The following is a 55,979-nucleotide window of genomic DNA, read 5'->3' as shown; positions in this document are numbered from 1 at the left end:
GCATGCGGAAACAGGCCGAGCGCGGCGGGGCCGGTCCAGGCTTCCTTCAAATTGATCTCTTCCAGGTGATAGCGCACCAGTTCGCAGATCCGGGGCGTGCCATCCACATGCGGGATGATTTTCAGAATAAAATTCGGCACCTTGAGCGCATGCATCACCGTGTCATGATCCACCGGGCGGTGCTTGTAGCCCATGGTGCCTGACGCGCAGAGCACCGAACCGTAATGCAGCGTGCCGACCAATACGTCGCTCTCCACGACGATCTTCGGCGTCGCGCGCTTCTTCGGAAAACCCCAGAGCTCGCGGCCGCCAGCAATCGGCGCATCGTCGTCGAGATACATGGAGTGGATGTAAACTCCCTCGACGCCATTGAGGCGAACCGGGATCGCCTGCCCGGTTTCGGTGTAATCGCCGAAGCCGGTTGAATCCGGCATGCGGATGAATTCGTATTTGACGATATTATCGACGATTTCCAGGGGCTCCGGCACCACAGCCTGCAGCGCTTCCATATCGGTGCGATAGCTGATGATGAAATATTCGCGGTCGTAGAAGCGATATGGGCCGGGCGGAAACGACGGATTGGTCAGCGGCATCGAATAGGCGTTGCGTCGGACGTCTTCGAGCTTCATCTGCATTCCCCTGTGGTCTCGTTGCCAGGGAGTATGGGCGCGGCATGTGAAATGAGCGAGACCAGATTGCGGGCAACGTCAACAAACAGCGTCCTCCTCCTGAGGAGCGCGCTCTTCGCGCGCATCTCGAAGGATGGCGGCGCATCGGGCGAATCCAGCCTCAGGTTCGAGACGGCGCAAACGCGCCCTCACCATGAGGGACTTCTGCAACAACCCGGAAAGCTCAGCTATTTCGTCGGGATCGGCGGGGCGACCTTCTCGGCCGGAGCCGGCGGCAAGGCGGGCTTCGCACCCGAATCCTGCGCTTCCGCGTCGGGATGCGCCGGCTGCGGCGGGGTAGCCTGCGGGCGCTGGCCCGTGGTTGCGGGCTCCGGCGGTACAGATGGCTTGCTTTCGGCGCCGGGCGTGGATTGCAACGGCGGTGTCGCCTGCACCATCATCTGGCGATGCGTGGGGGCAAGCTGCACCACCGCGGCGGCGGACAGCGCCAGACCGCCCACAACCATCATACCCGCGATCAACATATCTTTTCGAAATACACGCGGCTTCTTGGTCGGGGTCATCGGATCCACCCTGAAATTGTTCGGGGGACCAACGGGAGCCCTGCCACAAAGGTTCCCTCGCCAGAATGCGCTAGTCTTTGGTGCTGACGTCCCACGTGGCGTTGCGGACGCCCGGATACGTTTCGAGCCGGGCCATGACGGCATCCAGCTCCTTGGGATCGACCGCGGTCGAGACCAGCGTTGCCACGACCTCCTGCTGGGTCTCGCTCAATTCGACAACGTCGACATCGCCGACCGGATATTTCGCCGCTTCCAGCGCGTCCTGCAGCCGCTCGCGCATATCGGAGACAACCTCGGGCGAAACCGTTAGCCTCACATAGTAAGTCACTTCCGACGACTTCGCGTCGAGCGGAGCCCGGTTGATCGCATTGACCAGCGGCCGCAGCAGCGTATTGCCGGCGAGCACGAAGATCGTGAGTGCGGCCGCCTGCGCGATCATATCCGCACCGGCGCAGGACCCCACCGCAGCCGAACTCCACAGTGTGGCCGCCGTGTTGAGCCCGCGGACATTGGTGCCTTCCTTCATGATGACACCGGCGCCGAGGAAGCCGATGCCCGACACCACATAGGCAATCACACGCACCGCGCCGTCCGCACCGGCGAGCTGCATCGCCAGATCGACGAAGGCGGCCGCGCCCACCGCCACCAGCACATTGGTGCGCAGGCCGGCCGTGCGTTGGCGATATTGCCGCTCAGCACCGATCAGCGTGCCGAGCACAAAGGCCGTGGCCAGGCTGAGCAGCGTGTCCAGGAAGTCGTAGGTCTGGAATGTCGCCAAAAATCGCATGATACCTGCATGCGTACAGGAAGTGACGGGCGGATGACAATGTGGATTGGAACGACCAACCAAGCCAGCCCCTCATGGTGAGGAGGCGCTTCTTCAGCGCCGTCTCGAACCATGAGGCCGAGGTTACTCAGCCTGAGCCTGCGGCCATCCTTCGAGACGGCGCAAGGGCGCCTCCTCAGGATGAGGTCTGAGGATCAGAGCTCCAGCAGCCCGGCATCGCCGTCCTGGTCCGCAAAGGCCAGTAGCGTACCCTTGGCGTTCCAGCCCAGGGCGGTCACCGGCTGCCCCTTGTTGGCACGCACCAGGATTTCCGCGCCGTCGGTTATCCGCACCATCAAAATGGTGCCGTCGCTGTAACCGGCGGCCAAAATATCCTGCTTGGGATGGCAGGCGACCATGGTGACCTTGGCCTTGAGCGGCGCCAGCATGGCCGGCTCCTTGCCCATCGGGCCATCCTTGCTGGCAAACGGCCAGATGATGACCGTATCGGCGCCCGAGGTCGCCAGACCCTTGCCGCCGGCGCTCCAGGAAATCGAGCGCACGCGTGCCGGATAACCGGTCATGCGCATGTGCTTGCCGTCAACGAGACGCCAGCCATGCAACGCCGGCTCATGCATCGCGGTGACCAGAAACTTGTTGTCAGGGCTGAACGTCACACCGAGATGCGAACCGGCCCATTCCAGCACTTCGGCATTGCCGGCCATGTTGGGAAACCACAGGGTCACGCCGTTGTAGTGGGCGATTGCAAGCCGCAGGCCCTTGGGCGCGAATGCGAGGCCGCCGACGGTCGATGGCACCTCGAAGGATTTCACCTCGCCCTTCGGCGCCTGCACGAAAGCCGTCTTGCCCGCCGACCACGCCACCGCGCCGTCGGGATGCAGCGCAACGCTGTCGATCCAGCGCCGCTTGGCGTCGGTCGCGAAGGTCGAGACCGCGCCGTCGCGATCGAGCACGACGACCTTGCCGTCGTCACAGCCCATCACGATGCGCTTGCCATCCGAGGTCGAGCACAGGATGCCGCCGAACGCGACCTCGACCGGCGACATGGCGCCTGCCGGATCGACCAGCGTGACTTTTTCCTCGACACCGACGAAGGCCGCCTTGTCGCCGAGGAAATGCACTGATGTGACCGACGCACCGATGGCCACCGGCAACACGCGGTCGGTGACCGAGACGATGGATTCCTGCTCCTGCAGTGGATTGAAGTCGGACATCAGGACGGGATGCAGCGTTCGAAGCCGTCGCGGATCAGCTGTTCGGGCAGATCGCGACCGATGAAGACGAGACGGCTTTCGCGCTTCTCGCCATCCTTCCACGGCCGCTGATGATCGCCTTCCAGCATCATGTGGACGCCCTGGAACACGTAGCGATCGTCATCGCCTGAGAAAGACAGGATGCCCTTGGAGCGCAGGATCTTGCCGCCCTCCTTGGCCATCAGGTCCTGCAGCCACGGCATGAAGGTCGAGGCATCGAGCGCCTTGTCGGTGCGCAGCGACATCGAGTGCATGTCCTCGTCGTGATAGTGCTTGAGCCCGCCATGACCGTGATCATGGTGATGATGGCCGTGATCGTGATCATGGCCGTGATGATCGTGACCGTCGCCCGCCTCGAGGAAGTCCGGCTCGATCTCGAGAATGCGATCGAGATCGAAGGCACCGCGCTCCAGCACGTCGGACAGCTTGACCTGCGCACGCTCGGTCTTGTGCAGCTTGGCATAGGGATTGATCGCGCGGATGCGCGCCTCGACTTCGGCCAGTTCAGGCTTCGACACAAGATCGATCTTGTTCAGCACGATGACGTCGGCGAAGGCGATCTGGTTCTTGGCTTCCGGCGCATCCTTGAGACGGTCGCTCAACCACTTGGCATCGGCCACGGTCACCACCGCGTCGAGCCGCGCATGGGCCTGCACGTCCTCGTCGACGAAGAAGGTCTGCGCCACCGGGGCCGGATCAGCGAGACCCGTGGTCTCGACGATGATGGCGTCGAACTTGCCCTTGCGCTTCATCAGGCCGTCGAGAATGCGGACTAGGTCGCCGCGCACGGTGCAGCAGACGCAGCCGTTGTTCATCTCGAACACCTCTTCGTCCGCGCCGATGATGAGATCGTTGTCGATGCCGATCTCGCCGAATTCGTTGACGATCACGGCGTATTTCTTGCCGTGATTTTCCGACAGGATGCGGTTGAGCAGCGTGGTCTTGCCGGCGCCGAGATAGCCGGTCAGCACGGTCACAGGAATTTTGTTGGCAGTCGCTTCAGACATGATCACTCCGGCGGGGTCTTGTGCAGCGCCGGCAGCAGGGGTGCCCCTGCGCTAACTGGTCAGCGCGCTCGTCAGCGCCTTTATATTGTGCCTGACCATATCAATGTAAGTGGGTGCATCGCCGTTTTCGGCCGTCAGACTGTCCGAAAACAGCGTTCCGCCGATTTTTGCCCCGGTCTCGGCAGCGATCCGGCGCATCAGCCGCGGATCGGCGATATTTTCCAGAAAAACAGCCGGAATTTTCGAGAGCTTGAGCTGGGTGATGATGACCGCGATATCCTTCGCGCTAGGCTCGGAATCCGTCGAAACGCCCTGCGGCGCAATAAATTCGATGCCATAGGCCGCCGCGAAATAGCCGAAGGCGTCATGGGTCGAGATCACCTTGCGGTGGGCCGCGGGAATAGTGGCGACAGCGGCCTTCACGTCATTGTCAAGGGCCGTCAGCTTCACGAGATAGGTCTCGGCATTCGCCTTGTAGATGTCGGCCCCGGCCGGATCGGCCTTGGCCAGCGCATCACGAATGTTTGCGACGTAGACTTTGGCATTGGCCACCGACTGCCAGGCATGGGGGTCTTCGTGCGAGTCGAGCTTGCGCGGTGCGATGCCCTGGGTTGCGGTGACCACCGTCGCCTTGCCGCCGGAGGACTTCACCAGCCGCGGCAGCCAGCCTTCAAAGCCGAAGCCATTGACCACCACGAGCTTCGCATCGGCAATCTTTTTCGCGTCACGCGGCGTCGGCGTGTAGACATGCGCATCGCCATTCGGACCGACCAGGGTCGTGACAGCGACTCGCTCGCCGCCGATATTGCGCACGAAGTCACCCAGGATGGAGAAACTGGCGACCACATCGATCCTGTCCTGTGCACGCGCCGGAAGGATCGCAATGATCAGCGACGTCACGGCGCAAAGGAGCAAAACGCAAGATTTCCGCATGACTGACACAGCTACGCCTCAAGATGCCGGCCGGGGAACAACTGCCGCACCAAGCCACTGACATTGCCGAACAAAACCGAAAAGACATAGAGCACCGCGGCGACCAGAATGATCGCGGGGCCGGACGGCACCTTGGTCTGGAATGACAGCACCAGACCGAAGTAACCGGAGATCATCGCACTCGCGACGGAGATCATCATCATCCCCGTGATATCGCGCGACCAGAACCGCGCGATGCCCGCCGGAAGGATCATCAGCCCCACCGCGAGCAGCGTGCCGAGGGCGTGAAAGCCGTTGACGAGATTGACGACGACCAGCGCGAGAAACGCCAGATGCGCGGGTGCACCGGCGCGCGAGACCGTGCGCAGAAACACCGGATCGACGCATTCGATCACCAGCGGACGATAGATCACCGCCATCACCACCAGCGTGATGGTCGCATTGAAGGCGATCACCAGCAGCGTCTGATCGTCGAGCGCGAGGATATTGCCGAACAGCACATGCAGCAGATCGATATTCGTGCCGCGCATCGAAACGATGGCGACGCCCACCGCCAGCGAGACGAGATAGAACGCCGCCAGCGACGCATCCTCCTTGATAACCGTCACGCGCGACACGAGACCAGCGAGCAGTGCGACGGAAAAGCCTGCAATCAGGCCACCAAACGTCATCGCAAACAGATTGAGTCCGGAGAACAGGAAGCCGATTGCAGCGCCCGGCAAGATCGCATGCGCCATGGCATCACCGACAAGGCTCATCCGCCGCAGCATCAGGAACACGCCGATCGGCGCGCCGCCCAATGCAAGCGCGACCACACCGGCCAGTGCACGACGCATGAATTCAAATTCGAGGAAAGGCGCGATCAGCGCATCGTAAAGCATAGCGATCAGGCCGCGCGCGACTGTGCGGGATCGACAACGCAGGTGCCCGCGCCGTCGTCGAAGGCCTCGCACATGCGCCGGGCTTCGAGCAGATTATCCGATGTCAGCACCTGTTGGGTTGGACCCCAGGCCACGGAGCCGCGGGCGAGCAGCAGCGTTTCCGGAAAATGCGCGCGCACCATGTCCATATCGTGCAGCGCCGCCAGCACTGAGCGCTTTTCGGCATGCCAGTGGCGCACCAGCGCAATCAGGTCCGCCGATGTCTTGGTGTCAATCGCATTGAACGGTTCGTCGAGCACGATCACCCGCGCATCCTGCAGCAGCACGCGCGCGAACAGCATGCGCTGCATCTGGCCGCCGGACAGCGTGCCGATATTGCGGTTCTCGAATCCATTGAGGCCGACAGAGGCGAGCGCCTGTCCGATTTGTTCACGCGCCTTCTTGCCGAGGCCGCCGAATATGCCCGTCGTGCGCCACAGGCCTGTACCGACGAAATCGAACACCGAGATAGGGAATGTGCGGTCGATATCGACGCTCTGCGGCAGGTAGGCGATCTCGCGCGGCTTCAGCCCGCCAAGCGTGATCGCGCCCGTCAGCGGCTTCAGAATGCCGACGATGCCGCGAAACAGCGTCGACTTGCCGGCGCCGTTCGGCCCGACCACCGCCAGCAGACTGCCGGCGGCGATCTCGCCATTGAGATGATGCACCGCCGGATGCCGGTCATAGCCCAGCGTGACGTTGCGAAATGACAGCTGCGCGCTCATGACGGCCTCATTGCCAGCAGAACCACCGCCCAGAGCGCTGCGGAGACCGCCAGTGCGGCGCCGAGCCGTGCCGGCAATGTCATGCGCAGGATCGACCAGGGCGCTGGCTGGGCCGGATGCGGGCTTGCCGGGCCGTGGCTGTGGGTATGACCATGGCCTTGCGCGTGACCATGAGAGTGGTCGTGACCGTGGGAATGGGAATGCGCCATGAAATCGGGCCTGGCCAATGGAAATCCGGCGCCAAAGCGCCTGACTGTCATTTATGTTATATTATAACATACCGCAAGCCCGGCAGGGATCAGGCGAAGTGGCGGACCAGCGCCAAGCCAGCAAAAAGCCCGGCAATCGACAGCACCACCGACCCCAACACATAGGCCAGAGCCAGACCCAGTTCGCCGCGCTCGTAAAACAGTACCGTATCCAGCGAGAAGGCCGAAAAGGTCGTGTAGCCGCCGAGAATGCCGGTCATCAGGAACAACCGCCATGGCTGCGAGGCCTCGCCCTTGTAAGCGAGATAGCCGGCGATCAAGCCCATCACCGTGGAGCCGGTGATGTTGATGATGAAGGTCCCCCACGGGAACGCCGTCCCCATGCAACGGGCGCAGGTCACGTTGACGACGTGGCGCAAGGTGGCGCCAAGACCGCCGCCGACAAAAACCAAAACGTAATTCATTGAACGCCCGCTGCTTGGTGGCTCACGTCATTCCGTTCTGCCGCAGCGTGTCTGCGACGGCAAGTCGCAGCGGGCCGACCAGGACACGAAAATATCACGACAACGAAAAAGGGCGGCAGCTTGCGCCACCGCCCCTCCCGCGCGTCATTAAACGCAAATCGAAAGCGATCAGATCGCCTTGCCGAACTGCTCGTCGACATATTCCCAGTTCACGAGATGATCGACGAACGCCTTGAGATAGTCGGGACGACGGTTGCGGTAGTCGATGTAGTAGGAGTGTTCCCAGACGTCGACGCCGAGGATCGGGGTCGCGCCATGGACCAGCGGGCTTTCGCCGTTTGCGGTCTTGGAGATTTCGAGCTTGCCGTTCTTGACCGAGAGCCAGGCCCAGCCGGAGCCGAACTGGCCGACGCCTGCAGCGGCGAAATCGGTCTTGAACTTTTCGAGACCACCGAGATCCTCGGCGATCTTCTTCTCCAGACGGCCTGGGAGCTTGTCGCCGCCGCCGTTCGGCTTCATCCAGTTCCAGAAATGGAGATGGTTGTAGTGCTGACCGGCATTGTTGAAGAGCGCGGCATTCTTGCCGAACGAGCCCTTCACGATTTCTTCAAGCGATTTGCCTTCGAATTCGGTGCCCTTCAGCAGGTTGTTGCCGTTGGTCACGTAAGCCTGATGGTGCTTATCGTGATGGAATTCCAGCGTTTCCTTCGACATATGCGGCGCGAGCGCGTCATAGGCGTAAGGCAGATTGGGAAGGGTGAAGGTCATGGGTCAAGATCCGCAATAATGGGAGAGTTGGCTTAACGGGAACCCTTATAGAAGGTTCCGTGCGGCTCCGACACTCCCATCTTCGCGATCCCGATCGCTTCGCTTTGCGATCCCGATCGCTGCGCGATCAGGCCGCACTCGGCATCGCGGTAGGAACCGCATCGCGCCGCGCTGGCGGCTTCACATTCATGAGCATCTGAAAACATCCCGCGATCATCCCGATCACAACGGCGAATTGCCAGGCGCGGTCATAATTGCCGAGATGCGCGAAGATCATGCCACCGCCCCAGGCGCCGAGGAAAGATCCCGCCTGATGGCTAAGGAAGGCGATGCCGGTGAGTGTGGCCATGAAACGCAGGCCGAACAGCTGTGCGACGAGGCCGTTCACCAGCGGCACCACGCCGAGCCACAGCGATCCCAGCACGGCGGCGAAGACCATGGTCGTGGTCGGGGTTGCCGGGAAATAGAAGTAGGTCGCCAGTGCCAGCGAACGTGCAATGTAAATTCCGCCGAGCAAAATCTGCTTCGGATAACGGCCGCCGAGCCAGCCGAAAGCATAGGAACCGAACACGTTGAACAAACCGACCAGCGCCAGCGCAGTGGCGCCAAGCGACGCGTCGAGGCCGCAGATCGCCAGATAATTCGGCAAATGCGTGGTGATGAAGACCAGCTGCAGACCGCAGACGAAAAACGACAGCGCCAGCACGATATAGCCGGAATGGCCGAGTGCGGATTGAACCACTTCGCTCAACGATTGCTCCGGCTCATCCGCCGACGCGCGCTCGATCTTGTCGGACTGACCGGCAAACAATGCGGCCGGCACCATCACGGCGGCCAGACCGAGGAAGCCGATCAGCGCGACCTGCCAGCCGGCGGTCGAGATCAGCGTCTGCGCCAGCGGCGAGGCGATGACGAGCCCGAGCGAACCGGCGGCGGAAACTGCGCCCATGGTGACGCTGCGCTTGGCAGCGGACACCGAGCGCGAGGCCACGGTCATGGTCATACTTGATGCCGTGCAGGACAGCGCGAGTCCGACGCAAAGGCCGGCACCAAGGGTGAACACCAGCGGCGTGGTGGCAAACATCATCAACACGAGACCGGCGGCATAGATCAAAACGCCGGTGATCATCACATGACGGGTGCCGAAGCGATCGGCGATGGCGCCGATGAAAGGTTGCGAGATGCCCCAGATGACGTTCTGCAGGGCGGTTGCCAGCGAGAAATCCGCCGTGGTGATGGCGGTATCGCGCAGGATCGAGGGCTGAAACAGCCCGAAGCTCTGGCGCATGCCCATGGCCAGGCTGAGCAGCGTCGCGGCGCCGGCCAAGATCGCCCAGCGCTGGTATTTGGTGAGCTCCGCCTCAGTCATTCCAATGTTTCCTCAGTCCGTAGAATATTATTCTCACCTAAGCACCGGATTCGACAGGTTTACTACCCTCGGACCGACCTATAAGGGCTGCACAAAGCGCAGAGGTGACAACCGAAATGAGCATCGAAATCGAGATCGTAACCGGCGATGCCTCATGGCCGAGCGTGAAGCCGCTGTTCGACCTGGTCCGGCCGCCCGAGACCGTCGAAAAGCTGTCCTGGCGGAATGCCGTCTTCGCCTATCCCGAATTGCGGGTCATCGTGGAGGACGACGGAAAGCCGGTCTGTCATGTCGGCCTGCACCGACGTGAAGGCATGTGGAAGGGCCGCAAGACCCGGATTGGCGGCATCGGCGGCGTCATCACCCACCCCGACTATCGCCAGCGTGGCCTCGCAAGTGTGGCCCTGACCGCAGCACTGCATACGCTAAAGGACGAACGCGCCACCGATTTTGCGCTGCTGTTCTGCGAACCGCACAATGTGGATTTTTACACACGCCGCAACTGGAAGCCGTTCATCGGCGAGGTCTATGCCGAACAGCACGGCGAACGCGTGCGTTTCGATATCATGACGCCACTGGTTTCCTACCTGAAGCGTGCGCCGCATGAAGGCGAGATGGACCTCTGTGGACTGCCATGGTGACCGTGCCGGTCGGCCTGCGCGAACTGCGTCAAATTGAATCGATCATGATCATTTGAGACGCTGAGTAGTCTCAAACGCAGCGCCGCGGCATTGCACAAATCCCATTTCTTGTTATGCAGGCCGCCTGATCCGAGGAGACACGCATGCCTGCCAGATTCACCGTTATGATCGCATTGCTGGGTGCAGTTTTTGCAGGTTCTGCTGCCCAAGCCCAATCGGGTGGCGAAGCGACGGGCGTCTGGCAGACCCAGGCCGGAGATGCGCAAGTACGCGTCAGCAAATGCGGCACTATCCTGTGCGGCATCATCGTCTCGCTGCGCGACAAGATCGATCCGCAGACCGGCAAGCCGCCGATCGACGACAAGAATCCCGATCCCGCGCTGGCCAAGCGCTCGATGATCGGTATTCACTTGTTCTACGACATGCGCCCCACCGGAGCGAACACGTGGTCGGGCCGGATTTACAATGCCGATGACGGGAAGATCTATACCAGCAATGTCGCGCTGACCGGCCCGAATACGCTGAAGGTCGAAGGCTGCGTCGGTGCATTCTGCGGTAGCGAGAACTGGACCCGCGTCGGCCGCTGATCAGGCTGTTTTCTAGACCGACATGGCCTTCAACGCACTGGCCGCCGAGGCATAACCACCGCGCGCTCCATCGATGAAATGTACGTGATCGCTGCGAATAGCTGACGGTGTGAAACACGTCATCATCGCAGCATCCTGCCGGTGCAAACCATAGCGTGCGGTTCCTTCCGAGGCGGCTGCTACAAGACGCCGCTCCAGCGCGCGTTCGAGATCGGGCGTACAGTCCAGGATCATGCGCAGGCTATCGTCGTATTTGCGAAAATCCGAGTTCTCGACCAACTGCTGCACATAGGTCTTGGGCACGAAGCCGCCGACGCTGATACCAAAACGCATCAACACAAAGGCAAACAGCGTTCGCGCCGTCACCCAGATACGAAAGCGTGCCAGCGATTTCGCGCCGCGGCCGGCCCGAATTTCATAGCCCAACCCGGCGGGCGGCCACCTCAGCGCTGGGCCACCGGCAGGCACGGGACGGGCCGCATCTGGACTGCGTTCGACCAGAGCGATGATGTCTTCGATAACGCGACGAAATGCGGATGTGTCGGCGCCCGCTGCAGCCGTTACCAGCACCGAAAGGATCAAACCGTGCGCCGATGGAATTTCCTCGAAGCGGCATGAGAGCCCGGAGAGATCGGGATAGGTCCCGACAGGTGCAGGCGTCACCGCGAATTCACCGCGCTTCATCGCGGCCTCCGCCCAGCCCAGTCCGCCACCGGAAAACATCGCATAGGACACGTTCTTCGATGGACCGAAGCGCGCCACGCGCACATCCAGCCCCTGCGCACGGATGTCCTTGATCGGGACCAGGGCCACGCGCATCACGAGATCGAGATCGTGATTCACCCAGGTGGCCGTCGCCGCCAAAGCCCCACTGGCGCGATCGAGATCGTCCGGCGAGACCGCGAAGCTCGCGCCATCGCCGCCGAACACGAAGGGGAATTCGCGGCCGTCCAGCGCATTGGTCACGGCCGCGATGACGGCGGCGCCAGCCATGTTGACGGCCTTGTAGCGTTGCTCGGCAATGGCTTTGGTCGATTCGACAATATCGGCAACGCCGATGATCCAGTCATCCGGCAAAGCCGCGTAGAGCGCCGGGTCCATCACCCGGTCGAAACTGTAAAATATTGAAATGCCGTCGTAAAACGCACTGACGCCGGTCGCCATGGTGTGAAAATGATCCTGCGGCAACGTTGCGTCACTCCAATGACGCTCCTGAAGCCGGACTCATAGCACGCAATTTCGAGGGACGCGCGATATCAGCAGTCCAACGTCGTCTGCCGCTCCCACTCGGTGAGCTGACGGCAGTGCTCATTCCAGTCGCTATGCTTGAGCTTGAGGTATGACCCGACCACGACCGCGCCGAGCTGCGCCTTCAACACCTCGGATGCTTCGAGCGCGCGCAGGGCGTCGAGCAGGTTCAGCGGCAGTTGCTTCACCTTCGTGGTCGCGTCGCGCTCGGTATACATGTTGATGTCGAGCCGCGGACCGGGATCGCGGCTGTTGGCCATGCCGTCGAGACCGGCGGCAAGCAGAGCGGCCGGAAGGAGATACGGATTCACCGCACCATCGGGCAGCCGGAATTCAAACCGGCCGGCATCGGGAATGCGGATCATATGCGTGCGATTATTGCCACCATGGGTCACGGTGTTCGGCGACCAGGTCGCGCCGGACAATGTACGCGGCGCATTGATGCGCTTGTAGGAATTCACGGTGGGATTGGTAATGGCGCAGACAGCTTCGGCTGAGTGCACGAGACCGCCGATGAAGTGATAGGCGGTTTTCGACAAGCCCAGCTCGCCGTTCTCATCCTCGAAGACATTCGAACCATCTTTGATCGACCACAGCGACGCATGGACGTGGCAGCCATTACCGGTGAGATTGGCGAAGGGCTTCGGCATGAAGGTCGCCTTGTAGCCGTGCTTCTCTGCAATCGACTTCACCATGAATTTGAAGAAGGCGTGGCGATCGGCGGTCTTGAGTGCGGTGTCGAACTCCCAGTTCATCTCGAACTGTCCATTGGCGTCTTCGTGGTCGTTCTGATAGGGCTTCCAGCCCAGCGAAATCATCGCGTCGCAGATCTCGGCGACGATCTCGTAGCGGCGCATCAGCGCCTGCTGGTCGTAGCACGGCTTGGCCTGCTGATCGGCGGGATCGGAAATCGCGCTGCCATCCGGCGAGATCAGGAAGTATTCACATTCGACGCCGGTCTTGAGTTCGACACCCTGCTCGGCGGCCTTGGCAATCAGGCCCTTCAAAACCTGGCGCGGGTTCTGCGCGACCGGCTTGCCGCCCATATAGAGATCGCCCGTGACCCAGGCGACGCCTGGCTTCCAGGGCAGCAGCGTCAGCGTCTCCTTATCCGGCATGACGAGGACATCCGGATCGGCCGGCGTCATGTCGAACCACGCGGCGAAACCGGCAAAGCCCGCGCCGGATTTCGCGACACTATCCATCGCTGTCGCCGGCACCAGCTTGGCGCGCATGCCGCCGAACAGGTCGACGAAGGCGATGAGGAAGTATTTGAGGTCGTGTTGTTTGGCTAGTTCGGTCCAGGTCGCCATTGACATCTCCGAAAGTAAACCAGCCATTACGGCCTGTTAGATATTGCTGCCGGGAATCCAGTTCGTTCCGGCGAGAGGGACCCTCGCCATGGCCGCTGACTCCATTGTCAGCGCCACCAGATCTTCCGGTTCGAGATTGTGGACGTGGCTCTTGCCGCAGGCGCGCGCGATGGTCTGCGCTTCCAGCGTCATCACCGAGAGATAGTTGGCGAGCTTGCGGCCCGCGATGACGGGATCGAGGCGCGCCGCGAGCAGCGGGTCCTGCGTGGTGATGCCGGCAGGATCGCGCCCTTCATGCCAGTCGTCATAGGCGCCTGCTGTGGTACCAAGCTTCTGGTATTCGGCTTCGAGCGCCGGATCGTTATCGCCGAGTGCGATCAATGCCGCCGTGCCGATCGCCACGGCGTCGGCACCAAGCGCGAGACACTTGGCGACATCGGCACCGTTGCGGATGCCACCGGAGACGATGAGCTGCACCTTGCGATGCATGCCCAGATCCTGCAGCGCCTTCACGGCCGGCGGGATCGCGCACATAGTGGGAAGTCCGACATTCTCGATAAACACATCCTGCGTCGCAGCCGTGCCGCCCTGCATGCCGTCGAGCACGATGGCATCGGCGCCGGACTTCACCGCAAGCGCGATGTCGTAATACGGGCGAGAGGCACCGACCTTCACATAGATTGGGATCTGCCAGTCGGTGATCTCGCGCAATTCCTGGATCTTGATCTCCAGATCGTCAGGGCCGGTCCAGTCCGGGTGCCGGCACGCCGAGCGCTGATCGATCCCAACCGGCAAACGGCGCATGCCAGCAACGCGCTCGGTAATCTTCTGGCCGAGCAGCATGCCGCCGCCGCCGGGCTTGGCGCCCTGGCCGACCACAACTTCGATCGCATCGGCCTTGCGCAAGTCGTCCGGGTTCATGCCGTAACGCGACGGTAGCACCTGATAGACCAGCAGATCGGAATGACCACGTTCTTCCGGCGTCATGCCGCCGTCGCCCGTGGTGGTTGAGGTGCCAACCGCCGATGCCCCACGGCCGAGCGCTTCCTTGGCGGGCCCCGACAGCGCACCGAAGCTCATGCCGGCGATGGTGATCGGAATCTTCAGATGAATCGGCTTCTTGGCGAAGCGTGCGCCGATCACGACATCCGTGGCGCATTTCTCGCGGTAGCCTTCAAGCGGATAGCGGCTGATCGAGGCGCCGAGAAACAAGAGGTCGTCGAAATGCGGCAGCTTGCGCTTGGCGCCGGCGCCGCGAATGTCATAAATGCCGGTCGCGGCGGCACGGCGGATTTCCGCAATCGCAGCGTCATCGAAGGTCGCGGACTTGCGCGGCGGCGTGTGGATCCAGCGGTCTTGCGCGCTCATCAGTATGATCCGACGTTGTCGATATGGAAATGATAGAGCTTGCGCGCCGAGCCGTAGCGCTTGAACTCGTCGGGGCTGACGCCTTCGATGCCCGCCTCATCCAGCAGCTTCTTCAGCTCAACCTTGTGTTCGTCCCTGAGCGGTTTCTCGATGCAATCCGCACCAAGGCTCGTGACCGTGCCGCGCACGAAGAGCTGCGCTTCATAAATGGAGTCGCCGAGCGCCTCGCCGGCATCGCCGAGCACCACGAGCTTGCCGGCCTGCGCCATGAAGGCCGAGAGATGGCCGACCGAGCCCTTGACGACGATATCGATGCCCTTCATCGAAATGCCGCAGCGCGCGGATGCATTGCCGTCGATGACCAGCAAACCGCCATTGCCGCTGGCGCCCGCCGCCTGCGAGGCATCGCCGGTGACATGGACACGACCGGACATCATGTTCTCGGCAACGCCCTGCCCGGCATTGCCGCGCACGGTGACGCGCGCCTGCTTGTTCATGCCGGCACAGTAATAGCCGACATGTCCATCGATCTCGATCTCGACCGGGAAATCGAGACCCACGGCGATATTATGCTGGCCGCGCGGGTTGCTGACGGTCCAATGCGTCTCGTTGGTGTTGGGCGTCAGCGCATGCAGCGCGCTGTTGAGGTCGCGCAGCGGCGACGAAGCGAGATCGATCGCAGGCATCAGTGCCGCTCCCACAGATAGACGCGGGCCGGTTCGGGCTCCCAGACTTTTGCACCATCGATGCCCGGCAGATCGACAAGTGCCCGATACTCGGTACCGAACGCAACCCAGCGATCCGTCTCGGCCATCACAGCAGGCTTGCAGGCAATGGGATCACGCAGCACGCCGAAGCCCGTCTCGGTGCCGATGACGAATGTGTAGAAGCCATCGAGCGCAGACAATGACGATGTCATCGCATCCTGCAACGACGCACCGGCGGCCATCTGCGACGAGATATAGCCGGCGGCAACTTCGGAGTCGTTTTCGGTGCGGAACGTCATGCCCTGACGGATCAGCTCGCGGCGGACATCATTGTGATTCGACAGCGAGCCGTTATGCACGAGGCATTGATCGGTGCCCGTGGTGAAGGGATGCGCGCCATTGGTGGTCACCGCCGATTCCGTCGCCATGCGGGTGTGGCCGACGGCATGGGTGCCGGCCATCGAGTCCAGGCCGAAACGTCTGGCAACGTCGGCAGGCAGGCCGACTTCCTTGAATACGGCCATGCGCCTGCCGCGCGCGACCATATCGACATCTTCGGTGCCCACGAGTGCTGCGACCACCGCAGCCTCTTTCGCAACGGGAATGCTCAGGACAGCATGCGTGTCATGCACCTGATAGGACAGAGGCGCACCGGCGCCTTTGCCGAGTGTCGCCATCAGGCCGGCGAAATCGAATGATGGCGCGGCGCGCAGCGTCAACTTGATCTGGCCGGCCTCGCCATCGCCATAAACCGCGAAGCCCGCGGAATCCGGACCGCGATCGCTCAGCGCTTCGAGCATGCCGGACAGCAGGCCGCCGAGCTCCGGTGCGAGCTTGGTATCTTTCAGAAACAAACCGGCAATGCCGCACATGGCTCGCGTCTCGCGTGTTGAACTCGGAGCAAAGCTTGCCCGAAACAAAACCGTCATGTCAACCACAGAGAAAATAGTTTTCCTGACAGGAAATATCGCTATTGTCGGGAAATCAACGCATGCAGGAAACGCCACCGTGAAAGCGAAAGCCAAACATCCGACAAAGCCAAAATCATCGCCCGCGCGGCCAAAGCTGGAGGACTTGCGCACCGGCTCGAATGCGCCGCTGGAAGCCGGCGGCTCGCTGGAATCCAAGATCGGCAACGAGGTGCGCCAGCTCCGCAAGGATCTGGAGCTGACGGTGGCCGAACTCAGCACGTCGGCGGGCATCTCCACCGGCATGCTGTCGAAGATCGAGACCGGCAGTATCTCGGCATCGTTGGGGACGTTGAACGCATTGTCAAAGGCGTTGAACGTTCCGATCAGTCGGTTTTTCCGCGAGACCGAAGAGCAGCGCGACTGCTCCTTCGTGAAGGCAGGTGCCGGCGTCAAGATCGAACGCCGCGGCACCAAGTCCGGCCACAACTATCAACTGCTGGGACATTCGATCGGCGACCTCGGCGTCGAGCCCTATCTGATCACGCTCAACGAGGACGCCGAAGCCTATAGCAACTTCCGCCATGCGGGGGTCGAGATGATCTACATGCTGACAGGCAAGGTGCGTTATCGCCATGCCGACCAGACCTATCTGATGGAGCCCGGCGACACGCTGTTCTTCGACGCTGCCGCGCGGCACGGACCGGAAGAACTGGTGAAGGCGCCGATGACTTATTTGTCGGTGATCATTTATCCGCGGAGAAGTTGAGCGAGAGGTGAGCTTTCCTAACCTCTCCCCGCTTGCGGGGAGAGGTTAGGATCGGAGCTAGCGTTTGTACTCCGTCTTCCCCATCCGATCCTGCGACGGCGCCACATCGAACGCCCGCCGATACACCCGCGCGAAGTGGCTGGCGCTGGCGAAGCCGCATTCCGCACCAACCTCGACCACCGGCATGCCGGTCTGACGCAACAGTGCCCGCGCCTTGGCGAGGCGCAGCGTCAGGTAATGCTGCTCGATGGTGACACCGAGATGCGTGGTGAACAGCCGCTCGAGCTGGCGCACGGAGACGCCCGCAGCTTTAGCGAGTTCATCGCGCGGCGCGGGACTGGCCAGCCGTCGCTCCATCGCCGTGATGGCCGACAGCACGGCGCGATTGCTGGTGCCCAGGCGTTCACGCAGTGAGATACGCTGGTTGTCGTCGCCGAGCCGTACGGCCGTCTGCAGAAACCAGTCGCTGACTTTCGCTGCCAGCGCCTGACCATGATCCCGGCGAATGATCGCGTGCATCATGTCCAGCGCCGCAACGCCGCCGGCGCAGGTCAGCCGGTTGCGGTCGATCTCGAACAAAGTGCGTGTCGGCTCGATATCCGGAAACGCTTCGATGAAGGCGTCGAGATGTTCCCAGTGGATCGTGCAGCGCATGTCATCAAGAATGCCGGCCTTGGCCAGAATGAACGGCCCACCCGACACGCCGCCAATCGCGCAGCCCGAGCGCGCGAGGCGACGCAGCCACGCCAGCGTCTTGGCATCATCGAAACTCGCGGGATTGCCCCCGGCGCACACCAGCACCGTGTCGTAACGCACGTTGTCAGCGATGGTGTGGTCCGACGCCACCGACAGTCCGCTCGACGCTAGGATAGCCTCGGCGCCGGTGGAAATATGCAGCCACTGATAGAGTTTCTTGCCCGCCAGGACATTGGCCGCGCGCAGCGGCTCGATCGCCGACGCAAAGGACATCAGCGCGAAGCCGTCGATCAGGAGGAAACCGACGCGGTGGGGCTGGGCCATAAGTTCTGGGACTCAATATCCGCGCCGGTTCAGATCATGAATGCTTGGGCGTTAGGCCCACTCGCCCTTGCGGAACACCGGCACGCGGCGGCCATCGCTGTGGACGCCGTCGATGTCGATCTCGCCGGAGCCGATCATCCAGTCGATATGGATGAAGCTCTTGTTGCCACCCTGCGCCGCGATCTGCTCGGGCGTGAGGTCGTCGCCATTGACGAAGCACTTCGAATAGCACTGGCCGAGTGCGATGTGGCAGGCGGCATTCTCGTCGAACAGCGTGTTGTAGAAAAGCAATCCGCTGGCCGAGATCGGCGACGAATGCGGCACCAGCGCCACTTCGCCGAGCCGGCGCGCGCCTTCGTCGGTGTCGAGCACCTTGTTGAGCACTTCCTCGCCGCGTGAGGCCCTGGCCTCGACGATCTTACCGCCCTCGAAGCGCACCGCAATGTCGTCGATCAGCGTGCCCTGATAGGATAGCGGCTTGGTCGAACGCACATGGCCATTGACGCGCGCGGCATGCGGCGTGGTGAAGACTTCCTCGGTCGGAATATTGGCATTGCAGATGATGCCATTCTTGGCGGTCGATGCGCCGCCTTCCCACTCATGACCATCGGCAAGACCCACCACGAGATCGGTGCCCGGCCCGGTGAAATGCAGCGCATGGAATCGCTGGCCGTTCAGCCATGCGGTGCGGCTGCGCAGCGCGGCATTGTGACTCGCCCAGGCGGCAATGGGATCGGCATTGTCGACGCGGGATGCAGCGAAGATCGCATCCGCAAGCTTCTGCACCGCAATGTCGTCCTCATCACCGGGAAACACCTGCTTGGCCCAGGACAGCGTGGGATAGGCAATGATGTTCCAGTTGATGTCGAAGCCTGCGATCTTCTGCAGCGCGGGCTGATAGGCGATGGAATTGGCCTTGCTGGCACGCGACACCTTGGCGGGGTCTTCGTTGGACAGCAGCATCGGATTGTCGCCGACGATGGCGAGGCGCGCGGTATTGTTGCCGAGGGCCTTGGCCATGCCCTCATAAAGCCAGCCGGCTGCGCGGTCGAACGACAGATCATGGCCGTAGCGATAGCGCGCCAGCGTCATCTCTTCATCGGAGAAAAACGGCGTCACCAGACCTGCACCCGCCTTGTAGGCGTGCTCGGCAATCTTGCGTACCAGCGGCAGCGCCGCGGCGGGGCCGGTCAGCAGCAGATCCTGCCCGGGTGCCAGTTGCAGCCCGACTTTCACGGCGACTTCGGCCAGACGGTCGAGCTTCACGGGATCGATAGGAGTGGACATATTGCGCTGATGAACGGTCATGCAGAGGCCCTGACTGGTGTGGAAGTGGCTGGACCGAATGTAGGCGCAGATGCGCCTTGCCGCCAGCCGGTCCGCTGCAGGGCTTGCCGGCCGCCTATGACGGCGCGGACTGCGGGACGAGGGCCCGATAATGGGCCAGCGCGTAAAGCCTGATTGCCGAGGACAGGTTGTTCTGTTGGCGGTTCTTGTCGATCTCCCCCACGAGCTGCGACATCGTCATCCGGCGTATCCCGGCGATCTCCTTCAAGGCCGTCCAGAATGCCTCTTCGAGGCTGACGCTCGTCTTGTGTCCGGCGACAACTATCGATCGCTTTACGACGGGTGATTTCACCGCGCCTTCTCCATTTCCGCCCAGTGGTCGTTTTACTTTCCAGACAGCTTATACGGATTGGAACTGGCGGCAACAGATCAGATGACCCGACCTTAGACGAGTATGCATCGCGCAACCTGATAACCGAAATACAACCTCTGCGGTATAAACCGTCGCCTTGTTTTCGCGGCGCACATTGAGCAAAAGCAACATGGCTCACGACTCCGCATCAGAATTCCCGACTGACTCGATGAACTCAATCACGCTCGCACTCCCCGACACCCAGCATGCCGCCGATCAGATCAATCGCTGGACGCGGGAGTACGCCGCTTTTGCACTGCTGATCGAGCAGGCCGACAGCGCAAGCTCTGCGTTGCGGCAGTTTGCAGCGATTAGCCGCACGCATGGCCAGAACGACATCGCCATCGAAGCGCTGCTTGCCGCGCTTGCCCTGATGCCGACCGATATTGTCGCCTTGCGTGAGCTTGCGTCGGACTACCAGCTGAGTGGGCGCGACGAACTGGCTGAAGCATGCGCGCGGCGGGCACTTGCTATCGATCCGGACCACGCGACGACATGGCTGCAATATGCGAGCCTCGCCTACCGACTGCAGCGCATCGACGATGCTGAAGCGGCCTATCTGCGTGCCCTGTCGGGCGATGCCTCGCTGGGCGACGCTCATCTCGGTCTAGGCGTCCTGTATCTCGGCTCCCGCCGTCCCGAGCAGGCCATCACCCATCTGCAACGCGCGCTATCCTGGGGCGGCATCGAGGCGGTCACGCATCTTTGCCTCGGACAGGCCTTCTACATGGCCGGCCGCTTCGGCGAGAGCGCCGATGCCCTGGCAACGGCAAACCGTTCTGTGCCGCTGGAAGGCGTGACGCTGCGTCTCTACGCCCGTGCGCATACCTTTGCTTCGATGCTGGAGGGCGACATTCAGGGCGCCATCGTCCGCTACCCGACGCTTGCGGGATCGGAGACCGAACCGCTGGACGAGGTCTTGCGCACTGCGTTCGCGTTGTTCAGCGCTTACGGCATGCACGAAGCCGCTGCCACGGTCGGACGCCTGCGACTGGAAAGCCAGCCGGACGATCCCGTGCAGCGCTACTTGCTGGATGCCGTCGGTGGACAAACACATGACCGCGCACCGGCAGCCTATGTCGAAGCGCATTTCGACGAATTCGCCGAGGGCTTCGACAGCAAGCTTGTGGACGTTCTTGGCTACAAGGTGCCGCAGCAACTCGCCGACATGATTGCCTCCTGCCAGCCGACACTTGCGACCATCCTCGATCTCGGCTGCGGAACGGGGCTGGCTGCAGAGCCCCTCGGACGATTCGGCGCACGGCTGACCGGCATCGACCTGTCGGAGAAGATGCTCGCCGTCGCCGCACGGCGGAACGCCTATCACGATCTTATCAAGGCCGATGTCATGGGCTATCTCGCGGATAGCCCGCGTAGCTTCGATCTGGTCTTCGCTGCCGATCTTCTGATCTATCTCGGCCGGCTGGACGAACTCATCGGCCTGATTGCGCGGGTGCTGCCTGCGGGCGGCCTGTTCGCAGCGAGCATCGAGCGCGCGGGCCACGGCGAGTTCACATTGCTCTCGTCAGGCAGGTTCGCACATAGTGAAACATATTTCGAAGCCTGCGCCGCAAAGCCCTTCGAGATCGTGCGCAAGGAGAATTCCGAGCTGCGTCTGGAAGCCGGGCGCCCTGCCCTCGGTACCCTCTACGTGCTCCGTCGCCGTGGCCGGCCGAGCACGGAGAACGGCCAGCTCACCACCATAACGATCCGCCAGTAAATCTACCAGATCTCTGCCGGCAAGCTCGGTCCGGGTATTCAGAACGCCCCGACAGGTCAGTGTCGTCCACCAGGAGCGCTACCGCTCACCGTGAACAACCGTTGCCGCGTGGATTGCCACGGAACGTCGTGTCATGCCGACCTTCACCAGGGCATAGATGGCAGGAATCACAATCAGGGTCAGGATGGTGGAAGACACCATTCCGCCAATCATCGGCACGGCAATCCGCTGCATGATTTCCGAACCGGTACCCGTGCTCCACATGATGGGGAGCAGCCCGGCCATGATCGCGACCACCGTCATCATCTTCGGCCGCACCCGTTCGACGGCGCCCAGCATGATGGCCCTGTAGAGATCTTGCTCCGTAAAGGGCTTGCCCGCAGCCAGCCGTTCAGCCCTCACCTCTTCCAGGGCATGGTTGAGGTAGATCAGCATGACGACCCCGGTTTCTGCCGCGACACCTGCCAACGCTATGAACCCCACGACCACCGCAACGGATAGGTTGAACCCAAGCCACCACATCAGCCAGAGCCCACCGACCAAGGCGAACGGCAGTGAGAGCATCACGATGAGCGTGTCGGTCAGGGAACGGAAGTTCAGGTAAAGCAGCAGGAAGATGATCAGCAGCGTGAGTGGCACCACCAGCTTGAGCCGGGCCGCGGCCCGTTCCAGATATTCATACTGCCCACTCCACGTGACGTATGTGCCTGGCGGAAACGCTACACTGGCCTTTACCGCCGCCTGGGCGTCAGTCACATAGCTTCCGATGTCGCGCTCGCGAACATCGACATAGATATAGATCGCGAGCTGGCCGTTCTCGGTGCGAATGGAAGATGGCCCTCGCGCGAGGCTGACCTTGGCAATCTCGCCCAGCGGCACCGCACCGCCAGAAGGCATCGGCACCAACACATCACGCGCTATGGTCTGTGGATCGCCGCGCAGATCACGCGGATAGCGCACATTCACACCGAAACGCTGGCGGCCTTCCACCGTCGTGGTCACGGTCTGCCCCCCCAACGCCATGCCGATGATATCCTGCACGTCCTGGATCATGATGCCGTAACGCGCCATCGCTGCCCGGTCTGGAACGATATCGAGATAATAGCCACCGGTCACGCGCTCGGCATAGGCGGACGAGGTTCCAGGAACCGCCTTGAGCACCGTCTCTACCTGACGGGCGGTCTTCTCCATGCTTGCAAGGTCAGCCCCCATCACCTTTACGCCCACCGGCGTGCGGATGCCCGTCGAGAGCATATCGATGCGTGCCTTGATCGGCATGGTCCACGCGTTTGACACGCCAGGAAATTGCAGCGCCTTGTCCATCTCTGCTGTGAGGCTGTCGATCGTCACGCCCGGCCGCCATGTTTCCTTGGGCTTCAATGCAATGATGGTCTCGAACATTTCGCTTGGCGCGGGATCGGTCGCCGTCGCCGCGCGCCCCGCCTTGCCGAAGACAGTCTCGACTTCAGGGAATGACTTGATGATGCGGTCCTGCATCTGCATCAGTTCTGCCGCCTTCGTCACCGAAATGCCCGGCAACGTCGTCGGCATGTACATCAATGTGCCTTCATTGAGGTTGGGCATGAACTCGGAGCCCAGTTGGCGGGCGGGCCAGGCACTCAGGACCAGGACCGCCAGCGCAGCGACGATCACCAACCCCTTGGCTTGCAACACTCCCTTGATCAGCGGCCGATAGACCCAGATCAGGAAACGGTTGATGGGGTTCTTGTGCTCGGGGACGATCCGCCCCCTTACAAAGATGATCATCAATGCGGGTACCAGCGTGATCGACAGAATCGCGGCTGCCGCCATTGCAAACGTCTTGGTAAAGGCCAGCGGACTGAACAGTCGTCCTTCCTGGGATTCCAGAGTGAAGATCGGCAGGAAGGACACGGTGATAATCAACAGACTGAAAAACAGAGCTGGCCCCACTTCGGACGCAGCCTCGATCAATACATCCGCCCGGTTCTTGTCCGGTCCGGCTCGCTCTAGGTGCTTGTGCGCATTCTCAATCATGACGATTGCAGCATCGACCATCGCACCGATGGCAATCGCGATTCCGCCGAGACTCATGATGTTGGAGCCCAGCCCCAACATCTTCATGGCACCAAACGCCATCAGGACGCCCACCGGTAGCATCAGGATAGCGACCAGCGCACTGCGGACATGCAACAGGAATACAATACACACCAGCGCGACAACCACGCTTTCCTCGAACAGCGTACTCTTCAAGGTCTCGATGGCGGCATTAATGAGCCCCGAACGGTCATAGACCGGGATAATTTCGACCGATGCCGGAAGGCTTCCGGCCAGCTCTGCTATCCGCTTCTTGACGCTCTCAATGACATCCAACGCGTTGGAGCCGAAACGCTGCAATATGATGCCACTGGCAACCTCGCCTTCTCCGTTAAGCTCGGCGATGCCGCGCCGCTCATCAGGACCGAGCTCCACCCGTGCGATGTCACGCACCAGCACCGGCGTGCCGCCATTGTTTTTCAGAACCACGTCACCGATGTCGTCGATACCCTTGAGGTAACCGCGACCGCGGATGACATATTCGAACTCGGAGAGCTCGACGGTCCGCCCGCCGACATCCGCATTGCTGGCGCGAATGGCCTCGCGCACCTTTTGCATGGAGATGCCGAGGTCGCGCATGCGCAGGGGATCAAGGACGACATTGTATTGGCGCACAAAGCCGCCCACCGGGGCGACTTCCGCAACACCCTCCGCCTTGGCCAGCCCAAAGCGCATGGTCCAATCCTGTAAAGTCCTGGTATCGGCGAGACTCAGATCTTTTGACTTGAGGGCATACTGGTAGACCCACCCCACCCCCGTGGCATCAGGCCCAAGGGAAGGAGTAATCCCTGCAGGCAATCGTGTCGCCGCACCGTTCAGGAACTCCAGCACGCGCGACCGCGCCCAATAGATATCAGTGCCATCTTCGAAGATGATGTAGACGAACGACACGCCAAAGAACGAGAATCCGCGGACAACCTTCGACTTGGGCACCGTCAGCATTGCCGTGGTCAATGGATAGGTGACCTGGTCCTCGACCACTTGCGGCGCCTGCCCCGGATATTCGGTATAGACAATCACCTGGGTGTCGGAGAGGTCGGGAATCGCATCAAGCGGAAGATGGCGAAGCGCGTATAAACCGCCAGCGACTGCGAACACGACGCCGACCATCACCAGCATGATGTTTCGCGAGGACCATGCAATCAGGCGCGCGATCATGGCTGACTTCCTGCGTCAGAGTAACCTTTCAGCGCGGCGTTGAGGTTGCTTTCCGCATCGATCAGGAAATTGGCGGAAGTGACTACCGCCTCGCCATCGACGACGCCATCACGGATCTCGGTATAGCCCCTTCCCCGCACGCCAAGTTTCACCGATCGCGGTTCAAGCCTGCCATTGCCCCTGTCAACGAATACGGCCTGGCGCTCGCCGGAATCCAGCACCGCCGAGTCGGGCACGGTAAGCACCGCTTGACCACTGCCGACATTGATCTCGGCATCGACATACATATCCGGCAGCAGTGCGAGGTCAGCATTCGGCAACTCGATGCGAACACGCACCGTTCGCGTCTCCTTGTTCAGCTGCGGGTAGATCACCGCAACTTTTCCTTCGAAAGTCCGGCCCGGAAAACCGCGGGCGGTAATCGCGGCAACCTGTCCCGCCTTGACGAGTGACAAATCGCGCTCCGCCACATCGATCATCGTCCACACGACGGAAGTGTCTGCCAGCCGGAACAGCACATCACCTGGTCCTACCCGCATGCCCTCGGTGGCATTGCGTTCAAGCACAATGCCGTCCCGTGGCGCGGTCCAGACGACCGCCAAAGGCGCGATCTTTCCCTTTTCCATTGCAGCCAAGGCAGATTCCGGCACGTTGAGGTTCATCAGCCGCTGGCGTGACCCGGCATTCAACGTATCGCTGACGGACCCCGAACCTCTGACCGCCAAATATTCCGCGGCGGCTGACGTGATGGCCGGACTGTAGATTTCCATCAGCGGCTCGTCCTTCCGCACATGGCTGCCAGTGGTGACGTCAGATACTTTCTGCAACCAACTTTCCGAGCGCATCGAGATCACCGACACGCGCCGCTCATCGAGCTGGATGGTCCCCGGCGCGCGGATCACCGTGCGGATAACACGCATCTCGGCGGGGACAGATTTTACACCCGAGCGCTGGAGCTTGCCGGGCGTCAGCTGGACCGAACCATCGTCCGTGGCGTCGCCCTCATAGACGGGGATGTAGTCCATTCCCATCGAATCCTTCTTCGGCACCGGCGAAGTGTCCGCCAGACCCATCGGGTTGCGATAGAACTTGATTTTACCGGCCTGAGGGACCTCATTCTCCTCGCCAGCATCAAAACTCACTTTGTCTTCGTTCGAATAGACCGGCCGATAGACACGGCCACCTGCTGTCGACCTGGCATCCAGCGAATACGCAGGTTTGCCATCAGGGTCCTGATAGTAGAGCGGCCGTTGGCCTGCACGGACATGCCGCACCATCTCCACTTTCTTTGAGGAGAACGACAGCAAGTCAGGCCGCATCAGCCAAAGCCCCCCGATCCCCGCCGCCGTCACGGCGGCGAGGATGACGATCGTCAATGAGGCGCGCTTCATTTTTGCGCCAGGATTACGAGCTTATTTTCTACGGTACCAGTCTCACCCTGCACCTTGGCGCCGAGCGAGAGTTGCCAGCGACCGGCCATGCTTACATTGGCCATGAACTTGTAAGCGCCCGGCTCCGTGCCTTTCAACGGCGTCACCTTGGTTGCCATTTCGCCCATGCCATCAGGCGCCATATCGAGACGGGTGGCGAACACCACCGCATCAGGCACGGGCTTGTTGGTCTTCTTGTTGAGGAGACGCACCGTGAACATGGCTTGCGGTCCAACGGTGACGGCAGGCTCGACGAGCTGGAATTCATAGTCCTTGACGTCGGCACGAGCGGTTGAAATGAGGCCTGCCATTGCAAGGCCGGTGAACGCAGCCGTCATGGCGCGCGCGAGTTTAATCGTCTTCATTTTGAGTTTTCCTCTTAAGCTTAGGGGTCCGCCAGACGGCGGCATGCGTATCGCCGCAGGCCTCTGGCCATGCGGCAACAACGGCGTGAGCCGCTACAACCTAGCTTCGGGGGGGACGTGCGGGAGGTGAGGAACCAAGGCTGTCCGCCAAGGCATCGCTCAAAGGCGCCATCAAAATCGAGATCTCCGGCGCAAACAGGGATCGTTCAACCGCAACCGGGACACCCTGCATGCTCTTGAGGATGCAGACCGTCATCAACGGGCAGTCCTTGCAGTCATTCTTCTGGGGCGCCTTGTCACCCGCCATATCCGGGCAGCACGGCATATCGGCCGCCATATCGCCCATCGCGGTCGCCGCCATTACGGTGGCGGCGGCAGGCGCAGCCAGAGGCGCGGTGACCAGACTGGACACCACGAGCAGCGCGAGCAGACAACGAAGGACAAATGACCTTTTCACGGCTCCAAGGTCGCACATCCTGCCCTGATCGAAAAGTGCAGCCTGTTCACGACTTCGCCAGCGAGCGAGTCGATATGGTTAGAGCGCCGTGTTCAGTTGCTGATCGACAGGGTGGGCGGCGAAATACCCGCTGCGCGACAGGCGCTGCCTTACATTGCGGCATCAGCGCTTCGAAGCTTGTTCCAAAAAAGCCCGGCAGGTCACTGTCCACTTGCCGCGCCAGAAGGTAGCGATGGCGGCAGCCATCGAATGGTCACCGCCATTACTCTCGGTGGAGATTAAACCTCCAGCTTGTCTCCCCCCTTCAGATCGAGAATCTCACGCGCCTCGTCAGGGGTGGCAATCTCGAGGCCCAGCCCTTCGACGATCTTGCGGGCAAGCGTGACCTGCTCGGCATTGGACGAAGCCATGCGGCCGGGCGCCGCCCACAGCGAGTCTTCCAGGCCGACGCGGATATTTCCGCCCATGGCCGCGGCCATCGCTGCGATCGGCAGCTGGTTGCGGCCGGCACCGAGCACTGACCATACGTATTTGTCACCGAACAGGCGATCCGCCGTTCGCTTCATGTGCAGCACATCCTCCGGGTGCGCACCGGTGCCGCCCTGCAGGCCGAACACCGTCTGGATAAACAATGGCGGCTTCACCAGCCCCTGGTCGAGGAAGTAGGCCAGGTTATAGAGATGCGCGGTGTCGTAGCATTCGAACTCGAAGCGCGTGCCGGTCTCGGCCAGCGTCTTCAGCACATATTCGATGTCCTGAAACGTGTTGCGGAACACGATGTCCTTGTTCTGCAGGTGCTTCAATTCCCAGTCGTGATCGAATTTCTTGAAGCGGTTCAGCATCCCGAAGAAGCCGAAATTCATCGAGCCCATGTTGAGCGACGCGACTTCCGGCTTGTAGACCGCAGCAGGCCGTACACGCTCGTCCACCGTCATGGTCGGAGCGCCACCGGTGGTCAGATTGATCACCGCATTCGTGCGCTGCTTGATGATCTTCAGGAATGGCGCAAAGGCTTCGGGACTTTGATCGGGTTGCCCGGTCTTCGGGTTGCGTGCGTGCAGATGCACGATGGCGGCGCCCGCTTCCGCCGCGTCGACGGCGGCGTCGGCGATTTCCTGCGGCGTCACCGGCAATGCCTTGGACATCGAGGGTGTATGGATGGCGCCGGTCACGGCACACGTAATGATGACTTTGCGGCTCATGTCAGTCTCCGTCTTGCTGTTGAGAAATCGTGTGGTCAGGATTTGCCGCCCTGCGCGGCCTTGTGGGCCGCCAGTGCAGCGAGGCGTTCGTTACGACGTTGCGTCAGCGCAGCAATTCTGTCGGGCGAGGGCTGATGCGGCCAGGCCGCGATCACCCGGTCGACATTCGGGCTTTGATAAACCTCGGGTCCCGCCGATGCAGCGGCCAGCTCCTTGTAGAAACCGGTATAGCGCGCGCAGTAATCGGGGATACCGCCGGGCGCATTGAGCTCGATGGTCTCCAGCGGCCCGAGGAACGACCAGCGCAGGCCGAGCCCGTCCTTCACGGTGTGATCGAGATCCTCCGCAGAGACATAGCCTTCACCGACCAGACGGAACGCTTCCGCCAGCAAGGCGCCCTGCAGGCGATTGAGGATGAAACCATTGATCTCGCGGTTGACGGTGACCGGCACCTGCCCGATCTCGCGATAGATCTCGCGTGCGCGGTCGATGGTCTCCTGCGAGGTCCAGGATGCGCCGCACAGTTCGACCAGCGGCACCAGATGCGGCGGGTTGACGGGATGGCCGACGAGGCAGCGCGCGCGGCCCGGAAGCGCTTCCGTGAAGCGAGAGGCGACGATGGCCGAGGTGGAGGATGCAAGCAGTGCATCCGGAGGCGCAAGACGATCAAGCTCAGCGAAAATGGCGATCTTCTGTTCGACATTTTCGGGGCCGTTCTCCTGCACGAAGGCAACGTCCTTCACGGCGTCGGCCAAGCTACCCGCAATCGAGATGCGTCCGGCAGCTCCGTCGGGATCGCTGGCCAGTCCGTGGCGGGCGAGCGCATGCAGTTCATCGCGAATGAGCCCGGGCGCAGCATCCAGCGTCGGACGATGAGGATCCGTCAGCCGCACGGTCCATCCTGCGCGCGCGAAAATCGCGGCCCAGGCGCGTCCGATCAAGCCAACGCCGACGATCCCGACATGTCGATTGTTCAGTGTCATTGATGTTCTCACAGCCACAGCACCTTGCGGCGCAGATCGAGATCGTCACGCAGGGCCTTCGACGGCCCCTGATGAATTACCTTGCCCCGTTCCAGCGCCACCGTCGAATCGGACAGGGCCAGCGCCAGATCGAGATTATGGTCGACGATGATGATGGCAATTTCCTTGCGGAGCCGGTCGAAGGTTTCGAACAACTGTTCCACGACCGCAGGCGCCAATCCTTCGAACGGCTCATCCAGCAACAAGACGCGGACATCGCCCGACAGTGCACGCGCAACAGCCACCATCTGCTGCTCGCCGCCTGACAGATAATCGGCGGGGCTGTCGAGACGCTCACGAATGCGCGGGAAGTAGTCGTAGATGCGCTCGCGGGTCCAATGCACGCCATTGCCAGTCTGCCGCTTGAGACCACCAAGTTCGAGATTCTGCTCGACGGTCATGCCCGCGAACAAGGCGCGTCCCTGCGGTACGTAACCGATGCCGAGCCGTGCGGCTTCCGCAGACGACAGGCCGATCAACTCGCTGCCCGCCAGTTGAATAGAGCCATTCGACGCCGGCGCGATCCCGATCAACGACTTGAGCAAGGTCGACTTACCTGCACCATTGCGCCCGAGCAGCGCGATGATCTCGTTCTCATGCAGGGTGAAATTGACGTCGTTGAGAATATGGCTCTTGCCATAGAAAGTATCGACATTCTTGACCGTTAGCAGCGGCTTTGCCCCCGCCGCGGTCTCACGCGGACGCGCAGCCACAGCCGTTGTGCCCGATCCGATATAGACTTCCTGCACCTTCGGGCTGGACCGAGCCTCTTCGACGGAGCCATCCAGCAATACGCGTCCCTCATTCATGACGGTGACGTGGTCCGCCAACTGGAACACCCGATCGATATCATGCTCGACCAGCAGAACCGGCAGATCGGCGGAGATGCGCTTGATGATCGCGCCGATACGTTCACGTTCGGCAGCAGCAAGTCCGGCCAGCGGCTCATCGAGCAGCAGCACCCGCGGCGCCGTGGCCAGCGCGACGCCCATGTCAAGCAGGCGTTGGCCGCCGTAAGACAGCATACCCGCCTCTGCCTTCTCAATTCCGGCGAGACCGAGATAGCGGACCACCGCATCGGTCTCCACGTTGATTGCGCTAATCGATAGCGCGTTGGTCACGGGATCGAAACGCCGGGGATGTCGGGCCTGCACGGCCAGGCGGATATTTTCGCCAACGCTGAGCCCTGGAAACAGGTTGGTGATCTGGAACGAGCGCCCAATTCCGGCACGGGCGATCGATTCCGGCGTGTGGCCCGCGATCGACTCGCCCATCAGCGACACGCTGCCTTGATCGGGTTTGTACATGCCCGACAGGAGATTGAACGCCGTGGTCTTGCCGGCACCGTTCGGGCCGATCAGCGCATGCAGCGTGCGATCGGCGATGGCGATATCGACACCCTGCACCGCCTTGATGCCACCGAAACTCTTCACGATATGGCTGGCAGCAAGCACAGCTCCATCGACGGATGACTTTGGTCTCAGGAATTCCGGCAACGGCAGCACTTCGATGCGCCGCGCCGACATCGCGGCATCTTCCTCGACCTTCTTGCGGAACGGCGCGATCAACCGCTCACCCATGCCGATCAGACCGGTGGGCGAGAAAATGATGAAGCCGACGAAGACAAGGCCGAACCAGAACAGCCAGTTCTCGGAGTAGATGCCCAAGAACTCTCGAAACAGGATGAAGAACAGTGCGCCCAACGCCGGCCCAAGGAAGCTGCGCATGCCGCCGATCACGACCATGGCCAGCAATTCGCCGGAGAAGGCTACCGATATTGGATCCGCCGAGGTCATGCGATTCTTGTACAGCAGCAGCACGCCGGCAAGCCCGGTGATGGTGGCGGACAGCACGAAGGCCATCAGCTTGTAGCGGTTGGTGGGATAGCCGAGAAAGCGTGCGCGCTGTTCGTTTTCGCGGATCGCCACCAGCACCGAACCGAGCGTCGAATTGTGGAAGCGCCAGAGCAGGATGAGCACGACGTATGCGATCAGCGCCACGAACCAGTAATAGGTCGCACCGGCGTCGAGGTCGAAGCCGAGCAGTGCCGGCCGGGTGATGCCGCCGAGGCCGTTCTCGCCACCGGTGACGTCGGTCCAGCGGAACGAGACGCTGTAGAGCATCGCCGCGAGCGCCAGCGTCAGCAGTGAGAAATACACGCCGCGGCGGCGCAAGATCAGATAGCCGAAGGCAGCCGCCGTGATGGCCACCACGACAAGCGCGAGCAGCGTTGGCCCGACGAATGAATTCGGCATCAAGTTGCGCTGAATCAGCGCTGCAGCATAGGCCGCGAGGCCGAACCAGGCGCCATGACCGAACGAGACGAGACCGGTGTGCCCCACCAGGATATTCAGAGCCATGCAGGCCAGTGCGAAGACGACGATCTCCGTCGCCGACGTCATGGTCAATCCGAGCGCCAGCAGGATCGGCGGCAGGATGAGCAAGCCGACGCCAGCGATCAGCAACGAAACGGGAAGACGATTCAACATTGGCATCGCCTTACTCGAACCGCATGATGCGTTCGCCGAACAAGCCGCGCGGCCGGAACAGCAGCACCAGAAGCATCAGCAGATAGATCGCCGCAGTGGACGCCGCCGAATAACCGATGCCGACCATGACTCCCTTGACCAATCCGACCAGCAGCGCAGCGATCACCACGCCCCAGAACGAGCCGAGGCCACCAATCACAACCACCACGAAGGCGGGCGTGATGATCTCCTGCCCCATCGCCGGATGGATCGAATAGATCGGTGCCAGCAACACGCCCGCAAGTCCCGCAAGACCGATACCCAGCGCAGCCACCACCGACATGTAGGGTTGTAGCGAGATGCCGAGCGCTCCAACCATGTCCGGATTTTGCACGCCGGCCCGGACGACCCGGCCAAATGAGGTCTTCTGCAGCAACACCCAGAGCCCGACCACGCAGGCCACGGCAATGCCGAGCAACACCACGCGATAGAACGAATAGATGAAGCTTCCAATCGCCACCTGACCGCGCAGCCCCGGCGGGATCGAATAGGACAAAGGCGGCGCGCCGAAGATCATGCGCAAGGCTTGTTCGGCGACCATCGCGAGTCCGAAAGTCAGCAGCAGCGAGAGAATGGGATCGGACCGATAGAAGCGCCGGAACAGCGTCCGCTCGATGACAACACCGAACAGCGCAACGACAACGGGGGCCACGACGAATGCACCACCGAAGCCGAGAAAAGGCGAAATGACGAGGGTAAGATAGGCACCGATCGCATAGAACGCGCCATGCGCGAGGTTCACGATACCGCCGAGCGAGAAGATCAGCGACAGGCCGAGCGCAATCAGAAGATAATAGACACCATCAAGCAGCCCGTTGAGGATCTGCTGGGTGAGCAACATGGCGGACATGATATGGGCTCCGCAGCCGTGCGCTGACACGCATCTGACAGGGGTCGGAAGGACGAGACGAAAGCAACTTCGCGAGCACAATGTCGGCGCTTCGCCCGAAGGCGAAACGCCGACATTGTGGCTAGCTCGGGAACTTGCAGACGTTCTCTTCCGCGGTGGACGCAATCACTTCGAGCGGTTCTTCCGGCCCCGGGACGGCCGGGCTCGATGAGAAGATGTCCCACTGGTTCTTGATCTTGTCCGCAGGCAGGGCCGTCACCGCATACATTTCGTGCATCAACTGATGATCCGATGCGCGGAAGTAGCCGGGGCGCGTCTTCAGCAGATCGAACTTCGCACCCTTTTCGAAATACTCGATGATCTTCGGCGATTCAGCTGACTTCAGTTCGTTGATGCTTTGCGCCACGATCTTGGTGGCGATGTAGTCGCCCCAGGCCTGGTTCTCCGGCGGCTTGTTGTACTTCTTGGTGAAGGCCGTCACGAAGGCCTTGCTGCCGGGCGTATCAAGCAGATGATGCCAGACCACAGGCCAGGTGCCGACGAAATTGCCCTTGCCTGCAGCCCAGGCCAGGGCCGTGTCAAAGCCGAAACCGCCGACCGGGAAAGTCAGACCGAATTCGGCATATTGCTTGAGAAAGTTGGTGATCTGGTTGCCGGCAAGATTGATCACCACGAGATCAGGCTTGGCCTCGCGGATCTTGAGAAGATAGGCAGAGAAGTCCGTAGCATCGGTCGGTACCAGATCGTCGCCGGCGAAGTTGCCGCCATTGGCCTGCATGAAGCGCTTCGAGACGCTTAACAGGTCATGGCCGAAGGCATAGTCAGCCGTGAGCGAATACCACTTCTTGCCCTTCACCAAACCATCGCGCAGAAAAGAGCGACCGACCGTCTTCACATACATCGAGTTCTGCGACTCGACATGGAACATGTAGCGCTGGCAGTCCTTGCCGCGCAGCGCATCGGAGTTGCCGCCGGTGTTGATGAACAGCGTCTTGTTGCGGGTGGCCACCTGCGCGATGGTCAGACACGACGCAGAAGAAATTTCGCCGATGATACACGCGACCTTGTCGCGCTCGATCATGCGCTCCGCCTTGGTCGAGGCCGTCTGCGGATTGATCGAGTCCTCTTTGAGCAGTTCGACTTTGCGCCCCATCATGCCGCCGGCAGCATTGATCTCCTCGACGGCGAGGTCGATGGCCATCACGCCATATTCGCCGAGCGGGCCGAGAAAGCCGGTACGCGGCGTGAGGTGGCCGATGCGGATGACATCGGAGGTCTGCGCACTCAGGATCGAGGGCGCAGACAGGCCGGATGCAAGCGCGAGACCGCCCGCAGTCTTCAGCAGACTGCGGCGCGTGAATTGATTGGTGTTCGACATCAGATTCGTCTCCCTGATACGGCCGCGCGGCGCGGCTGTTTCCCCGCCGGCAGGCGCTGCACTCTTCTGTCGAGAGAGCTTTGTTCGCTTGCCGTGATCTGTGATCACAGTTAGACTTGCAAAAGACGGGGACTTTGTCGAGTCCCTCCCTGCAATTTCGCGACGATGCCCGGAGATCGCGTTGAACCTCCCGACTGCGCTGAACCTCGTGGAGCCGCTCGACCGCCAAACGCTTGGCGCGCGCGCTTACGCGCAACTGGCGGATCTGCTGATCTCGGGACGGCTCGCGCCGGGTGAAAAACTGTCGCTACGTACGGCCGCCGAAGTGCTTGGCGTCTCCATCATGCCGGTGCGCGAAGCGGTGTCCCGCCTCGTCGCCGACAAGGCGCTGGAAGTCGCAGCGAACCGCACCGTGCGCGTGCCCGTGATGTCGGCAACGCAGTTTCGCGACCTCACCAAGGTTCGGATCGCCATCGAGGGTCATGCCGCAGCGGAGGCGGCGCGCCTACGTAGCGACAGAAACCTCGCGTCCATCGCTACCGCCGAAGCGGCCATGCGCGCAGAAAGCGAAGTGAGGACGCCCGATTTGCCGCGCGCCGTCGAACTCAACAAGACGTTTCACTTTGCCGTCTACGAGGCCGCGCAATCGCCGATCCTGGTCGAGATCATCCGTGCGCTCTGGCTGAAGGCGGGCCCCGTCATCAATCTCGATTTGCGCGGCAATCCCGATCGTCTGGCGAAGGGCGAAGCGATCCGCTTTCACGCCGACGCCCGCAAGGCCATCGAGACTGGTGATGCAGATGCCGCCAAGACGGCGATCGCCGCCGACATCACCGGCGCAGCCAACTTCATCCTCTCGCGCGGCGGCCTCACCGCCTAGTTCTCACAGGGTCTCTGGAGCCATCATGGATCTCAATATCAAGGGTTTGCGCGTCATCGTTACCGCCGGCGCCAACGGAATTGGCCTCGCCATCGCACGCGCCTTTGCCGGCGAAGGCGCGCGCGTTCATGTCTGCGATGTGGATCAGGCTGCCCTGTCGGCGCTCGCAGCAAGCGATCCCGCCATCACACAGACCCATTGCGACGTCGCGGACCGGGCGTCCGTTCAAAAACTGTTCGACGAGGCGGCGGCCAAACTCGGTGGCCTCGATGTCCTGGTCAACAATGCCGGCATCGCAGGCCCGACTGCGAAAGTCGAGGAGATGCACCCCGATGACTGGGATCGCTGCCTCAACATCTGCCTGACTGGACAGTTCAATTGCACGCGTCTGGCCGTTCCGCTGCTACGGCAAAGTACCAACGCCTCCATCGTCAACTTGTCTTCGGCGGCTGGTCGCGTGGGCTTCGCCATGCGCTCGCCTTATGCAGCGGCAAAGTGGGGCGTCATCGGCTTCACGAAATCGCTCTCCATCGAGCTCGGGCCGGACAAAATCCGCGTCAATGCGATCCTGCCCGGCCTAGTCGCCGGCGATCGCCAAAGACGCGTGCTGGAAGCCAAGGCCCAGCAGCGCGGGATCTCGTTCGCAGAGATGGAAAAGACCGCCTTCTCCTACACGTCCATCAAGGACTACGTCACGCCGGAGCAGATAGCAGACCAGATCCTGCTACTGGCCAGCCCGCGTGGCCGCACGATCTCTGGCCAAGCCATTTCCATCTGCGGCGATACCCAGATGCTGGGTTAGCCAACGACGACTCGCGCCGCCGGAAAGCAAGTTGAACTGCCTCGTCAAGGTCCGGAGTCGTCCATGCTTCACGGCGAACTCCCTGACTGCCAGGCCCTGCCCCCTTGCGCATAGGAGCTTCGGACTCGCCGGCGCCGAAACGATATAGCGTCCTTCGACCTGCATCGATTGAAGCAACAGCGGGCTCATCTGCGGTTCTCCGCCGACAATCCCAAAGCATATGAGCGACCGCGAACGCTACAGGCCGGCTTCGACTTCAACAGTAGCCAAGCCGTTGCCATCTATGCCTCCAATAGCAATTCCTCGAAGAATCCCACGTTTCCTCGGCGGGCCGCCACGACAACTGGAATTTTATACCTTTGAAATTGCTATGTAATATCAAAAGGCACTGCTCCTCTTGCGTCACATTTATAGTCGCTTCGGCAACGGCGATGGACCGCCAACCCCGATCGTATTGAGATTCTGCAGGGATATCCCCATATCGTTCTGATAAGGGAGTCCAGGCTGTGCAGACCGTACAGGCTACTCTTGTTGCGGCAATTGTGACTGTCGCGCTGATAGTCTTCCCCATTTCTGCCTCGGCAGAGGGGAACGACAAGTTTGTGCTGACGATCGCCATCGACGGAGCGCTCGGACCGGCGACCGCCGGTTATGTGAAAGACGCTCTCGCCAAAGCGAACGAACGACGCGCCGAGGCTGTTATTCTGCGTCTGAATACACCGGGCGGTCTCGTCACTAGCATGCGCGAGATCATCGCCGACGTACTGGCATCTCCTGTTCCCGTCATCGGTTACGTGGCTCCGTCCGGTGCCCACGCCGCGAGCGCCGGCACCTATATTCTCTACGCAACGCATATCGCAGCAATGGCGCCGGGCACCAATCTCGGCGCCGCAACGCCGGTACAGATGGGCAATCCAGTGCCGGGCCTGCCGGGCAGACTCCCTGACAAGGACGGCAAGGACAAGAAAGACGGCACCCAGACGGAGCCAAAGGATGCAATGACAGCGAAGGTGACGAACGACGCCGTCGCTTTGATTCGCAGCCTTGCCGAATTGCGCGGGCGTAACGCCGATTGGGCCGAGCAGGCTGTCCGCGAAGCAGCCAGCCTTTCCGCCAGTGCAGCCTTGCAAGCGGAAGTTATCGATCTCATCGCACGCAGCCCGGTTGAACTGCTCCGGCAGGTCGATGGTCGCGTCGTGGAAATTGCCGGTGGCGAGACCCGGCGTCTGGCAACGAGGGATGCAACAATCGAGACGATCGATCCCGGATGGATTTCGCAATTTCTGTCGATTATTACCAACCCCAACGTCGCCTTCATTCTTCTGCTGGTCGGCGTCTACGGCCTGATTTTTGAATTCACATCTCCTGGCGCCGTCGCGCCGGGCGTGATCGGCACGATCTGCCTGTTGCTAGGCCTCTACGCCCTCAATCTGCTGCCGATCAACTACACCGGCCTTGGGTTGATGCTGCTGGGAATCGCGCTTCTGACAATTGAGGCTTTCAACCCGACCGTAGTTCTCGGCCTCGGCGGTGTCATCGCATTCGTATTCGGAGCAGTTATGCTGTTCAAAGTCGAAGCGCCTGGATACAGGCTGTCATGGATGGTCATCGGCATCACAGCGACCATGTTCATCGGCCTGTTTCTCTTCGTCCTAGGCGCGCTTCGACGTGCCCGCACACATCCTGCACGGGTTGGCGGGCAGGCCATGCACGGCCTGCCCGCCGAGGTCATCGACTGGTCCGACGGCAAAGGCCACGTCTTCATGCAGGGTGAGCGCTGGCAAGCCCGGGGCGCGGAAGCCTTCACGCCCGGTGAGACAGCCGAGGTGGACAGCATCACGGACCTTACGCTGGTGGTGCGCCGCCGCCCGAAACCGAACGCTGGAGAGTGAGGTGTGCGATGATGTTGGAATATGCGACCTATCTTCTGTTCGTGATCATCGTGATCATGTTTCTCTCGTCAGCTATTCGCATCCTGCGGGAATATGAGCGTGGTGTCGTGTTTACGCTTGGCCGTTTCACTGGCGTGAAAGGTCCGGGTCTCATCCTGCTCGTTCCGGTCGTGCAACAGATGGTAAAGGCCGATCTTAGAGTGATGGTACAGGAAGTGCCGCCACAAGACGTGATTTCGCGCGACAATGTCTCGGTCAAGGTGAATGCCGTTCTCTATTACCGCATCATCGATCCGGAGCGAGCGATCATCAAGGTCGGAAATTTCATGACCGCAACCAGCCAACTGGCGCAGACGACGCTGCGCTCGGTGCTCGGAAAACACGAACTGGACGAAATGTTGGCGGAGCGAGACAAACTCAATACCGACATCCAGGAGATCCTCGATCAGCAAACCGATGCCTGGGGAATCAAGGTGACCACCATTGAGATCAAGGATATCGATCTCAATGAAACCATGGTGCGCGCCATAGCTAAACAGGCCGAAGCGGAGCGACTGCGACGCGCGAAGGTGATCAACGCGATGGGTGAGCAGCAAGCCGCCGAGAAACTCGTCGAGGCAGGACGAATACTCGCCCGGGAACCGCAGGCGATGCAGCTACGCTATTTCGCGGCGCTGCACGACATTGCAGGCGAACGATCCTCGACCGTCGTCTTTCCGCTACCGATGGATCTGCTCAGCCATCTAACACAGCAACCAACCGGAGCACCGTGACTTTTACGTTGTGATCCGGCACCCGCTTCAGCTTGTCACGGACGGAAGAAGCCGTGACAAGCATCGGCTTGCTCATCGCTCCCGACCGATCTTCAATGAGTATCCTCGGCGCCCTCGTCGGCAGGCACATGTGACGGGTGACGTGCGTCACCGCGCCGGTTTTGTGGGCGCACATACATCGTGATCGCGTCCGGGAGTTCCGCCTTGATCTTCAGAGCGGCGACAAGCGCGTCCTCAGCGTCCACGACGACATGGCCCGCCTTGCCCTTTAACTTGAACCCAACGGTAAATTGCATCTGCACACCACCTCGTCTTCACTGCAATTGTGCCCCTGCCTACTTTCCTCCAGCGGGCGCCGTCTCGGCCTTCTTTCCTGTCGCGTCGAACTGTTTGAGATAAGCGACAACATCGTCAATCTGCTTCGGAACCTTGAGCCCCGGAAACGTCATTTTGGTGCCGGGGACCTTGGCCTTCGGATCCTTGATGTATTCGCGGAAGGTTGCTTCGTCCCAGATGATCCCGGAATTCTTGTTCGGAGGCGAATAGCTGTAACCCGGAACCGTCCCGGCCTTACGTCCGAAAAGCCCGTTGAGCTCGGGCCCGACTGCATTCTTGGCGCTCTCCCCGATTTGGTGACATGCCCTGCATTGGGTGAATATTTTCTCTCCCGATGCCGCGTCCTGCGCGAATGCAGGAACGGTTGACAGAATGCCCGCTCCGAGCACGAAAGCGAAAATTCGCATACGACCACTCCATGTCTGGCAACTCAGAAAGCTAGCAACAAGGATAGAGGGGCACGTCATTTGACCACCGCTGACCACCGCGCGGCTCCTCGCGAACACACGGCTCGCAATTAGTCCAGCGACCTGATGATCTCCCGGTAAGCCGCCTCGGGAAACGCTTTCAACGTGTGCGTTCGAATGTTTCCCAGCATACCCAGCTGCAAGTTGAATCGTGCGGCGATGGCATCATCCGGCGCTTCGTAAACAGCAACGATATCATAGTCGCCCATGGTCAGGAAAAACGACTTGAACTCTCCGTCCATATCCTTGAGAGCTTTCTTCGCCAGATCGAGACGACGCGGCGAATCTTTTACGTGTTGCACACCTTGATCGGTCCAGGTTGCAAGCATGATATATGTCGTCATAGCAGTCCTCCTTGCGTGTGAGGCCCCCGCCGATCTTTACACCCCCGCCTTGAAGAACATGATCCGGCTCAACAGCGTGTAGTCCGACTCAAACACCATGATCCCGACAAAAACCAGCAGCAGCAACGGCGGGAGCAGAATGGCATAGGCCAGAGCCAGACGTTCCCATGCCATGTGCATGAAGAACGCGACAATCAAGCCCGCCTTCAGCACCATGAACAGCACTATCAGGGACCACCTCAGATGTCCCTGCAGGTTGAAGTAGTCGACGAGGTAAGAGCATGTACTCAAGACAAACAGCCATCCCCAGACCACCAGATAAAGCTTGATCGGGTGCTGATGTCCTTCGGCATGCAACGCGGCTGGCGCATGTGCTGCCGGCGCTGCGGGATGGGCGGCATCTAGCGAGACTTCAGCCATGTTCGTCCCTCACCAAAGATAGAAGAAGGCAAAGATGAATACCCACACGAGATCGACGAAGTGCCAGTACAGGCCCGTAATCTCGACGATCTCGTAGTTCCCCTTCCTGCTTGTGAAAAATCCCCGGCGTTCAATCTCGAAATCCCCACGCCAGACTTTTCGCGCAATGATGATCAGGAAAATCACGCCAATCGTGACATGCGTGCCGTGGAATCCAGTGATCATGAAAAAGCAGGAGCCGAATTGCGCCGCGCCCCACGGGTTTCCCCAGGGCCTCACCCCCTCCATGATCAGCTTGGTCCACTCGAAAGCCTGCATTCCGACAAATGTCGCACCGAACGCAGCGGTCACCAGCATTAGTATCGCCGTTTTGCGGCGATCGTGGCGGTAGCCGAAATTGACAGCCATGGCCATGGTCCCGCTGCTGCTGATCAGCACGAAGGTCATGATGGCGATTAGAATGAGCGGGATCTGCCGTCCTGCAATCGTGAGAGCGAAGACTTCGCTCGGATTCGGCCAGGGCACCGTCGTGGACATGCGCGCCGTCATGTACGACAGCAGGAAGCAGCCGAAGATGAAAGTATCGCTGAGGAGAAAGATCCACATCATGGCCTTTCCCCACGAGACATTCTTGAACGCTCGCTGATCCGAGGACCAGTCGGCGGCAATGCCTCGCCAGCCTGCGGTCAGTATTCGCCGCTTTTCGACGTTCGTCAGTACGGTCTCTGCCATTGCATCGACGCCTTCCCTAGGTCAGCAACTGACGGCAGATCGCGGCGAGATCGTCCGCCCAACCCGTCAGCAACGCAAACAGGATCAACCAGACCAGGAGCAGGAAGTGCCAGTACATCGCGCACAGTTCCACGCTCAGGCGCAGTCGCGGAATCTCGACACCACGCCACGCCCTGGCGCTGGTTTTGCCCAGCGCTGCGAGGCCGCCGAGCACATGCAACCCGTGAACTGCGGTAATGAGATAGAAGAAGGCATTGGCCGGATTGGCCGTCAGAAAATAACCTGCGGCGTTGAGCTGCTGCCACGCCATCAACTGGCCGATCACGAAAACAACAGCCGAGACACCTCCTGCAAGCAGGCCGATGAGCACGTTATCGCTGTCATCGCGGCGTGCCGAAACCTGCGCCCATTGCAGCGCGGCGCTGCTCACGATCAGAACGCCGGTGTTGAACCACAGCAGCTTCGGCACCGGCAGCGACCGCCAATCGATCAATGCCATGCGCATGGAGTAAGCGCTGATGAAGAGCGCGAATAACGAGCCCACGACCGCAAGAAAAACACCCAGTCCAATTTTCGCCGCCGGTAATGGCGACGCGCCGCCTCCAGCAAACTCACCGATCACGCCCTCCTCCAGCCAGGGTTTGGCCGCGAGGCGCTGCTGCGAAAGCCACCATCCCGCAATGGCCGCTATTCCAGCCATGAACAGGACAATGGCCGTCATGGATGCGCTCCCTTCGGCGTCAAGCTGGCCGGTGGTTCATTCTGGGGAATGAAATCCCGTGCAGCGCCGGGCACGCTATAGTCATAAGCCCAGCGATAGACGATCGGGAGTTCCTTGCCCCAGTTGCCATGCGCCGGCGGCGTCTGCGGCGTTTGCCATTCAAGCGTGGTCGCGTTCCACGGATTGCCGCCAGCCTCCTTGCCCTTGAACAGGCTCTGTATCATGTTGAACACGAATACAAGCTGCGCAAAGCCGACGATAAGCGCAGCGATACTCATGAATGCATTCAGGTCATGAGCCGACGCTGGCACGAACGCCGTCTCGCCGATGTCGTGATAGCGGCGCGGCATACCCAGCAGCCCGAGATAGTGCATGGGGAAGAAGATCGCGTAAGCCCCAAGGAACGTGACCCAGAAATGGAATCGGCCCAGCGTCTCGTTCAGCATCCGTCCCGTCACTTTCGGATACCAGTGATAGATCGCACCAAACACGACCATGATCGGCGCAACACCCATGACCATATGAAAATGGGCGACCACGAACATGGTGTCGGACAACGGAACGTCCACGACGACGTTGCCGAGGAACAGGCCGGTCAGGCCGCCGTTGACGAAGGTGATGATGAACGCAAGCGCGAACAGCATCGGAATCGTGAGGTGAATGTTGCCGCGCCACAGGGTCAGGATCCAGTTGTAAACCTTGATCGCCGTGGGAATCGCAATGACGAGAGTCGTTGTTGCGAAGAAAAAGCCGAACTTCGGATTCATGCCGCTGACATACATGTGGTGCGCCCACACCACGAAGCTCAGCGCGGCGATCGCGACAATCGCCCACACCATCATGCGATAGCCGAAAATGTTCTTTCGCGCATGAGTGCTGATGAGGTCAGAGACAATGCCGAAAGCAGGCAACGCGACGATGTAGACTTCGGGATGACCGAAAAACCAGAACAGGTGCTGGAACAGCAGCGGGCTGCCACCGCCGTATTTCGTCTGCTGCCCCATTTCCACGAGCATTGGCATGAAGAAGCTGGTGCCGAGAAGCCGATCGAACAGCATCATCACCGAGGCAACAAACAAGGCCGGAAATGCGAGCAATGCCATCACGGTCGCGGTGAAAATGCCCCACACCGTCAGCGGCATCCGCATCAGTGTCATTCCTCGCGTGCGTCCCTGGAGCACCGTCACGACGTAATTCAGACCGCCCATGGTGAAGCCGATAATGAACAGGATCAGCGACACCAGCATCATGATGATGCCTGCTTCCTGCCCGGGACTTCCGGAAAGAATGGCCTGTGGCGGATAGAGCGTCCATCCCGCACCTGTCGGGCCGCCCGGCACAAAGAAAGTCGAAACCAGTACCAGCACGGCAAGCAGGTAAATCCAGTAACTCAGCATGTTCGCGTACGGAAAGACCATATCGCGAGCGCCGACCATCAGCGGAATGAGGTAATTTCCGAAGCCTCCGAGAAACAGCGCCGTGAGAAGATAGATCACCATGATCATGCCATGCATGGTGATGAACTGGAGATACTGACTGGGATCGATAAACGAAAACGTTCCGGGGAATCCGAGTTGCAGCCGCATCAGCCACGACAGCACCAGAGCGACCATGCCGATAGCCATCGCCGTGATCGCATACTGGACCGCGATGACCTTGGCATCTTGCGAGAAGACGTATCGGGTCCACCAGCTTCTCGGGTGATAGAGATCGACCTCACCCACTTCAGCCGGCGGGATTCCTGCGAGTACGTCAGACGGGACATCAACCATTAAAATGTCCTCCCGGACTTATTCTCTGATCATCGCGAAGCATGAGCGTCACGACGTGCAACGGCTCCGCGCCATTCTTGTTATTTGCCACCTGCCTTGTAAGTCGCTCTCATGAGATTGCGCTGACCCGATAACGCTGCGAATGTCTGCTGCTTCTCCAGCCATGCATGATACTCACTCTCCTCCTGGACGATGACGTTGCTCCGCATTTGCGCATGCGCGACGCCGCACAATTCCGCACAGAGAACCTCGAATGTTCCCGTGCGCGTGGGAGTGAACCAGAAATAGGTGACTGAGCCCGGCACCATGTCCATCTTCGCCCGGAACTCAGGCACATAGAAATCGTGCAGGACGTCGATTGAGCGGAGCAATACCTTGACTGGCTTCCCGATCGGGAGATGCAGATCATCGTTCTCGATCACGACGTCGTCCTGACCGTTAGGATCGTTCGGATTCAAGCCTAATGGATTCTCGGCGCTGACGTTGCGGGCATCGGTCGTACCAAGCCGACCGTCTTTTCCGGGTAGCCGGTAGCTCCAGCGCCACTGCTGACCCATGACCTCGATCTCTGTCGCATCGGCCGGCACCGTCACGAACTGATGCCAGACAACCAAACCGGGGGCCAACATCGCTCCTACACCGACCGCGGTCCCGATGGTGAGCCACCATTCAAGCTTCTTGTTTTCGGGCTCGTACGCCGCCTGTCTTCCTTCCTTGTGATGGAAGCGGAAGATGCAATAGGCGATAAACGCGACGATTGCGAAGAAGACTGCTCCGGTGATCCAGAACGTCATGGTGATCGTGTCGTCGATGTAACTCCAGTTCGACGCGATCGGCGTCCACCACCACGGGCTCAGGAGATGAAACAGCACGGAAGCGATCGCGACCAACAGCAATATGAATGCTACAGCCATCCCTTGTTCATCCTTGCCTCTAGAGGCTACGGACAAGACTTAGAAAAGGGCGCAGTTCATGTCTGCATCGATGGCTGATCTCCAACTCGCCATCACAATGCTGGCCGCCTTGCCCTCTAACCGGTCGCAACATCGAATTCGAAAAATTGCGATCGCTGGTGTCGTCAAACAACGGGCACTTGCCACTACAGGATGTTCCCCGGCAGGCTTGATTGTCAATAGACCGGCTTATTCCCCGCCACGACGATAACACCACGATAGAACCGTTGAGCAACGGCACGCGCATTCCCCATATCGCATTGCAATACACGACGTCGTGCGTCGGCATGCGATGCGTCAATTGCCATCAGCCATGCGGTGAAACGTAAGCCTTACAAAGGAAGAATTCACCGAACAGTGCGTGCTATTCTTTCCGGATTGCGCTAGACTTGCTGCACAGGTTGCGACAGGTTTTGCTCGACAAGGCTCTCTGCGTTGAACTTGGCCGTCTTCCAGAACCAGTCGCGATTTCTGCGCACGAAGGCGAATACCCGTCATTTGAAAATGACCCGATTTCGCCGGTGCGAACGCATGGGAGATCGTGACCATGGCTACTCCGTATTCTGACAAGATCTCGCAGACAGCACCTGGCGCTTCCGATAGCGTCGCCGCGCCCGTCATTCGCAAGATCGGGTTGTCCGATCTGCATGACGCGTTGCGGCTGGGCTGGGAGGATTTCAAGGCGGTTCCGAGTCACGCCATTATTCTGTGCGTCATCTATCCTGTTCTCGGGCTTGTGCTGGCCAGGATGACCCTTGGCTATTCGGTGTTACCACTGCTTTTCCCGCTGGCCGCCGGCTTTGCATTGATTGGTCCTTTTGCGGCCCTCGGTCTCTATGAACTCAGCCGACGCCGCGAACGTGGCGAAGAGGCGTCCGCCTGGCATGCGATCGACGTGCTGCGCTCGCCGTCCTTTGGGGCCATGCTTGGCCTCGGTACGCTCCTTCTCATTCTGTTCGTGGTCTGGGTGACCACTGCGAATGCGATTTACGTCTCCAAGTTCGGCAATGCTCCCGCGGCCAGCATTCCCGATTTCGCATCGCGCATCTTCACAACGACAGAAGGACACCAACTGATCGTCCAGGGCTGCGGCGTCGGACTATTGTTCGCTATCATAGCCCTATGCGTGAGCGTCGTGGCGTTTCCGCTGATGCTCGATCGACATGCCAATGTGACCGATGCAGTTCAGACCTCGCTGCGGGTCGTCATGAAAAATCCCGTGACGATGGCAGCATGGGGCCTGATTGTTGCCGCGCTGCTGGTGGCCGGTTCGCTGCCGTTATTCGTCGGTCTCGCCGTCGTTCTGCCCCTGCTCGGTCATGCCACCTGGCATCTTTATCGCAAGGTGCTCGAACCAGACCCGAATCCTCGGCAAGACCCTCCCCGTCCGCCGAAAGGACGGCGCTATGCGGCCGATTTTCCAGTCTCTCTCCTCCCGTGGGGCCGTGATAAGCCGTAGGTCGAGACCAAAGACCGGGGGCACACGTTCGCGACCATATGGTTGCAGTTTTGATTATTCGGATGCAGCCCCGACGATGAGGTTCTGACGAGGTAAACTGGGCGAATGTCGTTGCCTCGCTTGCGATACTCCCGCGCGCGAATTTGATTGCTGCAACGCAGTATGAGTGATTGAATCTCTAGCGATTAGGCGCAACTACTATAACGGAGATCAATTCGCCAGCGAGGTTAGTGCCATGCTTGCCGAAAAGTTCTTTCTGGTGCTGGAGACGCTCTTAAGTCACGCTTCCGATAATGGATCATGTCTGGTCGTAAGCAGCCGCGCGCCACATATCCCGATCAAATTGCCGAGCAGAAAGCAAGTTAAGGCGGCCAACTGAGGCCGCCTTTGGTTTCGATGAATGTGGGCATTCGCATCATCGGAGCAGCGCCGAGTCCCGCTCTCCCATCTATCCCCTCAGCCCCCCATTTTCCTGTGCCTTCACACCATAGGACGACAGAAGACTGCGAGCGGGCGGTCCGGCGTTGCCATTGTCATTTGCAGGGCCATCCCCAGCGCCAACTTGGATGCGCCTCTTCATTGTCATAAGATATTCATACTCTTTTCCGATGGAGCGACCGTTGAACGCCCCGCAGCCAATCGCGCCCCATTCCGTCGCGGCGATCGCCGTGCGACCTGGTGAGCAGACGGAAATCGAACTTAAGCTGCTGGTGCCGCAAGGCATCCTCGAGAAACTGCGCGAGATGCCGGTCATCGTACAGTACGCGCGCAATCGCGGAGTGATCCGCCGGCTGGAAACGGTTTATTACGACACACCGGAACGGGCGCTGTTTCAAAGCGGCATGTCGTTGCGCGTGCGACGCAGCGGCAAGCATTTCATTCAAACGCTGAAGCTTCTTCCCGACGCCACGCGACCGCTGGCGCGACGACAATGGGAAACGCCGGTTGACAGCATGACCCCTGATCTGACGCGGTTGCCCGTCGCCGAGATCGGCGATCCGGTGACGACGCTTGCCCCCGACACGCTGGCGCGAGTATTTGCGACAAACGTTCGACGTCATGCACGACAGCTCAATCTACCTGATGCGTTAGTTGAAGTCGTGTTCGACGAGGGGACCATCGAGGCGGGTACGCGCCAGGAAATTCTGTCCGAGATCGAGCTTGAATTGAAGCACGGCAATACCGGCGTGCTGTTTGATCTCGGAACCCAATTGCTCGACGCCGCACCACTGCAGATCGGCACACGGAGCAAGGCGGAACGCGGCTACGCGCTGGCGTTCGACGTCGCGCAGCCGGCGACGAAAGCCAAACCTGTCAGCATCACGGCCGAGCACGCGGTTGATGATGTCATTGCGCTCCTGGTCGGTGCCTGCTGGCATCATCTTCTCGATAACTACGCAGTGGCGAAGGAGGGATCCGACCCCGAAGGCGTGCATCAGATGCGCATCGCTTTGCGCCGTCTGCGCACAATCTGTGCGCTGTTCCAGCGGGAGATCCCATCGCCGTCGTTTGAAGCGATCAACAGCGAAGCGAGATGGCTGATGCGACAGCTCGGCCAGACCCGCGATTGGGATGTTTTCGCAACCACCCTTCTCCCTCGCTTGGTAACAACGACACCGGAAGTCGATCTCGGCGGCTTACGCGAAGCGGTCGAACGGCGGCGCAAGTCGAGCTGGGGCGCACTGCAGGTGGTTCTGACCGATCCGCGCTGCAATCGCTTTCTGCTCTCGCTCGGGCACTGGGTCGAGCGCCGTGGCTGGCGCAACGAGATCGACAGCGACGCGCTGGCTGTCCTGCCGCAGCCAATGCTGACGCTTGCCGACAGGATTCTGGCGCGACTACACCGGAAGGCGCTGAAGCGCGGCGCGCATTTCAGACATCTCGACGCCGATGCGCAGCACGATCTCAGGATTGGTCTCAAGAAGCTGCGCTATGCGGCGGAATTCTTCTTGTCACTTTACGCGACCCATGCGCCCGTCAAGCGCTACGTGGCACGGCTCGCCAGACTCCAGAACAGTCTGGGACGCGCATGTGACATCGCAAGCACCCGCTCATTGCTCGGCTCCATCAGGCAGGATGATGAGACGGCGCTTCATCTCGCCATCGGCACAGTCACCGGCTGGCAGGCGCGCGACCAGATTGCGGTAGCGAAAACGCTGCGCAAGAGATGGCGGCGGTTCAAGGCGACGCCGCGTTCTGGGGCCGGTAAAGCTCGTCGTTTGCTGTGACTTGCGCGTGTGACGCTCGGCAGAATGCCCGGACATCACAAGTCCCGCCTGCAGAAGCGGGCCTCGTGCAGAAATCAGGAAGGGGTCAGCACAATAACCGTCCGCACATGAAAAAGCCCGCTCGAAGCGGGCTAAATCATTGAAGTCGTTTCAGATGTTTGGTTGCGGGGATAGGATTTGAACCTATGACCTTCAGGTTATGAGCCTGACGAGCTACCGGGCTGCTCCACCCCGCGCCAAACCTTTCGGAAAACCGGAGAACGAAACGAAGTCGGCCAACGCCAAGGCGTCGATCGATCCCAGTCCGGAGGCTTCCTGAGAAGGCAACCGGGGCAAAGCCCTCGGTGCGAGGGGTATGTACCAATGCCGGCCTGCTTTGGAAAGGGGCAGCGACGATCTTTTTGCGCTTTTATGACGGTGCGGGAAAACGGCGTTTTGCCGTGCTTCGGTACAATGCGGCCGGATACGGGCCGCACTGCCCAGAACCGCCTTCCAAGGCCCAAACAGGCGCTATAGCGGCTTAATTCAGCAGGAAGCCACCATCCACGGTCACCGTGCTGCCGGTCATGTAGCGCGACGCCTGCGAGGCCAGCAGCAGGATGGCGCCGTCCAGATCGGTCTCATGGCCGACCCGGCGCTGCGGGATTCGCTTGGCGAGCTTCTCGCCCGCCGGGGTTTCCCAGAATTTGTGGTTCATATCCGTGTCGATATAGCCCGGCGCGATCGCATTGACGCGAATCCGGTTGCCGGCGAGTTCCAGCGCCAGCGCCTTGGTGGCCTGCACAATGCCGGCCTTGGAGATGGTATAGGGCGAGACGAATTTGGTGACGCCGAAACCCAGCACCGAGGCGATGTTGACGATATTGCCCTCCTGCTTCCGGGCAATCATCCGCCGCGCGATTTCGGTCGCGGCGAAATAGGCGCCCTTGAGATTGGCGCCGATGACCGAGTCCCAATCGGCTTCGGTCTGGTCGACTGCGAGTTTCTCGACGGCGATGCCGGCATTGTTGATCAGCACGCTGATCGGCCCGAGCGCCGCTTCGGCGGCATCGAACGCCTTGCCGATCGACGCGGTGTCGGTGACGTCCATCTGCACGGCGACGGCGCGGCCACCCTTGCCGGTGATCTCGTCCTGCAGGCTCTTCAGCTTGTCGGTCTGCCGCGCCGCCAGCGCCACGGCTGCGCCATGGGCGGCCAGAACGCGCGCGAATTGCCGCCCTAGGCCCTGCGAGGCCCCGGTGATGAGGATGATTTCTTTACTGACGTCGAATATCCCGGACATGGCATTTCCCTTTGATTTTGCCCTAGTGATACCCGGCCTTGCCGCGATCGCAAACCGCCGCGCTCCGCCAATTTCTTTGACGCGGAATTGCCTGCAATGGACGAGGACACGATGAACAGTTTCGATGTCGTCGTTTATGTCGGCCTGATCGTCGCCATGGTCATCGGCTTTCGCGCCGGGTTGTTGCGCAGTGCGGTCACCATCCTGGGCTATCTGATCGCGATGCCGATGGCCGTCTGGATCACCGGGCTGATCGCGCCGCAACTGTCCGGCAACGCCGCCGCCCCGACCACGCAGAACTCACTGCTGTTCTTCGCGATCTTTCTGGTGTCCGGCATCGTGCTGGGCTCGCTGTTGCGCATGGCCATCAACGACATGATCGGCCATGAGATCGGCATCGGTGACCGTCTTGGCGGCGCTTTGCTCGGCGCCATCCGCGTCGGCCTGATTGCGGTGACGCTGGTGCTGGTCTTCGATCAGTTGGTCCCGGCCAGTATGCAGCCGGCCTATATGACCGGCTCGCATTTGCGCCCGCTGTTGTCTCTGGCCGGGCAGAAGGGCGTCAAATCGCTGTCGCCGGACGTGACCGCCGCCATCGAGCAATGGAAACGCGCGCACCGGCTCTGACATCGGCGCCCTTATCAGGCCGCGCCGGAGCGGCTAGACTGGCCACATCTTCTTCTCTTCGCCATCTCGACAACGTCAGGAGTGATATCGTGGATCTTGGAATCAAAGGCCGTCGCGCGCTTGTCTGCGCATCCAGCAAGGGTCTCGGCCGTGGCTGCGCCGAAGCGCTGGCCGCAGAAGGCGTGCATGTCACGATGACTGCACGCGGCGGCGACGTGCTGGCAGCAGCCGCTGCCGATATCCGCAAGGCCTATCCGGGCGTCGAGGTCACCGAGGTTGTCGGCGACATCACGACCGTCGAAGGTCGTGAAGCCGCGCTGAAGGCAGCCGGCCAGATTGACATTCTCGTCAACAATGCCGGCGGCCCGCCGCCCGGCGACTTCCGCAACTGGACCCGCGACGACTGGATCAAGGCCATCGACGCCAACATGCTGACGCCGATCGAGCTGATCAAGGCGACGGTCGATGGCATGATGGAGCGCAAGTTCGGCCGTATCGTCAACATCACCTCAGCCGCCGTAAAGGCGCCGATCGATGTGCTCGGCCTGTCCAACGGCGCGCGCAGCGGCCTCACCGGCTTCATCGCCGGCCTGTCGCGCAAGACCGTGCGGGCGAATGTCACTATCAACGGCCTGCTGCCTGGCCCGTTCAACACCGATCGCCTGAAGGGCGTTGCCGCCGGTCAAGTCAAGGCGACCGGCCTGTCGGTCGATGAAATCCTGGCCAAGCGCGCCGCGGAAAACCCGGCTGGCCGCTTCGGCGATGCCGATGAATTCGGTCAGGCCTGCGCGTGGCTGTGCAGCGCGAAGTCCGGCTTCATCACCGGCCAGAACATCGTGCTCGACGGCGGTGCTTTCCCCGGCACGATGTAAATCGGCGATATCTCGAAACGCAAAAAAAGGCGATCGGCTTCTTTGGCCGGTCGCCTCTTCTTTATGTTCCACCCGGACGGAGCGCAGCCCCGCGAGATGATCCATTGCGCGCCACGCCGGAAACCCGCATCTTTCCAGCCCTAAAAAGAACAATGGGGTGAACGCCTGATGCAATGGACGGTCGGCAAGGTCAGGATCACGCAGATCATCGAAAGCGAGACGATCGGCGGCACACGCTTCATTCTCCCGCAGGTCGGCCCCGATGAGGTCCATGCGCTGCCATGGCTGATACCGGAATTTGCATCTGCCGAAGGCCGGCTGAAAATGTCCATCCATGCGCTGGTCGTGGAGACGCCGACGCAAAGGATCGTCGTCGATACCTGTCTCGGCAACGACAAGCAGGGCCGTTCGGTCCCAACCTGGAATAATCTGCACACGCCGTTCCTCGAGAACATGACAGCAGCCGGCTTCGCGCCTGACAGCATCGACACGGTGCTGTGCACCCATCTGCATGTCGATCATGTCGGCTGGAATACAAAACTGGTCGCTGGCCAATGGACGCCGACATTCCCGAATGCACGCTATGTGTTCGGGCAGCACGAATACAACTACTGGAAGACGCATAGCGATACGGCGTCGCATCTCGCGGTGTTCAACGATTCAGTGAAGCCGATCGTGGATGCCGGACTGGCCGATCTCGTTGCCAGCGACGCGCAACTCTCGGACGAGATCACGCTCATCCCGACACCCGGCCACAGCCCCGGCCATATGAGCGTGCACATCACATCCGCAGGCGAAGAAGCGTTGCTCACGGGCGATGCCGCGCATCATCCGGTGCAGATGGCGCATCTTGAGTGGTCGTCCACGGCGGATGCCGATCCGCAGCAAGCCGCCGTATCGCGGCGTGCATTGTTCTCGCGCTTCGCCGATACGCCGACGCTGGTGATCGGCGGCCACTTCGGCGCCGGGCGCATCGCACGCGAGGGTGGCGCCTTCAGATTTTCCGCGCTGCAGCACCAGTTTTTGCGGCCCTGACCTCTCAGTCGCGCGGTTGAATTTCCCCGCGCCCTGTTCCACAACCTTTCAGACAAGCCCCAAAGGGAGACGACAATGAAGCTCGTAAGATACGGCGCGTTCGGCAGCGAAAAGCCGGGACTGATCGACAAGGACGGCAAGCTGCGCGACCTCTCCGGGCAGATCAAGGATCTGGCTGACGATGCGTTCGCACCCGCCAATCTTGCCAAGCTCGCCGCGCTCGACCCGGCATCGCTGCCCGTCGTAAGCGGCTCGCCGCGCATCGGCTCGCCCGTCGGCGGCAAGCCGAAATTCATCGCCATCGGCCTGAACTATGCCGATCACGCCGCTGAATCGAACATGCCGATTCCATCGGAGCCCATCGTCTTCATGAAGGCCCTCAACAGCCTGTGCGGCCCCAATGACGATGTCGAAAAGCCCCGCGGCTCGACCAAGCTCGACTGGGAGGTCGAACTCGCCATCGTCATCGGCACGAAGGCAAAATACGTGACCGAAGCCGATGCGCTGAAACATGTCGCCGGCTACAGCGTCTGCAACGACGTTTCCGAGCGCTTCTTCCAGATCGAGCGCGGCGGCCAATGGACCAAGGGCAAGTCCCATGACACCTTCGGCCCACTCGGCCCGTGGCTGGTGACACCAGACGAAGTCGGCGACGTGCACAAACTCAGCATGTATCTCGACGTCAACGGCAAGCGCTGCCAGACCGGCTCGACTGCGACCATGATCTTCAATGTGCCGCAGATCGTCTCGTATCTGTCCGGCATGATGACGCTGATGCCCGGCGACATCATCACCACGGGCACGCCGCCCGGCGTCGGCCTCGGCATGAAACCGCCGAAATTCCTCGAAGTCGGCGACGTCATGACGCTCGGCATCGAGAAGCTCGGCGAGCAGAAGCAGAAAGTGATTGCGGCTTAAGCGCCCTTCATTTCGCGCGGACATGCAGGGGCGTGTCCGCGCTTTTTCAATCTATGAAAGATACCGATCATGAAGTTGACTTTTTCTCCGGGCTCGCCTTTCGCACGTAAGGTGCGCATTGCCGCGATCGAACTCGGACTGATCGACAAGATCGAACTCACGCCCGCCGCTGTCGCACCGACGCAGAAGAATGAGGCCTATTCGCACGACATCAGTCCGGTCAGGAAGCTGCCAGCACTGATCCTCGACGACGGCAATGTCATCGTCGATTCCTATGTCATCACCGAATATCTCGACGAGCTCGCCGGCGGCGGCAAGCTGATCCCGGCCTCGGGTCCGGCGCGCTGGAAGGTGAAGAGCGAGCATGCAATGCTGCAGGGCATGACGGATGCGATGCTGCTGTGCCGCTACGAGGTCGGCGTGCGTCCGAAGGAGCTGCTGTGGCAGGCCTGGTATGATGATCAGTGGGATCGTGCCTGGGAGGGCCTCACGCGTTTCGAGAATCATCCGGACATTCTGACGCGTCCGATGGATGCGGCGCAGATCGCGCTCGTCTGCGTGCTCGGTTATGCCGACTTCCGCTTCCCGGATTGCGGATGGCACAAGGCGTTTCCGAAACTCGACGCCTTCCACGACAGGATGCTGCAGCGGGAATCCGTCAAGATCTCCGTTCCGCCAAAGGGTTAGAGCGAGAATGCTGGAGGAGGAAATCCAGCACCGAACTTGCGGCGATCTTGCCGCGGCTGCGGCAATCTTGCGGCAGGCCTAATCGAACAGCGAGGGCGTGTGATTCACATACGCGCCCTCGATGGCGAGCATCTTGAGCTTGGTCTCCACGCCGCCATTGGCCGAAAATCCGCCCGGCTTGCCGCCGGCAGCCAGCACCCGATGACACGGCACGATCACCGGACACGGGTTTTGCCCCATCGCCTGCCCGACATTGCGTGACAGTTCGACGCCGCCGAGCTTCTTGGCGATATCGCCATAAGTCAGCGTCGCGCCCGGCGGGATCTGTCGGGCAATCGCATAGACGTTGCGATTGAATTCGGGGACGTCGGTGAGATCGAGATCTATATCGAGAAGATCAACCGGCTTGCCGCTCATCAGTTCGACGATACCGTCGATGGCTGCCTGCACCGCCGGCGGCGGTGCGGCTTCGACGATATCCGCGTGGCGCTGCTTGATGCGCACGCGGGTCTGTTTTTCGTCCGGCTGCGGCAATTGCACAGCAACGATGCCGCGATCAGCCCATGCGATGCCGCAACGGCCGATGGCGGTGTCGAAGAGAGTGAACTGAACGTCGGTCATATGAGCCTCCATCGATCGCATCAGCATCCGATGTGGTGAGGTCCGGAGTTTGCGACGATCTTCAGCCATTCGCCACCCGATTCCGGAGTGGCAAACAGCTTTGTCTCAGCTCTGCTCGCGTGACGGCATGGAGGCCGCCTTGTGGATGAAGGCCTGGCCGAGCATGTCGAGGATTTCCTTGGTGGCCACGAACATGAAGACACCCGCCTCGGTATCGAAGGAGATGCCGACCACGGTCGGATCAGGCTGGAAGTCCAACAGGCTGTAGCCCTTCAGGGGGAGGGCGGGAACTTCTTTCGGATTCGACATGTCGGTCTCCCGCGTCAGTGAAAGGCTCGTGAAAGCCGGAATAACGAGGGCTTAGACAACAATTCAGGGGACGCCAAGGCGTTATTTCGTAGCTCTGGTCCGGCTCTTCCAACGACAATCGGAGCCGCGCAGGCGGCCCCGATCTTCGGAAATCCAGGCCATGCGATGGCAATGGCGGACTTACTCGTCGTCCTGCATCGCTGCAGCGAGCTTGTCGTAATATTTGCCGACCAGATCGATATTACCCTTGTTCTCGATCGCCGGCGGGGGCGATTTGAGCGCAGCATTGAGATCGGCGAGCGCGGCCTGCTTGTCCTTGGCCGGCATCTTCTTGTCGGCCTGCACGGCCGCGATCTGCTTCTTGAACACTGCTTCGGGGCCGACATATTGCTTGGTCTGCGGATCGAAGCCGCCCAGCACCAGCATGATATTTTCGACGACGTCGTTGTAGTCGCCGTAATTCGCGAAGCCGTTTTTCTTGGCGACGTCATCGAGCTGCGCGATCACCTTGGGATCGGGTTTGTCGGGCGCCTGCTGCGGCAGCTTGGCGGTGACCGCATCGAGATCCTTCTGCGCGGCCAGTACCTGCTCGATCTGCTTGTCCGTCAGCGCAATCTGCTTTGGCGCCGGCGCATTTTGCGCGGGGGCTGCAGTGGGTGCGGGCGTGGGTGGCGTCTGTTTCGCGGCAGGCTGTTTCTGCGCCTGCGCGTATGCGGCGCCGGTAACGGGAATCGCCGCAAGGCCTGCGATAGCCAGAGCAGCAACAGTTGGGCGAAGGATAGAACGCATGAAAATCTCCTCGGCAAATTAGTGCGACCGGCGAATCTCGATCGCGGAACGGGTCCGGTTCAACGAGCCCGGTTGGCAGAGGATGGAATGCTGCAGGTGAATCGTGGCTGAATGATCGCAACGCCCGATTGGGCCTGGCGCCGGCGAAACCAACCGTCCGTCAGGCTCGACACATGGCAGCGGCGAAAATGCACGGACCCTTCAGCCCGCGGTGTTCCGCGCCGGGTCATTCGTCCTTCAGCGCCACGGCGAGCTTGTCGTAATGCTTGATGGCGAGGTCGATATTGCCCTTGTTCTCGACCGCCGGCAGCGGCGATGCCATCCGGGCATTGAGTTCCTCCAAGGCTTCCTTTTTGTCTTCTGCCGACAGGCTCTTGTCCGCCTGAACGGCGGCAATCTTCTGCTTGATCACGGCAGCGGGACCTACATAGGTCTTCGTCGCCGGATCGATTCCCGCCAGGACGAGACCGATATTGACGAGCACGATCGTGTAGTCGCCATAGTCTGCGAAGCCGTGTTTCTTCGCGACGTCGTTGACCTGCGCGAGAACCGCAGCGTTCGATCCGGCAGCGGCAACGAATCCATCGAGATCTTTCTGGGCCGCCAGTAGCGCCACGATCTGCTTTTCCGTCAGCGCCAACTGCTTCGCAGCGGGTGCCTGCTGCCTGGACGCCTGCGCGAGGGCAACCTCACTGGCGGGCAACGAGACGCAAAGGGCCGTCGCGGTGAATGTCAGAGCGATAGCGTAACGAAAGGTCAGATACATGCCGAGGTCCTGCTGGTGGGTGTCCTCGGTAAGTCGCTCGATCGACAAGATCGTTCAGCGATAGCGGTAATATTTTCCAGACGGATCAGTCGTATTGGAGATGCAGTTCAGAGAGCACCCCAAACGCAAAACGCCGCCTCCCGTGAGGGAAGCGGCGTTTTGTGTTGAGATATCGTAATTGAGGAATACTTTGTCCTTTGCAGGCCTGGCAGCGACCTACT

The 55,979-nt window shown here is 60.8% G+C and carries 57 protein-coding genes and 1 tRNA gene (1 of these 58 running past the window's edge); 15 read left to right on the top strand and 43 right to left on the bottom strand.

Features of this window, described 5'->3' with window-relative positions; all coding sequences use genetic code 11:
• The 12 genes from AC1RLZ_RS24075 to AC1RLZ_RS24020 all read right to left on the bottom strand — a co-directional run.
• On the bottom strand, window positions 1-629 hold the 5' portion of the coding sequence (locus AC1RLZ_RS24075; protein WP_493190657.1) for an acetoacetate decarboxylase. Its footprint begins 112 nt before the window's first position; 629 of the gene's 741 nt are visible here — the first part of the coding sequence; the start codon lies at window positions 627-629; the stop codon falls past the left edge of the window.
• A 227-nt stretch (window positions 630-856) separates the two neighbouring features.
• Window positions 857-1,192: a hypothetical protein gene (locus tag AC1RLZ_RS24070; RefSeq protein ID WP_493190656.1), complete on the bottom strand. Its 336-nt coding sequence runs from the start codon at window positions 1,190-1,192 to the stop codon at window positions 857-859.
• Window positions 1,193-1,262: 70 nt separating this feature from the next.
• A complete protein-coding gene (locus AC1RLZ_RS24065) occupies window positions 1,263-1,979 on the bottom strand; it encodes an MgtC/SapB family protein (RefSeq protein ID WP_493190655.1) in 717 nt (238 codons plus the stop codon).
• Between the two features lie 194 nt (window positions 1,980-2,173).
• A complete protein-coding gene (locus AC1RLZ_RS24060; RefSeq protein ID WP_493190654.1) occupies window positions 2,174-3,193 on the bottom strand; it encodes a WD40 repeat domain-containing protein in 1,020 nt (339 codons plus the stop codon).
• A complete protein-coding gene (locus AC1RLZ_RS24055; RefSeq protein WP_493190653.1) occupies window positions 3,193-4,239 on the bottom strand; it encodes a CobW family GTP-binding protein in 1,047 nt (348 codons plus the stop codon). Before AC1RLZ_RS24055 ends, AC1RLZ_RS24060 begins: the two co-directional genes overlap by 1 nt.
• 51 nt (window positions 4,240-4,290) lie before the next feature.
• The gene (locus tag AC1RLZ_RS24050; RefSeq protein WP_493190652.1) at window positions 4,291-5,172 is read right to left on the bottom strand and encodes a metal ABC transporter substrate-binding protein; all 882 of its coding nucleotides are present in this window, start codon (window positions 5,170-5,172) and stop codon (window positions 4,291-4,293) included.
• A gap of 11 nt (window positions 5,173-5,183) precedes the next feature.
• On the bottom strand, window positions 5,184-6,053 hold the full coding sequence (locus AC1RLZ_RS24045; protein ID WP_493190651.1) for a metal ABC transporter permease: 870 nt from the start codon (window positions 6,051-6,053) through the stop codon (window positions 5,184-5,186).
• Between the two features lie 5 nt (window positions 6,054-6,058).
• Window positions 6,059-6,817, bottom strand: coding sequence for a metal ABC transporter ATP-binding protein (locus tag AC1RLZ_RS24040; protein ID WP_493190650.1), 759 nt, complete (start codon window positions 6,815-6,817; stop codon window positions 6,059-6,061).
• Entirely contained in the window at window positions 6,814-7,026 is a 213-nt protein-coding gene (locus AC1RLZ_RS24035; RefSeq protein ID WP_371420213.1) for a hypothetical protein, read from the bottom strand. Before AC1RLZ_RS24035 ends, AC1RLZ_RS24040 begins: the two co-directional genes overlap by 4 nt.
• A gap of 89 nt (window positions 7,027-7,115) precedes the next feature.
• Window positions 7,116-7,490 (bottom strand): fluoride efflux transporter CrcB, encoded by a 375-nt coding sequence (crcB, locus tag AC1RLZ_RS24030; RefSeq protein ID WP_371420169.1) that lies wholly within the window; start codon window positions 7,488-7,490, stop codon window positions 7,116-7,118.
• Between the two features lie 168 nt (window positions 7,491-7,658).
• Complete coding sequence (locus tag AC1RLZ_RS24025; protein WP_493190649.1) at window positions 7,659-8,258, bottom strand: superoxide dismutase; 600 nt, start codon at window positions 8,256-8,258, stop codon at window positions 7,659-7,661.
• A gap of 127 nt (window positions 8,259-8,385) precedes the next feature.
• Window positions 8,386-9,627 carry an MFS transporter gene (locus AC1RLZ_RS24020; RefSeq protein ID WP_493190648.1) on the bottom strand — a complete coding sequence of 414 codons (1,242 nt, stop codon included), beginning with the start codon at window positions 9,625-9,627 and terminating at the stop codon, window positions 8,386-8,388.
• A gap of 116 nt (window positions 9,628-9,743) precedes the next feature.
• Here AC1RLZ_RS24020 and AC1RLZ_RS24015 point away from each other — a divergent pair, with 116 nt between their 5' ends.
• Entirely contained in the window at window positions 9,744-10,268 is a 525-nt protein-coding gene (locus tag AC1RLZ_RS24015) for a GNAT family N-acetyltransferase (RefSeq protein WP_493190647.1), read from the top strand.
• A gap of 143 nt (window positions 10,269-10,411) precedes the next feature.
• On the top strand, window positions 10,412-10,855 hold the full coding sequence (locus AC1RLZ_RS24010) for a DUF2147 domain-containing protein (RefSeq protein ID WP_371420173.1): 444 nt from the start codon (window positions 10,412-10,414) through the stop codon (window positions 10,853-10,855).
• A 12-nt stretch (window positions 10,856-10,867) separates the two neighbouring features.
• Here the strand turns inward: AC1RLZ_RS24010 and AC1RLZ_RS24005 are convergent, their stop codons facing one another.
• The 5 genes from AC1RLZ_RS24005 to AC1RLZ_RS23985 form a co-directional block, all read right to left on the bottom strand.
• Window positions 10,868-12,019 (bottom strand): DUF3095 domain-containing protein, encoded by a 1,152-nt coding sequence (locus AC1RLZ_RS24005; RefSeq protein ID WP_493190646.1) that lies wholly within the window; start codon window positions 12,017-12,019, stop codon window positions 10,868-10,870.
• 92 nt (window positions 12,020-12,111) lie between these two features.
• Window positions 12,112-13,416: a type III glutamate--ammonia ligase gene (glnT, locus tag AC1RLZ_RS24000; RefSeq protein WP_493190645.1), complete on the bottom strand. Its 1,305-nt coding sequence runs from the start codon at window positions 13,414-13,416 to the stop codon at window positions 12,112-12,114.
• A 36-nt stretch (window positions 13,417-13,452) separates the two neighbouring features.
• Complete coding sequence (locus AC1RLZ_RS23995) at window positions 13,453-14,784, bottom strand: FMN-binding glutamate synthase family protein (RefSeq protein ID WP_093757228.1); 1,332 nt, start codon at window positions 14,782-14,784, stop codon at window positions 13,453-13,455.
• Entirely contained in the window at window positions 14,784-15,470 is a 687-nt protein-coding gene (locus tag AC1RLZ_RS23990; protein ID WP_493190644.1) for a protein glxC, read from the bottom strand. The genes AC1RLZ_RS23995 and AC1RLZ_RS23990 overlap by 1 nt, the downstream gene beginning before the upstream one ends.
• Complete coding sequence (locus tag AC1RLZ_RS23985) at window positions 15,470-16,363, bottom strand: class II glutamine amidotransferase (protein WP_493190643.1); 894 nt, start codon at window positions 16,361-16,363, stop codon at window positions 15,470-15,472. The genes AC1RLZ_RS23990 and AC1RLZ_RS23985 overlap by 1 nt, the downstream gene beginning before the upstream one ends.
• A gap of 136 nt (window positions 16,364-16,499) precedes the next feature.
• Between AC1RLZ_RS23985 and AC1RLZ_RS23980 the strand changes: the two genes are divergently transcribed.
• Window positions 16,500-17,168 carry a helix-turn-helix domain-containing protein gene (locus tag AC1RLZ_RS23980; RefSeq protein ID WP_493190642.1) on the top strand — a complete coding sequence of 223 codons (669 nt, stop codon included), beginning with the start codon at window positions 16,500-16,502 and terminating at the stop codon, window positions 17,166-17,168.
• A gap of 57 nt (window positions 17,169-17,225) precedes the next feature.
• On the opposite strand, the gene AC1RLZ_RS23975 is transcribed toward AC1RLZ_RS23980, so the two are convergent.
• The 3 genes from AC1RLZ_RS23975 to AC1RLZ_RS23965 all read right to left on the bottom strand — a co-directional run bounded on the left by AC1RLZ_RS23975 (window position 17,226) and on the right by AC1RLZ_RS23965 (window position 19,827).
• Window positions 17,226-18,188, bottom strand: a complete 963-nt coding sequence (locus AC1RLZ_RS23975; protein ID WP_493190641.1) for a GlxA family transcriptional regulator — start codon at window positions 18,186-18,188, stop codon at window positions 17,226-17,228.
• A 51-nt stretch (window positions 18,189-18,239) separates the two neighbouring features.
• Window positions 18,240-19,496 carry an aminopeptidase gene (locus AC1RLZ_RS23970; RefSeq protein ID WP_493190640.1) on the bottom strand — a complete coding sequence of 419 codons (1,257 nt, stop codon included), beginning with the start codon at window positions 19,494-19,496 and terminating at the stop codon, window positions 18,240-18,242.
• A gap of 94 nt (window positions 19,497-19,590) precedes the next feature.
• Entirely contained in the window at window positions 19,591-19,827 is a 237-nt protein-coding gene (locus AC1RLZ_RS23965; RefSeq protein ID WP_371420181.1) for a ribbon-helix-helix domain-containing protein, read from the bottom strand.
• Window positions 19,828-20,056: 229 nt separating this feature from the next.
• Between AC1RLZ_RS23965 and AC1RLZ_RS23960 the strand changes: the two genes are divergently transcribed.
• Complete coding sequence (locus AC1RLZ_RS23960; RefSeq protein ID WP_493190639.1) at window positions 20,057-21,607, top strand: methyltransferase domain-containing protein; 1,551 nt, start codon at window positions 20,057-20,059, stop codon at window positions 21,605-21,607.
• A 78-nt stretch (window positions 21,608-21,685) separates the two neighbouring features.
• Here the strand turns inward: AC1RLZ_RS23960 and AC1RLZ_RS23955 are convergent, their stop codons facing one another.
• From AC1RLZ_RS23955 to AC1RLZ_RS23915, 9 genes are all read right to left on the bottom strand, one after another.
• Complete coding sequence (locus AC1RLZ_RS23955; protein WP_493190638.1) at window positions 21,686-24,841, bottom strand: efflux RND transporter permease subunit; 3,156 nt, start codon at window positions 24,839-24,841, stop codon at window positions 21,686-21,688.
• A complete protein-coding gene (locus AC1RLZ_RS23950) occupies window positions 24,838-26,232 on the bottom strand; it encodes an efflux RND transporter periplasmic adaptor subunit (RefSeq protein ID WP_493190637.1) in 1,395 nt (464 codons plus the stop codon). The genes AC1RLZ_RS23955 and AC1RLZ_RS23950 overlap by 4 nt, the downstream gene beginning before the upstream one ends.
• Entirely contained in the window at window positions 26,229-26,636 is a 408-nt protein-coding gene (locus tag AC1RLZ_RS23945) for a FixH family protein (protein WP_493190636.1), read from the bottom strand. Before AC1RLZ_RS23945 ends, AC1RLZ_RS23950 begins: the two co-directional genes overlap by 4 nt.
• 100 nt (window positions 26,637-26,736) lie before the next feature.
• A complete protein-coding gene (locus AC1RLZ_RS23940) occupies window positions 26,737-27,111 on the bottom strand; it encodes a hypothetical protein (RefSeq protein ID WP_493190635.1) in 375 nt (124 codons plus the stop codon).
• Between the two features lie 260 nt (window positions 27,112-27,371).
• Window positions 27,372-28,295, bottom strand: a complete 924-nt coding sequence (gene kce / locus AC1RLZ_RS23935; protein WP_371420183.1) for a 3,5-dioxohexanoate:acetyl-CoA acetone transferase — start codon at window positions 28,293-28,295, stop codon at window positions 27,372-27,374.
• A 35-nt stretch (window positions 28,296-28,330) separates the two neighbouring features.
• Entirely contained in the window at window positions 28,331-29,278 is a 948-nt protein-coding gene (locus AC1RLZ_RS23930) for a 3-hydroxyacyl-CoA dehydrogenase (RefSeq protein WP_493190634.1), read from the bottom strand.
• An 8-nt stretch (window positions 29,279-29,286) separates the two neighbouring features.
• The gene (locus AC1RLZ_RS23925; protein WP_493190633.1) at window positions 29,287-31,806 is read right to left on the bottom strand and encodes a branched-chain amino acid ABC transporter ATP-binding protein/permease; all 2,520 of its coding nucleotides are present in this window, start codon (window positions 31,804-31,806) and stop codon (window positions 29,287-29,289) included.
• A gap of 10 nt (window positions 31,807-31,816) precedes the next feature.
• Window positions 31,817-32,695 carry a branched-chain amino acid ABC transporter permease gene (locus tag AC1RLZ_RS23920; RefSeq protein WP_493190632.1) on the bottom strand — a complete coding sequence of 293 codons (879 nt, stop codon included), beginning with the start codon at window positions 32,693-32,695 and terminating at the stop codon, window positions 31,817-31,819.
• 121 nt (window positions 32,696-32,816) lie between these two features.
• Complete coding sequence (locus AC1RLZ_RS23915; RefSeq protein ID WP_493190631.1) at window positions 32,817-34,073, bottom strand: ABC transporter substrate-binding protein; 1,257 nt, start codon at window positions 34,071-34,073, stop codon at window positions 32,817-32,819.
• 181 nt (window positions 34,074-34,254) lie between these two features.
• Here AC1RLZ_RS23915 and AC1RLZ_RS23910 point away from each other — a divergent pair, with 181 nt between their 5' ends.
• The 4 genes from AC1RLZ_RS23910 (at window position 34,255) to AC1RLZ_RS23895 (ending at window position 38,420) form a co-directional block, all read left to right on the top strand.
• Window positions 34,255-34,953 carry a GntR family transcriptional regulator gene (locus AC1RLZ_RS23910; protein WP_493190630.1) on the top strand — a complete coding sequence of 233 codons (699 nt, stop codon included), beginning with the start codon at window positions 34,255-34,257 and terminating at the stop codon, window positions 34,951-34,953.
• Window positions 34,954-34,978: 25 nt separating this feature from the next.
• Complete coding sequence (locus AC1RLZ_RS23905; RefSeq protein WP_493190629.1) at window positions 34,979-35,755, top strand: SDR family oxidoreductase; 777 nt, start codon at window positions 34,979-34,981, stop codon at window positions 35,753-35,755.
• A 506-nt stretch (window positions 35,756-36,261) separates the two neighbouring features.
• Window positions 36,262-37,647 carry an NfeD family protein gene (locus tag AC1RLZ_RS23900; RefSeq protein WP_493190628.1) on the top strand — a complete coding sequence of 462 codons (1,386 nt, stop codon included), beginning with the start codon at window positions 36,262-36,264 and terminating at the stop codon, window positions 37,645-37,647.
• A gap of 8 nt (window positions 37,648-37,655) precedes the next feature.
• Window positions 37,656-38,420, top strand: coding sequence for a slipin family protein (locus AC1RLZ_RS23895; RefSeq protein ID WP_371420191.1), 765 nt, complete (start codon window positions 37,656-37,658; stop codon window positions 38,418-38,420).
• 92 nt (window positions 38,421-38,512) lie between these two features.
• Here AC1RLZ_RS23895 and AC1RLZ_RS23890 read toward each other — a convergent pair whose 3' ends face one another.
• From AC1RLZ_RS23890 to AC1RLZ_RS23855, 8 genes are all read right to left on the bottom strand, one after another.
• Window positions 38,513-38,716: a hypothetical protein gene (locus AC1RLZ_RS23890; RefSeq protein ID WP_493190627.1), complete on the bottom strand. Its 204-nt coding sequence runs from the start codon at window positions 38,714-38,716 to the stop codon at window positions 38,513-38,515.
• A 39-nt stretch (window positions 38,717-38,755) separates the two neighbouring features.
• Window positions 38,756-39,163, bottom strand: coding sequence for a c-type cytochrome (locus tag AC1RLZ_RS23885; protein WP_493190702.1), 408 nt, complete (start codon window positions 39,161-39,163; stop codon window positions 38,756-38,758).
• 110 nt (window positions 39,164-39,273) lie between these two features.
• Window positions 39,274-39,567: a GYD domain-containing protein gene (locus AC1RLZ_RS23880; RefSeq protein ID WP_371420193.1), complete on the bottom strand. Its 294-nt coding sequence runs from the start codon at window positions 39,565-39,567 to the stop codon at window positions 39,274-39,276.
• A 36-nt stretch (window positions 39,568-39,603) separates the two neighbouring features.
• Complete coding sequence (locus tag AC1RLZ_RS23875; RefSeq protein WP_493190626.1) at window positions 39,604-39,987, bottom strand: cytochrome C oxidase subunit IV family protein; 384 nt, start codon at window positions 39,985-39,987, stop codon at window positions 39,604-39,606.
• Between the two features lie 9 nt (window positions 39,988-39,996).
• Complete coding sequence (locus tag AC1RLZ_RS23870) at window positions 39,997-40,719, bottom strand: heme-copper oxidase subunit III family protein (protein ID WP_493190625.1); 723 nt, start codon at window positions 40,717-40,719, stop codon at window positions 39,997-39,999.
• 16 nt (window positions 40,720-40,735) lie between these two features.
• The gene (locus AC1RLZ_RS23865) at window positions 40,736-41,440 is read right to left on the bottom strand and encodes a cytochrome c oxidase subunit 3 (protein ID WP_493190624.1); all 705 of its coding nucleotides are present in this window, start codon (window positions 41,438-41,440) and stop codon (window positions 40,736-40,738) included.
• Window positions 41,437-43,212 carry a cytochrome c oxidase subunit I gene (gene ctaD, locus AC1RLZ_RS23860; protein ID WP_493190623.1) on the bottom strand — a complete coding sequence of 592 codons (1,776 nt, stop codon included), beginning with the start codon at window positions 43,210-43,212 and terminating at the stop codon, window positions 41,437-41,439. Before ctaD ends, AC1RLZ_RS23865 begins: the two co-directional genes overlap by 4 nt.
• Window positions 43,213-43,292: 80 nt before the next feature.
• Entirely contained in the window at window positions 43,293-44,126 is an 834-nt protein-coding gene (locus AC1RLZ_RS23855; RefSeq protein ID WP_493190701.1) for a cytochrome c oxidase subunit II, read from the bottom strand.
• Window positions 44,127-44,712: 586 nt separating this feature from the next.
• Between AC1RLZ_RS23855 and AC1RLZ_RS23850 the strand changes: the two genes are divergently transcribed.
• Both AC1RLZ_RS23850 and AC1RLZ_RS23845 read left to right on the top strand, forming a co-directional pair.
• On the top strand, window positions 44,713-45,624 hold the full coding sequence (locus AC1RLZ_RS23850) for a DUF2189 domain-containing protein (protein ID WP_371420198.1): 912 nt from the start codon (window positions 44,713-44,715) through the stop codon (window positions 45,622-45,624).
• Window positions 45,625-46,244: 620 nt separating this feature from the next.
• A complete protein-coding gene (locus AC1RLZ_RS23845) occupies window positions 46,245-47,852 on the top strand; it encodes a CYTH and CHAD domain-containing protein (protein WP_493190622.1) in 1,608 nt (535 codons plus the stop codon).
• 159 nt (window positions 47,853-48,011) lie between these two features.
• Here the strand turns inward: AC1RLZ_RS23845 and AC1RLZ_RS23840 are convergent.
• Together AC1RLZ_RS23840 and AC1RLZ_RS23835 are read right to left on the bottom strand one after the other, a co-directional pair.
• A tRNA-Met gene (locus AC1RLZ_RS23840) sits at window positions 48,012-48,088 on the bottom strand.
• A 284-nt stretch (window positions 48,089-48,372) separates the two neighbouring features.
• Window positions 48,373-49,134, bottom strand: a complete 762-nt coding sequence (locus AC1RLZ_RS23835; protein ID WP_493190621.1) for an SDR family oxidoreductase — start codon at window positions 49,132-49,134, stop codon at window positions 48,373-48,375.
• 111 nt (window positions 49,135-49,245) lie between these two features.
• Here AC1RLZ_RS23835 and AC1RLZ_RS23830 point away from each other — a divergent pair, with 111 nt between their 5' ends.
• The 5 genes from AC1RLZ_RS23830 to AC1RLZ_RS23810 all read left to right on the top strand — a co-directional run bounded on the left by AC1RLZ_RS23830 (window position 49,246) and on the right by AC1RLZ_RS23810 (window position 53,273).
• Entirely contained in the window at window positions 49,246-49,761 is a 516-nt protein-coding gene (locus tag AC1RLZ_RS23830) for a CvpA family protein (RefSeq protein ID WP_493190620.1), read from the top strand.
• An 89-nt stretch (window positions 49,762-49,850) separates the two neighbouring features.
• Window positions 49,851-50,633, top strand: coding sequence for an SDR family oxidoreductase (locus AC1RLZ_RS23825; RefSeq protein ID WP_493190619.1), 783 nt, complete (start codon window positions 49,851-49,853; stop codon window positions 50,631-50,633).
• Window positions 50,634-50,801: 168 nt separating this feature from the next.
• A complete protein-coding gene (locus AC1RLZ_RS23820) occupies window positions 50,802-51,668 on the top strand; it encodes an MBL fold metallo-hydrolase (protein ID WP_493190618.1) in 867 nt (288 codons plus the stop codon).
• A gap of 75 nt (window positions 51,669-51,743) precedes the next feature.
• Window positions 51,744-52,586: a fumarylacetoacetate hydrolase family protein gene (locus AC1RLZ_RS23815; RefSeq protein ID WP_493190617.1), complete on the top strand. Its 843-nt coding sequence runs from the start codon at window positions 51,744-51,746 to the stop codon at window positions 52,584-52,586.
• Between the two features lie 69 nt (window positions 52,587-52,655).
• The gene (locus AC1RLZ_RS23810) at window positions 52,656-53,273 is read left to right on the top strand and encodes a glutathione S-transferase family protein (protein ID WP_493190616.1); all 618 of its coding nucleotides are present in this window, start codon (window positions 52,656-52,658) and stop codon (window positions 53,271-53,273) included.
• Window positions 53,274-53,351: 78 nt separating this feature from the next.
• On the opposite strand, the gene AC1RLZ_RS23805 is transcribed toward AC1RLZ_RS23810, so the two are convergent.
• From AC1RLZ_RS23805 to AC1RLZ_RS23790, 4 genes are all read right to left on the bottom strand, one after another.
• Window positions 53,352-53,894 carry a methylated-DNA--[protein]-cysteine S-methyltransferase gene (locus AC1RLZ_RS23805; RefSeq protein ID WP_493190615.1) on the bottom strand — a complete coding sequence of 181 codons (543 nt, stop codon included), beginning with the start codon at window positions 53,892-53,894 and terminating at the stop codon, window positions 53,352-53,354.
• Between the two features lie 105 nt (window positions 53,895-53,999).
• Window positions 54,000-54,203: a hypothetical protein gene (locus AC1RLZ_RS23800; RefSeq protein ID WP_068729147.1), complete on the bottom strand. Its 204-nt coding sequence runs from the start codon at window positions 54,201-54,203 to the stop codon at window positions 54,000-54,002.
• A gap of 180 nt (window positions 54,204-54,383) precedes the next feature.
• The gene (locus AC1RLZ_RS23795) at window positions 54,384-54,992 is read right to left on the bottom strand and encodes a hypothetical protein (protein WP_493190614.1); all 609 of its coding nucleotides are present in this window, start codon (window positions 54,990-54,992) and stop codon (window positions 54,384-54,386) included.
• 226 nt (window positions 54,993-55,218) lie between these two features.
• The gene (locus AC1RLZ_RS23790; protein WP_493190613.1) at window positions 55,219-55,806 is read right to left on the bottom strand and encodes a hypothetical protein; all 588 of its coding nucleotides are present in this window, start codon (window positions 55,804-55,806) and stop codon (window positions 55,219-55,221) included.
• Window positions 55,807-55,979: the final 173 nt, after the last annotated feature.

The organism is Tardiphaga sp. GW822-FHT04G09 (assembly GCF_058800725.1).
Note: the sequence above shows the minus strand (reverse complement) of the source record. Positions and strands in the feature narration are given on the sequence as shown.

Excerpts from the sequence above, each read along its gene's own strand:
- AC1RLZ_RS24070 (WP_493190656.1), bottom strand. The coding sequence starts at position 1,192 with ATGACCCCGACCAAGAAGCCGCGTGTATTTCGAAAAGATATGTTGATC.
- AC1RLZ_RS24065 (WP_493190655.1), bottom strand. The coding sequence starts at position 1,979 with ATGCGATTTTTGGCGACATTCCAGACCTACGACTTCCTGGACACGCTG.
- AC1RLZ_RS24060 (WP_493190654.1), bottom strand. The coding sequence starts at position 3,193 with ATGTCCGACTTCAATCCACTGCAGGAGCAGGAATCCATCGTCTCGGTC.
- AC1RLZ_RS24055 (WP_493190653.1), bottom strand. The coding sequence starts at position 4,239 with ATGTCTGAAGCGACTGCCAACAAAATTCCTGTGACCGTGCTGACCGGC.
- AC1RLZ_RS24050 (WP_493190652.1), bottom strand. The coding sequence starts at position 5,172 with ATGCGGAAATCTTGCGTTTTGCTCCTTTGCGCCGTGACGTCGCTGATC.
- AC1RLZ_RS24045 (WP_493190651.1), bottom strand. The coding sequence starts at position 6,053 with ATGCTTTACGATGCGCTGATCGCGCCTTTCCTCGAATTTGAATTCATG.
- AC1RLZ_RS24040 (WP_493190650.1), bottom strand. The coding sequence starts at position 6,817 with ATGAGCGCGCAGCTGTCATTTCGCAACGTCACGCTGGGCTATGACCGG.
- AC1RLZ_RS24035 (WP_371420213.1), bottom strand. The coding sequence starts at position 7,026 with ATGGCGCATTCCCATTCCCACGGTCACGACCACTCTCATGGTCACGCG.
- crcB (WP_371420169.1), bottom strand. The coding sequence starts at position 7,490 with ATGAATTACGTTTTGGTTTTTGTCGGCGGCGGTCTTGGCGCCACCTTG.
- AC1RLZ_RS24025 (WP_493190649.1), bottom strand. The coding sequence starts at position 8,258 with ATGACCTTCACCCTTCCCAATCTGCCTTACGCCTATGACGCGCTCGCG.
- AC1RLZ_RS24020 (WP_493190648.1), bottom strand. The coding sequence starts at position 9,627 with ATGACTGAGGCGGAGCTCACCAAATACCAGCGCTGGGCGATCTTGGCC.
- AC1RLZ_RS24015 (WP_493190647.1), top strand. The coding sequence starts at position 9,744 with ATGAGCATCGAAATCGAGATCGTAACCGGCGATGCCTCATGGCCGAGC.
- AC1RLZ_RS24010 (WP_371420173.1), top strand. The coding sequence starts at position 10,412 with ATGCCTGCCAGATTCACCGTTATGATCGCATTGCTGGGTGCAGTTTTT.
- AC1RLZ_RS24005 (WP_493190646.1), bottom strand. The coding sequence starts at position 12,019 with ATGGCGACCGGCGTCAGTGCGTTTTACGACGGCATTTCAATATTTTAC.
- glnT (WP_493190645.1), bottom strand. The coding sequence starts at position 13,416 with ATGGCGACCTGGACCGAACTAGCCAAACAACACGACCTCAAATACTTC.
- AC1RLZ_RS23995 (WP_093757228.1), bottom strand. The coding sequence starts at position 14,784 with ATGAGCGCGCAAGACCGCTGGATCCACACGCCGCCGCGCAAGTCCGCG.
- AC1RLZ_RS23990 (WP_493190644.1), bottom strand. The coding sequence starts at position 15,470 with ATGCCTGCGATCGATCTCGCTTCGTCGCCGCTGCGCGACCTCAACAGC.
- AC1RLZ_RS23985 (WP_493190643.1), bottom strand. The coding sequence starts at position 16,363 with ATGTGCGGCATTGCCGGTTTGTTTCTGAAAGATACCAAGCTCGCACCG.
- AC1RLZ_RS23975 (WP_493190641.1), bottom strand. The coding sequence starts at position 18,188 with ATGGCCCAGCCCCACCGCGTCGGTTTCCTCCTGATCGACGGCTTCGCG.
- AC1RLZ_RS23970 (WP_493190640.1), bottom strand. The coding sequence starts at position 19,496 with ATGACCGTTCATCAGCGCAATATGTCCACTCCTATCGATCCCGTGAAG.
- AC1RLZ_RS23960 (WP_493190639.1), top strand. The coding sequence starts at position 20,057 with ATGAACTCAATCACGCTCGCACTCCCCGACACCCAGCATGCCGCCGAT.
- AC1RLZ_RS23955 (WP_493190638.1), bottom strand. The coding sequence starts at position 24,841 with ATGATCGCGCGCCTGATTGCATGGTCCTCGCGAAACATCATGCTGGTG.
- AC1RLZ_RS23950 (WP_493190637.1), bottom strand. The coding sequence starts at position 26,232 with ATGAAGCGCGCCTCATTGACGATCGTCATCCTCGCCGCCGTGACGGCG.
- AC1RLZ_RS23945 (WP_493190636.1), bottom strand. The coding sequence starts at position 26,636 with ATGAAGACGATTAAACTCGCGCGCGCCATGACGGCTGCGTTCACCGGC.
- AC1RLZ_RS23940 (WP_493190635.1), bottom strand. The coding sequence starts at position 27,111 with ATGTGCGACCTTGGAGCCGTGAAAAGGTCATTTGTCCTTCGTTGTCTG.
- kce (WP_371420183.1), bottom strand. The coding sequence starts at position 28,295 with ATGAGCCGCAAAGTCATCATTACGTGTGCCGTGACCGGCGCCATCCAT.
- AC1RLZ_RS23930 (WP_493190634.1), bottom strand. The coding sequence starts at position 29,278 with ATGACACTGAACAATCGACATGTCGGGATCGTCGGCGTTGGCTTGATC.
- AC1RLZ_RS23925 (WP_493190633.1), bottom strand. The coding sequence starts at position 31,806 with ATGTTGAATCGTCTTCCCGTTTCGTTGCTGATCGCTGGCGTCGGCTTG.
- AC1RLZ_RS23920 (WP_493190632.1), bottom strand. The coding sequence starts at position 32,695 with ATGTCCGCCATGTTGCTCACCCAGCAGATCCTCAACGGGCTGCTTGAT.
- AC1RLZ_RS23915 (WP_493190631.1), bottom strand. The coding sequence starts at position 34,073 with ATGTCGAACACCAATCAATTCACGCGCCGCAGTCTGCTGAAGACTGCG.
- AC1RLZ_RS23905 (WP_493190629.1), top strand. The coding sequence starts at position 34,979 with ATGGATCTCAATATCAAGGGTTTGCGCGTCATCGTTACCGCCGGCGCC.
- AC1RLZ_RS23895 (WP_371420191.1), top strand. The coding sequence starts at position 37,656 with ATGATGTTGGAATATGCGACCTATCTTCTGTTCGTGATCATCGTGATC.
- AC1RLZ_RS23890 (WP_493190627.1), bottom strand. The coding sequence starts at position 38,716 with ATGCAATTTACCGTTGGGTTCAAGTTAAAGGGCAAGGCGGGCCATGTC.
- AC1RLZ_RS23885 (WP_493190702.1), bottom strand. The coding sequence starts at position 39,163 with ATGCGAATTTTCGCTTTCGTGCTCGGAGCGGGCATTCTGTCAACCGTT.
- AC1RLZ_RS23880 (WP_371420193.1), bottom strand. The coding sequence starts at position 39,567 with ATGACGACATATATCATGCTTGCAACCTGGACCGATCAAGGTGTGCAA.
- AC1RLZ_RS23875 (WP_493190626.1), bottom strand. The coding sequence starts at position 39,987 with ATGGCTGAAGTCTCGCTAGATGCCGCCCATCCCGCAGCGCCGGCAGCA.
- AC1RLZ_RS23870 (WP_493190625.1), bottom strand. The coding sequence starts at position 40,719 with ATGGCAGAGACCGTACTGACGAACGTCGAAAAGCGGCGAATACTGACC.
- AC1RLZ_RS23865 (WP_493190624.1), bottom strand. The coding sequence starts at position 41,440 with ATGACGGCCATTGTCCTGTTCATGGCTGGAATAGCGGCCATTGCGGGA.
- ctaD (WP_493190623.1), bottom strand. The coding sequence starts at position 43,212 with ATGGTTGATGTCCCGTCTGACGTACTCGCAGGAATCCCGCCGGCTGAA.
- AC1RLZ_RS23855 (WP_493190701.1), bottom strand. The coding sequence starts at position 44,126 with ATGGCTGTAGCATTCATATTGCTGTTGGTCGCGATCGCTTCCGTGCTG.
- AC1RLZ_RS23850 (WP_371420198.1), top strand. The coding sequence starts at position 44,713 with ATGGCTACTCCGTATTCTGACAAGATCTCGCAGACAGCACCTGGCGCT.
- AC1RLZ_RS23835 (WP_493190621.1), bottom strand. The coding sequence starts at position 49,134 with ATGTCCGGGATATTCGACGTCAGTAAAGAAATCATCCTCATCACCGGG.
- AC1RLZ_RS23830 (WP_493190620.1), top strand. The coding sequence starts at position 49,246 with ATGAACAGTTTCGATGTCGTCGTTTATGTCGGCCTGATCGTCGCCATG.
- AC1RLZ_RS23820 (WP_493190618.1), top strand. The coding sequence starts at position 50,802 with ATGCAATGGACGGTCGGCAAGGTCAGGATCACGCAGATCATCGAAAGC.
- AC1RLZ_RS23815 (WP_493190617.1), top strand. The coding sequence starts at position 51,744 with ATGAAGCTCGTAAGATACGGCGCGTTCGGCAGCGAAAAGCCGGGACTG.
- AC1RLZ_RS23810 (WP_493190616.1), top strand. The coding sequence starts at position 52,656 with ATGAAGTTGACTTTTTCTCCGGGCTCGCCTTTCGCACGTAAGGTGCGC.
- AC1RLZ_RS23805 (WP_493190615.1), bottom strand. The coding sequence starts at position 53,894 with ATGACCGACGTTCAGTTCACTCTCTTCGACACCGCCATCGGCCGTTGC.
- AC1RLZ_RS23800 (WP_068729147.1), bottom strand. The coding sequence starts at position 54,203 with ATGTCGAATCCGAAAGAAGTTCCCGCCCTCCCCCTGAAGGGCTACAGC.
- AC1RLZ_RS23795 (WP_493190614.1), bottom strand. The coding sequence starts at position 54,992 with ATGCGTTCTATCCTTCGCCCAACTGTTGCTGCTCTGGCTATCGCAGGC.